The sequence below is a fragment of the Parafannyhessea umbonata genome (assembly GCF_012844235.1).
In the GTDB taxonomy this organism is placed as follows: Bacteria; Actinomycetota; Coriobacteriia; order Coriobacteriales; family Atopobiaceae; genus Parafannyhessea.
The window spans coordinates 230686-288356 of record NZ_JABAGR010000002.1 but is presented as its reverse complement, the minus strand read 5'-3'; the positions used below and the strand labels follow the sequence as shown (position 1 = coordinate 288356).

The following is a 57671-nucleotide window of genomic DNA, read 5'->3' as shown; positions in this document are numbered from 1 at the left end:
TGCATGGCGCCTACCAGGGGACGTTGTTGGTCTGGTTGCGGGGGCCGGAGTTCTCGTCCAGCGTCTGGCGCACGCGCGAGACGGAGCCGGTGAGCGACTTCAGGTTGTCCTCCAGGTGCGCGAGCACGGTGTCCGCGTACTCCTCCGCGTTGTAGCGGGTGTCGCGCTCGTACTGCGCGGCCTTGTCGCGGATGTCGTCGGCCTGCTGCTGGGCAAGGCGCACGACCTCCTGGTCGCCCGCGAGGATCATGGCCTGCTGCTGGGCGTCCGCGATGATGGCGTCAGCCTGCTGCTGGGCGCGCTCGAGGGTCTCGGCCTCCTCCTTGACGATGCGCCGGGCATCCGCGAACTCCTGGGGGAAGACGCGACGAATCTCATCCAGGATCTCGTAGATGTCCTGGGCGTCCACGATCTTCTTCTGTCCGCCGCCGGTGAACGGGGTCTTGCCCTCGCTCACGATCTGCTCGAGCTCGCCAACCAGGCTCTCTATTTCCTCACCCGGTTGCATACGGGTCTCCTTTCGATTCGCCGCCACCTCGCGTTGCACGTGCGTTTGCCGAGGTTGCATCGCCTTATAGTACCAGATTACCCGCAATGGGCGAAACCGGCGGCACTTTTGCCGCCGTCACGCAAATTATTCGCGGCGGGCACCTCGTTCCCCTCGCCCGCGGTAGTGCTCCTCCAGACGGCGCTCGACCACGGACGGCACCAGGAACGACACGTCCGTCCCCAGCGACGCGAGCTCCCTCACGATGGAGGAAGACACGTAGCCGTACTTGGGGTTCGACATTACGAACACGGACTCGATGTCAGGCGCCATGTTGCTGTTGAGGTCTGCCTGCTGCAGCTCGTACTCGAAGTCCGTCATGGCGCGCAGGCCCTTCACCACGCCGCCGGCGCCGACCTCCTTGCAGAAGCTCACGAGCAGGCCCGAGAACGGCCGCACCTCGACGCCGTCCGCAAGGCCCTCCTCCGCGAGCGCGGCGAGCAGCATGTCCACGCGCTCGTCGAGCGAGAACGTGGGGCCGGTGCCGTTCTTCCCCACGGAGGCCGCGACGCCCACGGTCACGTGCGGGAACAGCCGCCGCGCGCGCCCGATCACGTCCAGGTGCCCAAACGTCACCGGGTCGAAGGTGCCCGGCACCACCACGCGGTCGATCCTGGAATCACTCATGGGCATCCCCCATCCTCAGAAGCTGCACGGTGGTGATGCCGTGGCTCTTCTCCTTTATGACGCTCGCGCCCGCCGGGCGGATCCCCGGCTCCCTGGACGCGTGCTCGTACAGCACGACGGTGCCGCCGGCGAGCATGCCGCCCGCCCGCAGGGCTTCCACCAGGCGCTCCACCTCGCGCGAGCCTACGGCGTACGGCGGGTCGAGCACCACGAGCGAGAAGGGCGCGCCCGCGATGGCGCCGCGCTCTGCCAGCTTGAAAACGTCTCCCGACAGCACGCGTGCTGACGCGCCCGCGCCCAGGGCCCGCGCGTTGCGGCGGATGCGCGCAACGGCCCCGCGGTCCCTGTCCACGAACGTGCAGCCCGCGGCGCCACGGGACAGGAGCTCGAAGCCGATGGCGCCCGAGCCGCCAAACGCGTCCAGCACGCTCACGCCGCCAAGGTCGAGCCCAAACGCCGAGAGCACCATGGACGCCATCGACTCTCGCGTGCGGTCCGTCGTGGGACGCGTCACGTCCCGCCCGTCCGGCGCCTCGATCGGCCGCCCCCTCCACATGCCGCCAACTATCCTCATGCGTGCAGAACCTCCTCGAAGTACGCGCCAAAGCGGTCACGCAGCTCAATCGCAAGCGGTCGGTGGACGTCCTCGGCAAGGGTTGGGTCCTGCGAGAAGATCTTGAGCGCGTCCTCGCGGGCCCAGCCCATGAGCTCCTCGTCCTGCGCGAGGTCGGCCACCTTGAGCGAGGGGCCGCCGTGCTGGCGGTACCCCAGCGCCTCGCCCTCGTGTCGAAGCTTCAGGTCGAGCTCCGCGAGCTCGAACCCGTCCGACGTCCGCTCCAGCGCCGCGAGCCGCGTGCGGGCGGGCGTGCCCTTCTTCGCGGCGCACTCCAGGAAGACGTGGCCCTCCCAGTCGCCGCGGCCCACGCGGCCGCGCAGCTGGTGCAGGGTCGCGAGTCCAAAGCGGTCCGCGTCGTACACCAGCATGACCGTGGCGTTCGGCACGTCGACGCCCACCTCGATCACCGTGGTCGACACGAGCACGTCCACGTCCCCGCGGCGGAACGCCTCCATCGCCTCGTCCTTCTGGGCGGCGCCCATCCCGCCCGTGAGCAGCCCCACGCGAAGTCCCCTCAGCGTTCGCCGCGACAGCTCCTCGTACGTCGCCTCGGCGGAGTGGATCCTCGTGGCCGCGGAGCGCGAGGCCTCCGGGACGTCGTCCAGCTCGGAGCCGTCGTCCTTCTCGTCTATGAGCGGGCACACCACGTAGGCCTGGTGGCCCTCCTCGCACGCCTCGCGGATCGCCCCGTACGCGAGGTCGGCGCTCTCCGGCGGGATGCACGTGGTCACGACGCCCGCACCCGTCTTCGGACGGTGCCGGATGCGCGAGCACTCCATGTCGCCGTACGCCGTGAGAGCGAGCGTCCTGGGGATGGGCGTCGCCGTCATCGCCAGCAGGTCCGCCCCGGCGCCCTTGCTCCTGAGCGCCGCGCGCTGGCTGACGCCGAAGCGGTGCTGCTCGTCTATCACCACGAGGGTAAGCCGGCGGAACTCGAGGTCGCCCGATATGATGGCCGTCGTGCCGAACACGACGCACACCTCGCCGGACGCGAGCCCCGCCGCGGCCTCCGCGCGCGCGTCCGCGTCCGTCGAGCCCGTGACGAGCCGCCACGTAACGCCGGCCTCGTCCAGAAGCGGCCCGATCTTCTGGGCGTACTGGGCCGCGAGCACGGACGTGGGCGCCATGACGGCCGCCTGCGTGCCGGAGTCCGCCACCGCGGCCATGGCCACGGCCGCGACGGCGGTCTTGCCCGTGCCCACGTCCCCCAGGAGCAGGCGGTTCATCACGTGGTCGGACGCCATGTCGCGCAGGATGTCGTCCGCGGCGGCGCGCTGCTCCCGCGTGAGGTCGAACGGCATCGCGGCAAGGAGCGCCCGCATGTGGGGCCCGTCCACGCTGTGTGAGAAGGGCGTGACGCCGCGAAGCTCGAGCCTCTGCCTCGCGAGGAGCGCCAGCTGCAGGCACAGCAGCTCGTCGTAGGCAAGCCGGCGGCGCGCCTCCTCCTTCGACTCCATCGTCAGCGGGAAGTGTATCTGCCGCAGGGCGCGGGCAAGCGACATGAGACCTCTCGCGGCGCGCACCTCGGTCGGCAGGAAGTCCGCGACGTCGCCCACGTCCGCGAGCGCGGCGGACACGATCCTTCTCATCCACGCGGCCGAGACGCCCTCGCCCACCGGGTGCACCGGCAGGATGCGCGCGTAGTCACCCACCTGCCCCTTCGAGCCCACGACCTCGTAGAACGGGGCCTTCATCTGCTTGAAGCCGTACGAGAACGTCACCTTGCCGGAAAGCGCGACCACGTCGCCCTGGCTCAGCTGCTCCGCTATCCACGGCTGCCTGAAGAACGTCGCCTCGATCACGCCCGTGTCGTCCAGCAGGTACACCTCGACCACCTGCATCCTCGGGCGGGGGCGCTTCAGCGTCACCTTGTCCACGGTCGCGACGACGGTCGCCTCCTGGCCCACGTCGGCGTGGGCGATGTCCGTCACGTGCGTGAAGTCCAGGTAGCGGTGGGGGATGTGGAGGAGAAGGTCGCGCACGCTCCTGATGCCGAGCCGCTCAACAGCAGAGCGCCTCGCGCCCGAGACATAGCGGAGGCGCGAGACGTCGTCTGTCATGGAGCAGGTGCGCGAGAGCCTCTCGCCCACACCCGCCGTTGTCGGCACGCTGCCCACCTAGGCCAGCTCTTTCCTACTCGATCGAGAACACGACCGGGTACAGGGGCTGCTCGCCGCGGTGCGAGTCGATCTCGAGGTCGGGCTGGGCCTCCTCGATGGCGTCGAGCAGGCTCTGGAACGCATCGTCGTCCAGGTCCTCGCCAGCGAGGATCGTGAGGGTGTCGCCCTCCTCTTCCTCCTGCATGTGGTTGATGAGGTCCACGGTGACCTTCTGGACGTCGTTGCCGACGACCTCGATGGCGCCGCCCTCGATGCCCATGACGTCGCCGTCGTGGATCGGCGTGCCGTCGGCGGCCTGGGAGTCGCGCACGGCCGTGGTGACCTCGCCGTCGCGAACCTCGGCGATGGCGTCGTTCATGTCCTCTACGTTGGCGTCGAGCTCGCCGTCGGGGTCTGCCACGAACATCGCGGCGAACGCCTGCAGCACGCTCTTCGTGGGGACGACGGCCGCGTTCACGCCCTCGACGGCCGTGACCGCCGCCTCGGAGGCCATGCGGATGTTGCCGTTGTCCGGAAGGACGATCACGTTGTCCGCGTTGCACTTCTCGATAGCGCCCAGGATGTCGGCGGTGGAGGGGTTCATGGTCTGGCCGCCGAACACGATGACGTCGACGCCGAGAGACTTCAGGATTTCCGCCTGGCCGGAACCCGCCGCGACCGCGACGAAGCCCATGTGCTTCCGCGGCTCGTCCGCCTTCGCGGCCTGCTTGTCCTCGCGGATGGACTCCGTGCGCTCCTGCGCCTCGAGGTCCATGTTGTGGACGAAGACGTTGTAGATCTGGCCGCGGTGCAGCATGTGACGAAGCACGCGGTCCGGCCTGTTGGTGTGCACGTGGATCTTGTAGTCGGGGTTCGAGCCCACGAGCAGCTCGCAGTCGCCCATGGACGCGAGGTACTTGAGGTTGGCGTCCTCGTCGAAGTCCGGGCTGTCCGCGTGGAACAGGAACTCCGTGCAGTAGCGGTACTGCGAGCCCGCCCAGTCGTCGTTGATCTCGATGTCGACGACGTTGGCGACCTGGGCCTTCGCGTCCGAGGAGTCCACGGTGGTCTTGAAGTCGCTCACCTCGCCGGCCTTGCCCTCGTACGCGTTCACGAACGCCTCGATGAACGTCGCGAGGCCGAAGGCCCCGGAGTCCACGACGCCGTTCTCCTTCAGCACGGGCAGCAGGTCGGGCGTGCGCGCCACGGACTCGTACGCCTCCACCACGATGGCGTCCAGCGTCTCCTGCGGCGTGGCCTTGTTCTTCTCCATCTGGTCGGCCTTGGCCGAGACGTCCTTCAGCACGGTGAGGATCGTGCCCTCGACGGGCTTGCGGACGGCCTTGAACGCGACCTTCACGCCGTTGCGGAGCGCCGCAGCGATGTCTGCCGTCGTGGCCTGGGCGCCCTTCGCGTTCACGAGGCCCTCCGCGACGCCGCGCAGGATCTGGCTCGTGATGACGCCGGAGTTGCCGCGGGCGCCCATGAGCGAGCCGTGCGTGATGGCCTTGGCGATGTCCGCCATCGAGGCGTCCTTGGGCAGCGACTCGATCTCGCCCACGACGGTGCCGAGCGTGAGCGACATGTTCGTGCCGGTGTCGCCGTCGGGGACGGGGAAGACGTTGAGCTTGTTGATCTCGTCCGCCTTGTCGGCGACGACCTTGGCGGCGACGGGGAAGCAGTTGCGAACGACGTTGGCAATCATAGTCTGGAAACCTCTAATTCCTCTTCTGGTTGTGCGTGCGCCACCGCTAGGCGCGGGTACGCATGCCCTCGATGTGGACGCGTACCTCGACGTCGTCGAGCTCCGCAATCTTCTTCAGGATGAACTTGACGGAGCTCACGAGGTTGTCCGAGACGGAGCTCATGTTTATGCCCTGCTCCACCACCACGTGGAGGTCGATCACGACCCTGCCGTCCTCGCTGGAGACGCCGATGCCCCTGCGCAGGCGATACGTGGGGAGGATGCGCGCGACGCCCTCCTGCTGGTCGGTCACGGCCATTCCGACGACGCCATAGCACTCTAGCGCCGCATACCCGGCAAGGTCTGCGATGCAGTCGTTGGACACCTTGAGGGCCCCCGGAACGACGTTTGCCATGTTGAATCTCCTCTCGAACACCGCACGTACTCGGTAAGAGCATGAGTCTCGCATTATAATACCGCAGTTGGCACTTGGCGCCACGTGCCTAATTCCCACGCATACTGCATGAGCCACCAAGCGGCATGCGAGGCGGCCCGCCGACGCGATGCCTGGGGCTTCGCTACAAAACCACCACAACACCGCGGGGTTTCAACTTGCACAAACGTGGCGCTGTGCTATATTAACACGGCACTTGAGAAATTACAGGCGCACTGCGCCGCTCGTTGGAGGTCGTAATAATGTCGAAGGTTTGTGATATCTGCGGTAAGCACGCCGTTGCTGGTCGCTCTATTAGCCACTCCCACCGCACCGTCATCCGCAAGTTTAAGCCCAACATCCAGCGCGTTACCGTCTTCGAGGACGGCAAGCCCGTCAAGAAGAACGTGTGCACCCGCTGCCTCAAGAAGGGCAACGTCGCGCGTTCCGCGCAGCAGGCGTAAGTGCAGCCACACAGAGCGTAGCTTCTGGGGACCTCCGCGGAGGTCCCCTTTTTTGTGCACGTGCGGCGATGGCGGACCGCACGGGCCCGCAGCTACAACGTGCCGCGGTGCCCTCAGCTAGCGCAGCAGGAACGCCGCGAGCCTTCCCGCCTCGCACTCCACGACGGCCTCGTCTGACGCGACCACGTTCGAGATGCCCTCGTCACCCAGGAGCGGCAGACGCTTGCGGTCGAGCTCCCACTTGAGGCCCCTCTCGCTTGCGACCGTACCCTCCGCGACGGCGACGGCCGAGAAGATCCTGCCCACGGAGCCCGCGGGCAGCTGCCAGCGGGGACGTCCCTTCGGGGCGAGCACGCGACACGTGAACGCGTCCTCCACGAGCTCCGGCGAGGCGTCCGCCGCGTGCGCGAGCTGGCCCACCACGGCGAGCGCGTGGTCGGGGCGACCGCCGGTGGCGCAGGTGAGCGTGAGCTCCAGCCGCGCGGACCTGCGGGCGGCCTCATGCCGGGCGCAGTCTATGGCCAGCGAGAGGTCCGTCGCGTACTTCTCGCTTGGAAAGCGGATGTCGCGCCGGGCGGAGGAGCGCGCCCACCGGGCGGCATCGTCTGCGGCGGAGTCCGCGTCGCCGCAGAACACGTCCGGCTCGACGCCGGCTGCCATCAGGACGTTCGCACCGGCGTCCGCGGCCACCACGTAGTCCGCCAGCGCGGCGAGACGCCGCACGAGGTCCGCGGAGCTGGGCTCCGGCGAGCCGGCGACCACGAGCGCACGCAGCACGCCGGAAGACGCCGGCGCGGACGAGGCGGGCGCGAAGTCGCCGAGGAGCGCGACGGAGAGCTCGGGGTAGCCGTGCACGAACACGTCGCAGGAGTCGCGGCACTCCGCCTCGTCGCGGTCGCCGTGCGGGCTGAACAGGCACACGGTGCGCAGGCCCACCTTGCGCGCGCCGCGGGTGCTGAACGGCGCGTCCTCGAAGACCCACGTGTCGCCCGCGGGCGTGCCCAGCACCCGCAGCGCCTCCTCCCACGCGTCCGGGTACTCCTTGCTGCGGAGCCTGCCGCCGCACGAGATGACGTCCTTGAAGTAGCCGGCGATGCCCTGCGCCTCCAGCGCGACCTCGAGCTCCGGGCGCGACGTGGCCGAGACGACCACCATGGGTATGCCCGCGGCGCGAAGCTCGTCCAGGAAGGCGCGGCAGCCGGGCAGCATCCTCACGTCGTGCGCGTAGCCGCGCCGCACGCCCGAGAGGAGCTCCGCGGCAAGCTCCTCTCCCGTGGCGTCCGGTATGTAGCGCTCGTGCAGGTAGGCGCACATCTCGTGTAGCGGGAGCGGCTCGCTCTCGAAGAACACCGCCTCGGGGTCCGCGACGCCGTGGCGCCTCAGCAGGCCGACCGTCTCGCGGTGCCACATGGGCATGGAGTCCACGAGCGTTCCGTCGCAGTCGAAGATGGCGGCAGAGAAGGGCATGTCTCCTCCTAGGAAAGTTATGGTATATAGCAGAATACGTGACGAATGCCATCGTAGCGCAGAACTTCGTGCTAGATTCTTGCGACGTTGGGTAAGAACGGCTGTGGCCGATACAGGCAGCGGTTTGTTTTATGTAGGCTTTTCCGGAGGGCAAGATGGCTGTTTACGACTACAAGTGCAAGGCGTGCGGGACCGAGTTCGAGGTCGAGCACCCGATGAGCGAGCATCCCGAGGTGAACTGCCCCAAGTGCGGAAGCGAGGCCAGTCGCGTCTTCGTGCCGTCCGGCATCGTCTTCTCTGGGTCGGGCTTCTACAACACGGACCAGAAGGGCAAGAAGTAGCCCGGGCTTTCGCCAGGCTTGTGATAAGGGGCCTCCCTCACGGGAGGCCCCTTCTTCATGCGTCGCGGGCCCATGCCATGCGGCGCCTATCGCACCCGGCGCATGAGCGCGAGGAAGTGCCCGTCGCAGTCCAGGCCAAGCGCGCGGCCGCCCTCCGTGCGCAGGAAGCCGTCCCGGCCGGCCATGGCGCGCAGGATGCGCGACGCCTCCGGGCCGAGCAAGGTCGCGCACGGGGCCTCGGTTACGGGAAGCGGCGCAAAGCCGCGGCCCGCATCGCTTGCAAGGAAAGCACGCACGACGTCCTCGTCCTCTGCCGCGAGGTTCGAGCAGGTGGAGTACGCGAGCGTGCCGCCCGCGGCGACGCGCGCGGACGCGGCCGAGAGCATCCGTAGCTGCAGCGCCGGCAGCGTGGCCGAGCCGCCGCACACGGACCCCCGCTCGAGCGACCACGCAACCTCTGGGTGGCGACGCATCGTGCCGCTGCCGGAGCACGGCGCGTCCACGAACACCTGGCCAAACGCCCGGCGCAGCTTAGGCGGCGCGTCCGGTGCGTCCAGCCGCGTGGCGTCAAGCGTCAGGCACGTCGCGCGGCCGCCGAGCCCGCCCGTGCGCACGCGCTCCCGCGCGAGGCGCGACTTGAACGCGACGGAGTCCACGCAGGCGAGAAGGACGCTTCCTCCCAGCCGCCGGTTTGCCCCCGCAAGCAGCAGCGTCTTCGTCGCGCGTCCCTGGCCCACCTCGAGCATGGCGTCCACGTCCGCGGCAGGCGCCGCGAGCCACGACACCATCTGCGCCGCGGGGTCCGCCGGCAGCACGGCCGTCCGCTCCACGAGCCCGGACGCCGCGAGCCCCGCCTGCGCGCCCAGGGCGATGCAGCCTGGCCACGGCAGCCTTGACGGGCGTAGTCCCGCGTCCGTGAGCAGCGCGAGCGCCTGGTCCTCGGCGTTGAGGTTCAGGTTCGCCGCGACCGCAGGCGCCGGCGGCTCCATCGCGTCGAGCGCAAGTGCGCACGCGCCGGTGCCGAGCGACGCCAGAAGCTCCCGCGCGAGCCACTCCGGAAGCGCACCCACGAGCGCGACATCCGCGACCGACGGCGCGCCGCCCGCGTCGCGCGCCGCCCGCAGGCGACCGCGCGCGGCCTCCATGGCCGGAACGTCCCCTTCCGCGATGCGGCGCAGCACCGCGTTTGCGAGCCCGCGCGAGCGACGCGACGCCACGGCCGCGAGCTCCACGCCCTGGCTCACGGCCACCTGCGTGGGCGTGCCCAGGTACAGCAGCTCGAACGCGGACAGCCTGAGCGCGTCGCGCACGCGAGGCTCGAGGTGGCCGTGCGCAAGGCGCGCGTCCACCACGGCGTCGCAAAGGCCGCGGGCGCACTGCACGCCCAGCACCAGCCGCGTCGCGAGCGCGCGGTCACGCGGGTCCAGGCCGTCCATCACGTCGGACGTCCGCAGCAGCTCGCGCGCGCGGGCGTCCCTCTGGCGGCACGCGGCGCACAGCCTGAGCGCCGCCCTGCGCGCGGGGGCAAGCCGCGCCATGGCTACACGTGCTCCCAGGCAAGCTGGCTCTGGTGCAGGCCAGCCGCCCACGCGGAGGCGTCCATCTCGCGCTTTCCGTCGGGCTTCACGCGCAGAAGCTCGATGGCGCCGTCCGCGCAGCCCGCGATCACGCGCCCGTGCCGCACGATCACCTCGCCCTGCGAGGTGTCGTCTCCCGCCACGCGCGCGGCAAGCACGCGCACGCCCCTGCCGGCGACGGCCATGCGCGCCGGCGCCGCGTCGAGCGACGTCTGCACGCGGCGGCGGTTGTCCAGCGCGGTCGCGGCGGGGTCAAGCAGCATCTCGGCCTTCTCGACCTTCCTCGCGTACGTGACCTTCGACTCGTCCTGCTCGACCCACTCGGCCGTGCCGTCCTCCATCTGGCGCAGCGCGACGAGCAGCTCCCTTGCGCCGAGCTCCGCAAGCTCCCCCATCACCTGGGGGCAGCTCTTCTCGCCCACCTCGACGTCCGCCTGGCGGCAGTACGCCCCGGCGTCCAGGTCGTGCACCACGCGCATGATGGAAACGCCGGCGCGCGCGTCGCCGCTCAGGATGGCGCGCTGGATGGGCGCGGCGCCTCGCCAGCGCGGCAGGCTCGATGCGTGCACGTTCACGCAGCCCAGGGGCGCCGCCGTCAGCACGGCGTCCGGCAGGATGCAGCCGAACGCGGCCACCACGATGGCGTCGGGCTCCGCCGCGCGGATGGCGGCCATCACGTCGTCCGTGATGCGCTTGGTTTCGAGCACGTCGATGCCCAGCTCCGTCGCGGCCGCCTTCACCGCGGAGGGTTCCAGCCTCCTGCCGCGCCCGCGCACGGCGTCCGGCCTCGTCAGCACGAGCCTCACGTCGTGCGCGCCCGCGAGCGCACGGAGCGAGGGGACCGCGAACTCGGGAGTCCCCATGAATACTATGCGCATGTCCTTCTCCCCCTTCGCGACGGCTAGTTTGCGGCGGTGTCCCCGGGGCGGGCGCCCTCTGCGAGCGCCTCCTCGTAGTCGCGCAGCGCCGCGATGCGCGCACCGGCGGACAGGTGGTCGACCATGGTCACGCCGTGCAGGTGGTCGATCTCGTGCTGCAGGCAGACGGCAAGCAGGTTGTCGCGCGCCTCGTACTGCATGAGGTCGCCGTCGAGGTTGCGCGCCTGCACCACCACGTGGCTCGGGCGCCTGACCTCGACCGTGATGCCGGGAAACGACAGGCAGCCCTCTCCGTAGGCGCGCTCCGGGCCGTCCGCGGCCACGATCTTGGGGTTGATGAGGACGTACGGGTTCTTCTTCGTGCCCTCGCCCGCGTAGTCCACGTCGATCACGACCAGCTGTACGAGCTCGCCCACCTGCGGTGCGGCGAGGCCGCAGCCGTCGGCTGCGTACATGTCCCTCAGCATGCGCTTCGCGAGCCTCTTCACGCCATCGTCGATCTTCTCGATGGGGGCGCACTCGGTCTTCAGCCTGTCGTCGGGCGACAGGACGATGTCGTCAATTGCACTCATGGTGCCTCCTTCGTGTACGGGCCCGTCGGGGCCCTGTGTTAGCCCAGTTAGCGTACCCCATGCGGCGCCGCAGTTTCATGCGGGGCGCCTCCTCTACCGATAACCCACGCCGGCGCGCGGGGCGCACGGCGCGTCACATCATGTCGTACGCGTCCACGTCCACGGCAATGCTCACCCCGCGCGGCGGCACCGCGGCGCGCACGCACGCGTCCAGAAGCGGCCCGGGCTCCGAGTCCACGGGCGACTTCACCAGCAGATGGCGCCTCACGCGGTCCTTCACCTTCGCTTTGAGGCAGTCCGTGGGGCCAAGCAGCTCCCAGCCCTCGGCCTCCCCCACGCGCTCGCGCACGCGGCCGGCCACCTCGTCCAGCGTGCGGCGCACGTCTGCCTCGCGCCGGCCCCAGCACACCACGTTCGAGAGGCGCGAGAACGGCGGGTAGCAGCCGTCGCGGCGCTCCTCGAGCTCCTGCTCCACAAACAGCGCGCGGTCGTGCTTCTGCACCGCGCGGATGGCGGGGTGCGTGGCCCAGTACGTCTGCACTATGACCTGGCCGGGCTCCGTCCCCCTGCCGGCGCGACCCGCCACTTGCTCAAGCAGGTCGTACGTGCGCTCCGCCGCGCGGAAGTCCGGAAGCTTCAGCGTCGTGTCCGCGTTCACCACGCCCACGAGCGTGACCTCCGGGAAGTCCAGCCCCTTCGCGATCATCTGCGTGCCCACGAGCACCGCGCACTCCGCCGCGTCGAACTCCTCCAGCAGGCGCTGGTGGTCGCCCTTGCCGCGCGTGGTGTCCGCGTCCATGCGGATGATCCTCACGTCATCCGGCAGCAGCATCGCGAGCTCGTCCTCCACGCGCTGCGTGCCCACGCCAAACGCCGCCAGGTAGCGGCTGCCGCAGTTGGGGCAGCGCGTGGACGGGTCCGGGTACGCCCTCTGCGGCCACGACCTGCCGCACGTGTGGCACACCAGCGAGTGCGTGCGCTCGTGGTACGTGAGCGCGCAGGAGCAGTGCGGGCACTCCGGCACGGCGCCGCACTCGCGGCACATGAGGAAGTTCGCGAAGCCCCTGCGGTTCAGCATGAGCACGGCCTTCTGGCGCCTGGCCGCAACGTCCTGCAGGGCCTCGGCCAGGGGGGCCGAGAAGATCGAGCGGTTCCCGCTCGAGAACTGCTCCGTCATGTCCACCACGCGCACGGCCGGCAGCCGCGCCGCCCCGGGCCGCTCCGGCATGCTCACGCGCGTCCAGCTGACGCCGCCCCACGCGCCCTCGCGGCAGCGCTCCAGCGCCTCGAGCGAGGGCGTGGCGGACCCCAGCACCAGGGCGCAGCCGCGCTCCGCCGCCATGCGCGCCGCGACCTCGCGCGCGTGGTAGCGCGGTGCGGACTCCTGCTTGTACGTCCACTCGTGCTCCTCGTCAATAATGATGACGCCCACGTCGCGAAGCGGCGCGAACAGCGCGGAGCGCGCACCCACCACCACGTGGGCGCGACCCTGGCGCACCATGTCCCACTGGTCGAAGCGCTCGCCGGCCGAGAGCCTGGAGTGCAGGATCGCGACGTCGTCCCCAAAGCGCGAGCGGAAGCGCCCGACGGTCTGGGCCGTGAGCGATATCTCCGGCACCAGCACGAGCGCCCCCTTGCCCGCGGCGCGCACGCGCTCGATGGCGTCCAGGTACACCTCCGTCTTGCCGGAGCCCGTGACGCCATCAACCACCACGACGTCGCCGCGGCCGGCGTCGCACGCGCGAGCGATGGCCGCAAGGGCGTCGCGCTGACCCTGCGTCAGGTGCTCCGGCCTCGCGGCGACGGCACTCCTGAGCGTGGTGGAGTCCCCGCCGCGCACGCGCCGGCGCTCCTCCACGGAAACGACGCCCCTCCGCGCGAGCGCCGCGACGGCCGAGGCGCTGCCCGGCAGCGTCGCCGCGAGCTCTGCCATGCGCATCGGGCCCGACTCGAGCGCCTGGAGCACGGCGCGCTGGCGAACCGCGTTGGCGCGCGGGCTGAACGAGCCGCCCTTCTCCGCCAGGCTCACCCAGCGCTCGTCCACGGGGCCGCTCTTCTGGCACACCAGCTCCCACGGGTCGTCCGCGGACGCGCGGCGGACCCTCACGGTCTGGCCCGGCGCCAAAAACGGGCGGATGGCCTCGCATGGCGGGCAGGCGTACTCGCGTGCCATCCAGAAGGCGACGCGGGCCGAAACCTGGTCAAACGCGCTGGGCGCCAGCACGCGCGACACCGGGAGCACGCGGGAGGCGTCCAGGCCCTCGGGCGGCAGCTCGGACGTCGCCACCACGTAGCCCACGGCCTCGCGATGCGAGAAGGGCACGAGCACGGTGGCCCCCACCGCACACTCCTGCTCGAGCTCCCGCGGGACCCCGTAGTCGAACGCGCCGTCGAGCGCGCGCGTGGCTATGTCCAGGACGACGCTCGCGTACACTCAGGCGACCTCGTTTCTGACCATGAACGCGTACGCGTTCTGGAAGAACACCTTGTCGGCCTGCCCCTGCCCAAGGCGCTCGCACATTTTCTGGTAGAAGCCCTGGAGCTTGTCCACGCCGCGCAGCCAGTCCGGCACGGACGCGCCGTCGAAGTCGCCGCCCAGGCAGACGCAGTCCTCGCCCCCCATGTCCAGGAAGTGCTCGAAGTGGGCCATGAGCTCGTCGAACGTGACGTCCGTCCCCGTGGTGCGCTTCGTTATGAACTCCGTGCAGTAGCTGACGCCCACGACGCCGCCGCTGTCGAGCACCGCCTTGAACTGGTCGTCCGTCACGTTGCGGTCCACGTCGCACACGGCCCTGGACGCGCAGTGCGATATGAGGAACGGCCGCCTGCGGCACCTCACGAGGTCGTCGAACGACTCCGCCGAGAGGTGCGCCGCGTCCACGGCGATCCCGGCGTCCTCCAGGCGCGCGACCGCCCTTTTCCCCAGCTCAGTGAGGCCGTTGTGCGTGGAGCGGCCGCCGCCTAAGGCGTTGTCGCCGTTCCACGTGAGGCCGGCCATCTTGACGCCGTCCTCGCGCATCGTGTCCACCACGTCGAGCGACCCCTCGAGCGCGGAGCACGACTCCACGGTGAGCACGGCGGCCACCTTGCCGGCCCTCAGCACGTCCGGTATCCTGCGCGCGTCCGTCACCTGCTCCACGCGTTTCGCGTGCTGCCGCATCTGCTGCCTGAAGTACGCGACGGCCGCGGTGTAGAAGCCCAGCGGGTCCGTGACCCACTTTCTGTCGGGCACCCACACGGAAAAGCCCTGGGCGTACGCCAGGCCCTGCGCGCGTTCGAGGTCGACCTCGCCGTCGCTCTTCGCGATGTCGCCGTGGCGCGCGATGGCCGGCCACGACCTGTACGGCTCCCAGTCGTGCATGCCAAGCACGTCCACCGTGTCGCAGTGCAGGTCGAACGCCTTCGTGCGACCAAGGTCGCCCACGGCGTCCACGTGCGTCGCCTTCGCGCGCGCGATGGGGTCCGCGGTGCGTTCGCGCACGGTGACCCCGGAGGCGGCGTCCGCCGATGACGAGCCCGCGTCCTTCTCGCCCGCGCCGCACGCGCCAAGCGCGAGGGCGGAGCCCAGCGCGCACGCTCCCCGAAGAAGCGACCTCCTCGTTATGGCCACGGACCCTCCTCTGCCGCAGACGGTTTTCTGACGATTCTACCGCACGCGGTGGACACAAAGGACGCGGTGCCGAAGCAGGCGACCTCGCGCAGCCGAGAAAGACCCCCTCCGCACGCGACGCATCGCCTGCGAAGGGGGTCCTGTCTTGTCGATGTCCTGCGGTCGCGCTTCGGGCGCCGCCGCGTCGCGATGTGGCCGGTGCTACTTTGCCATGGCCGCGACCGCGCTCTTGAGCTCGCCCACGCGGTCCGTGCTCTCCCACGTGAAGTCCGGGTCCTCGCGGCCGAAGTGGCCGTACGCCGCCGTCTTCTGGTAGATGGGGCGACGCAGCCTGAGGTCGCGGATGATGGCGCCGGGGCGCAGGTCGAAGACCTTCTGGACCGCCGCCTCGATCACTGAGTCGTCGACCGAGCCGGTGCCGAAGGTGTCAACGGAGATGGAGACGGGCTGCGGCACGCCGATGGCGTAGGCCAGCTCGATCTCGCAGCGGTGCGCGAGGCCGGCTGCGACGACGTTCTTCGCGACCCAGCGTGCGGCGTACGCGGCGGAGCGGTCGACCTTGGTGGGGTCCTTGCCGCTGAAGGCGCCGCCGCCGTGACGGCCCATGCCGCCGTAGGTGTCGACGATGATCTTGCGGCCGGTGAGGCCGGTGTCGCCCATGGGGCCGCCCACGACGAAGCGGCCGGTGGGGTTGACGTAGATGGTGGCGGCCCTCCAGGAGATGCCGACCGCGTCGAGGACCGGGCGGATGACGTGCTCGATCATGTCCTCGCGGATCTGGGAGAGCTTGACGTCGGCCGCATGCTGCGTCGAAACGACGATGGCCGTGACCTCGACGGGCCTGTCGTCCTCGTAGCGCACGGTCACCTGGGTCTTGCCGTCCGGGCGCAGGTAGGTCAGGGACCCGTTCTTGCGGACCTCGGCCAGGCGCTCGGAGAGCCTCTGCGCAAGGTAGATGGGCATCGGCATGAGGACGTCCGTCTCGTCGGACGCGTAGCCAAACATCATGCCCTGGTCGCCGGCGCCGATCTTGTCGATCTCGTCGTTGTCGTTCGAGCGAGCGAACGTGCCGTCGACGCCCTGCGCGATGTCGGGGGACTGGCCGTGGATCAGGTTCATGACGCCGCAGGTCTCGGCGTCGAAGCCGTACTTCGCGCGCGTGTAGCCGATCTTCGAGACCGTGTCGCGCACGATCTTCTGGACGTCCACGTACGCCTCGGTGCGGACCTCGCCCATAACGACGACGGCACCCGTGGTCGTGAACGTCTCGATGGCGCAGCGCACGTTGTCGACGTTCGCCGGCGTGCCGTCCGCGTCCACGTAGCCCTGCTCCTGCAGCTTCGCCTCCTTCGCGAAGATGGCGTCCACGATGGCGTCCGAGATCTGGTCGCACATCTTGTCCGGGTGTCCCTCGGTGACGGACTCCGAGGTGAAGAGGTAGTTCTTGTGTGCCATGTCATACTCCTTGTGCCTATGCCGCCGGGCGACCTCCTCCGCCCGCGGCCGAGCCTCGCCTTTTGGGCTCCGCTCATACATATGTGCCCCAAGCCGCCGCGCGCCTTGTGCCGTGCGGCCAGTGGAAAGCCTAGTTCTGGGTGACGTCCCCCTCTGTCTGGGCGTCGTCTTGCCGTAGCCGCAGCCCAAGTGGCGCGACGCCGTGCGCGAGCAGCTCCATGAGCGAGCTGCCGAGCACGTCCGACCCCTGCATGATGCCGGACGCGGACGCGACCGTCGTCCCGACGAGGCCGCCGCACAGGTACACGGCCGCAAGGCCCGTGTCGACGTCTTGCCGTACAAAGCCCTCGCCCTTTCCTCGCTCCAGCAGCTCGCCGATGATGCGCACGATGCGCGACAGCTGTCCGCTTACCGCCGAGAAGAGCTCGCCGCCCATGCTTGAAAGCTCGACCGTGAGCGCAAGCACGAGCGGGCTCCTCGTCCGCATGCGTCGGGACAGCTCGGAGAACAGGCTCTCGAGTGCCTCGCGGGCAGAAGCCGCCTTCGAGACGGCCTCCTCGATCGCCGAGACGAGCTCGTCTCCCGAAGCCTCGAACACGGCCTCGACGAGCTCGTCCTTATCCGAGAAGTAATAGTACAGCGCGCCCTTCGACATGTGGCACCTGGCCGAGACCTCGCTCATCTGGAAGTCGGTGTTGCCACGCTCAACCATGAGCTCGGACGCGGCGGTCATGATCCTCTCGCGCGTGGCACGGCTCTTGCGCGTCTTCGAGACGGACTTGATGCGCTGCTTGCGACGCTCCATCTGCTCGCCGAGGGCGCTTTGCGCGACGCTCTTGGCAACGCGCACACCGTCCGCAATCTCAGCTGCTGTCTTTTCGTTCACAAGTCCCATGACGCATCTCCCGAGACATTCAGATCCGACGTCATCATAGCATCACGAGTGTAGATTTTTGACACGAGTTCAAAAATCGCTGGTAGGCATTTGGGAGCTGTCCTATTCTTCATTATGGAGTTACTGTGCGACGTTGGCACACGCACCATCGCCGACGCCGTCGCGCACGACGCGCACGTTCAAAAGACAGCTACGCAAGCCAAGGAGTCTGCACGTGAAGACAGCACTCAGGATCTTCTGGCGCGACATAAGGCGCATCCTCAAGAACCCCGTCGCCCTCATCATCACACTCGGGGTCTGCATCATCCCGTCCCTGTACGCCTGGTTCAACATCCTCGCGAACTGGGACCCGTACAAGAACACGAGCGACATCCAGATCGCCATCGTCAACCAGGACGAGGGCGCGACCGTCGGCGACATGGGACATATTTCCGCCGGCGACATGGTCGTGGAGAAGCTCCACGACAACAAGCAGCTCGGCTGGCGCTTCGTGAAGATGTCAAAGGCCATGAGGGGCGTCCGCGCCGGCGACTACTACGCCGCCATCGTCATCCCCAAGGACTTCACTTCGACGCTCGCGGGCGTCATCGACGGCAAGACCGCGAAGGCCCGTATCAAGTACTACGTGAACGAGAAGGAAAACGCCGTCGCGCCCAAGGTGACAGACACCGGCGCCTCCACCATCGAGAACCAGATAAACAACACGTTCGCCGGAACGGTCGCGGGCGTCATCTCCGACAAGCTCGGTGCCGCGGCGGACAAGGCTCTCGACGGCGCGTCGGGCGCCGGCTCCAGCCTCCAGGCCGACATCCAGACCGTGCGGGAATCGCTCGACGACCTCTCCGGCGGCATCGACGACGCCGGTCGTTCCATCGACGACGCGCGCAAGACCGTCGCCTCGGCGAAGGAGACCATCACGAGCCTCGACGGCACCACGAAGGGCATCTCCCAGAAGCTCGGTACGGCCTCGACGGACCTCAAGGGTGCCCGAGCGGACGCAGCCGACCTCAGGAGCCGCCTCGGCAGCTCGCTCACCTCGGGCACGCTCGCCCTCACGAACATGTCCACGAAGGCGAACTACGACGTCGGCAGACTCGCCGGCGACGTGGGCTGGGCCCAGGGCAGGCTCGATGACGCCATAGCCCAACTCGAGGCCGCGCTCACCCAGACGCAGGACATGAAGGCGAAGCTCGAGTACAGCCGAGACACCATCGTCAGCATCAAGGGACTCTCCGGAGACTCCCTCACCGCCCAGACAGAGGTGACCAGAAGCCTCGAGACCGAGATCCAGTACCTCATCGGCATGAGCGACCAGATGCGGGCGCGACTCGACGCGCTCAAGGCGCTCTCGGACGACGTGAAGGGCGGTGCCGCAAGCGTGAGCAACCTCTCCTCCGCCGTGAACAACTCCATCCAGACGAGCGCCTCGGCCCTGTCCGACGTGCAGGGAAACCTCTCCGAAACCACGATTCCCGCCGTGGACGGCGCGCTGGACGACTTCTCGCAGGCCGCCTCGGGCGTGAGCTCCGTCGTCGCGGGCATCTCGCCCGCGCTCGAGCAGGTGAGCGCGACCCTCGACCAGCTCGACCAGGTGCTCGCCCAGGCGAAGCCCGCCCTTGCGTCCACGCGCGACTCCATCTCGAGGGCGGTCGACACGCTCGCCGGCCTCGAATCCGACGTCTCGGCGCTGCAGACGACCCAGGCGTACAAGGACCTCACGAGCGTCTCCGGCATCAACCCCGACGTGCTGAAGAACTACTTCACCTCTCCCGTCGAGCTGTCCGAGCAGGCCATCTACCCCGTCCGCAACTACGGCTCCGGCGTCACGCCGTTCTACACGGACCTCGCGCTCTGGGTCGGTGGATTCGTTCTCGTCGCCATCTACAAGCGCGAGGTGGACGACGAGGGCGTCGGCGAGTTCAAGCCGTGGCAGGGCTACGTGGGACGCGCACTGCTCTTCTCGCTTCTGGGAGAAGTGCAGGCCATAATCTGCTGCGTCGGCGACCTGGCCCTGGGCATCCAGTGCCTGAGCCCCGTCGCCTTCGTGGCCGCGGGCATGGTCGAGTCGTTCGTCTACGTCAACATCGTGTTCTCGCTCTCCACGGCGTTCAAGCACATCGGCATGGCGCTCGGCGTCATCCTCGTCATCCTCCAGATCCCCGGCTCCTCCGGCACCTATCCCATCGAGATGATGCCCGGCTTCTTCCAGGCGCTCGAGCCGCTCCTGCCGTTCACGTACGGCAACAACGCCATGCGCGAGGCCATCGCCGGCTTCTACGGAAGCTACTACGGCACGAACATCGCCGTCCTTCTCCTTGCGTACATGCCCATCGCGCTGCTCGTGGGCCTTGGCGCCAGGCGCCACCTCCTCAACATCAACGCGCTGTTCGACAAGCGCCTTCGCGAGACGGACATGATGGTGAGCGAGCGCTACAACATGGACGAGGCGCACTTCAAGCTCACGACCATCATCAAGGCCCTCACGAACTCCACCGAGTACCGCCGCACGTTCGAGGCGCGCGCCGCGCGCTTCGAGCTCATGTACCCCGTGCTTGTGCGCCGCGGCTTCATCGCGCTCATGGTCATCCCCATCGCCCTGAACGTCCTCATGTTCGTGCTGCCGTTCAAGATGGTGATCATGACGCTGTGGATCTGCTCCATGATCGTCATCTGCACGTTCCTTATCGTGACGGAGTACTTCCACTACCGCGTGGGACAGAAGACGCGCCTGTCCGACATGAGCGAGGACGAGCTGTACGACCTTCTGGGCGACAAGCTCAAGCAGGAGTTCTTCGCGTTCGCCCCCATAGAGACCATGCTCATCGAGAAAGGCGCGGGCACCTCGGCCACAGGCGACGCCACGGACGGCGCCCCCGAGGCCGGCGGCACGCTGCGCTCCAGAAAGATCGGAAGCCGCATCGGCAGGCTCAGGACGGAGTTCGACCAACGCCGCGCCGCTCACCACGGCGGCGCGAACGCCCAGGTAACAGGCGCGCAGGACGCTCCTGCGACAGACGCGCAGGCAAGGCTGGGCGCGGACGCGCAGAAGGCTCCCGACGCGGGCGAGAAGGACGCCGGCGAGCCCACGCGGCTCATCCTGAACGTCACGGCCCTCACGGGCGCGGGCGAGAAGACCACCCGCATCAGCCGCGGCGACGAGACCACGAAGGAGGGCGGCGCGACCGAAGCGGACGCCCAGGACCAGAAGGGTGGTGACGCAAAGTGAGCAAGCTCTTCTCGCTCATAAGGCGTGACTTCCGTCACGTCATCAACAACGTCATCGCCCTCGTGGTCTGCGTGGGCATGATCGTGATCCCATGCTTCTACGCATGGTTCAACATCTACTCCGCGTGGGACCCGTACGGCAACACCGGCGAGCTGAAGGTGGCGCTCGCGAACGCGGACGAGGGCTACAAGACGAAGCTCATGCACGCGAACATCAACATCGGCGAGCGCATGGTGAGCGACCTGCAGGGATCCGACAAGGTCGACTACGTGGTCACCACGAAGGACAAGGCGCTGGAGGGCGTGCGCTCCGGCGAGTACTATGCCGCCATCGTGTTCCCGAAGGACTTCAGCGCGGACATGATGACCGTGCTGTCTAAGAGCGTGCGCCACGCGAAGGTGATCTACGCCGTAAACGAGAAGAAGAACGCCATCGGAACCATCGTGACCGGCAAGGTCTCGACCGCGGTGCAGAACTCCATCGACCAGAGCTTCGACCAGTCGCTCACGGAGGTGCTCGCCGGGGTGCTTTCCGACCTATCCGGCACGCTGACGGACGAGGAGACGCTGAACCTCGTGACGAGGCTGGACTCCATCCTGGGCGACGGCGCCCAGGACCTGCGCGACGTGGCCGCAAGCGTCGACAGCTACCAGGCGCTCGTGTCGTCCACGGGATCGCTGCTCGAAAACTCCGACGCCATGCTCTCCTCTGCCGCAAAAAGCGGCAACGGCACGGGCGACCTCATGCGCACGACGTCTTCTGGCGTACGAAAGCTCGATACCGCGGTTGACGGGGCGACGACGTCCATAAACGACGCGCTCCAGAAGAGCGCCTCCACGTTCGATGACGTGAAGGGCGCGATCGATGCCGCGTACGCCACGGCGGGAGGTTCCACGCAGAAGCTGCGCGGCACGCTCGCGGACGTGAAGGCCGAGGTTGACGCCCGAGACGCGAACCTGCGCGACTTCCAGTCCAAACTGAACGGCACGGACACCATCGCGACCCAGTGGGAGCAGAGCCTGGGCAAGGACGGCGATCCCGTGACCGTCCAGCGCGTGAGCGAGCTGAAGCTGACGATCGACGGGCTGAGCGACCGCGTCGCCAAGGCCATCCAGGACCTGGACGACCTCTCGAACGGCATTCAGTCCACGATCGACGACATCGACCGCTCCAGGGGCGACGCGGACGCGTCCAAGGCCGAGCTCGAGGCGCTCGCGGAGCGCGCGAAGGGCAGCGTCACCGGCGTCCAAGCTAGCTACGAGCAGGGCCTCAAGGGATCTCTCGGCAGGCTCGCGGACACCATCGACGGTGCTGCGGGCGATGCGGACGCGCTTGTGGGCAAGTTCTCATCCACCATGGCGGACGTGACCGACACGACGTCCGGCACGCTGAGGGGCCTCTCCAAGATCGAGGGCGACCTCGGCACCACGTCCAAGAAGCTGCGCGACGGGGCGGACAAGCTCGACTCGATGCGCGGGACCGTGAAGGCCGCCATCGACTCAGGCGACATGCAGACCATCCGCACGATTCTTTCCGCCGGCCCCACGAGCCTCGCGGAGTTCGTGTCCTCCCCCGTCCAGACGGACCGCGTTGCGATCTACCACGTCGCGAACAACGGCTCCGCAATGGCGCCGTTCTACACCACGCTCGCCATCTGGGTCGGCGGCGTCGTGCTGTGCGCGCTCGTCCGGTGCAACCCGTCCGAGGCCGCCATGCGCGAGACGGGTGCCAAGCCACGCCACGCGTACTTCGGGCGTCTGACGTTCTTCCTGATCATCGGCTTCATGCAGTCGTCGCTCGTCCTTCTCGGCGACCTGTTCTTCATCCGCATACAGTGCCTGCACCCGTGGCTGTTCCTGCTGTGCGGATGGTTCGCGTCGCTCGTGTTCATCAACATCATCTTCTCGCTCACGGCCGCATTTGGCGACGTGGGCAAGGCCATCGCCGTGCTGCTCATGGTCATCCAGGTCGCGGGCTCCGGCGGCACGTTCCCGCCGCAGATGCTTCCGAAGGCGTTCCAGGCCGTCTATCCGTTCCTGCCGTTCGTACATGCCGAGAAGGCCATGCGCTGCGCCATCGCCGGCCTGTACGGTGCGGACTTCTGGGTCGCCATGGGTAGGCTCGCGCTGTTCCTCGTGCCGTCGCTTCTGCTGGGCCTGCTTCTCCGCAAGCCCGTCGTCCGCCTGAACCATTGGATAGAGGAGAAGATCGAGAGCACGAAGCTGATGTAGGCCCGCGCACCCGCGCGCAGGCACGGCCGCAAGCGGCTATACTTGTTCGGACTGTACTGAGCACACAACACGAAAGGTCACGCAATCGTGAGTTCCACCGAAGCACGTCCCGTACGCGTGCGCTTCGCGCCCTCGCCCACCGGCAAGCTGCACGTGGGCGGCGCCCGCACCGCCATCTACAACTGGGCATTCGCCCGCGCCAACCACGGCACGTTCATCCTGAGGATCGACGATACCGACCCCACCCGCTCCACGGAGGAGAACACGCAGATCATCCTGCGCGCCATGAAGTGGCTGGGCCTTGACTGGGACGAGGGTCCCGAGGTGGGCGGCGACTTTGGCCCCTACTGGCAGACGGAGCGCCTGGACATCTATCGCAAGGCGGCCGAGCGCCTCGTTGCCGACGGCAAGGCCTATTACTGCTTCTGCACGCCGGAGAAGCTCGCCGCAGACAAGAAGGCCGCCCAGGAGCGCCACGACCCGTTCCAGGGCTACCAGCGCACGTGCCGCGACATCGACCCGGCCGAGGCCCAGCGCCGCGTGGACGCCGGCGAGCCGCACACCATCCGCATCAAGGTGCCGCTGGACCGCGGCGACGTGGTGGTTCACGACGCCGTCCACGGCGACGTCACGTTCGAGGCGAACACGTTGGACGACTTCATCATCTTCCGCTCCGACGGCACGCCCACGTACAACTTCGCCACGGTTGTGGACGACTCCATGATGGGCATCACCCACGTGATCCGCGGCGACGACCACCTGTCCAACACCCCGCGCCAGATCATGGTGTACGAGGCCCTGGGCGCACCCACGCCCACGTTCGCCCACATCTCCATGATCTTGGGCCCGGACGGCAAGAAGCTCAGCAAGCGCCACGGCGCCACGTCCGTGGAGGAGTACCGCGACGCCGGCTACGACTCCGACGCCTTCGTCAACTACCTGGCCCTCCTGGGCTGGGCGCTTGACGGCGACACCACGATCGTGCCGCGCGACGTGCTTGCCAAGAGCTTCTCGCTCGACCACGTGTCGAAGAACCCCGCCACGTTCGACCTCAAGAAGCTCGACTGGATCAACGGCCAGTACCTGCAGGCCATGACGGACCAGGAGTTCGCGCGCACGCAGCTCGTGCCGCAGCTCGTCTCCGCAGGCCTGGAGAGCGCAGCGGACGCCGAGGCCGCATACGCCGCGAAGCCCGCATGGTTCGACCTTCTCGCCAGCGTCCTCAAGCCGCGCACCACGCTCGCGCCGCAGGTGGTCGAGAAGAGCCGCTTCCTCTATTGGGGCGAGGACGTCCAGTTCGACGAGAAGAGCGTCAACAAGAACCTCGCGAAGGACGGCGCGCGCGGCTACCTCGAGGCCGCCCGCGACGCGCTGGCCGCGCTGGACGCGGACGGCTGGAACGCCGCGGCCATCGACGCCGCGCTCGAGCCGCTGCCGGACGCCCTCGGCACGAACAAGCGCAAGTTCTACGGCGCCGTGCGCGTGGCCGAGTGCGGAAACCAGGTGTCTCCCCCGCTGGGAGAGTCGCTCGAGCTCCTGGGCCGCGACGTCGCGCTCGCCCGCCTCGAGAGGGCGCTGCCGCTCGCGAAGTAGGGGCCACAGGGCTTGTAACACGCTCGAAATAATGAGACACTAGCACGCGGAAAACGCGTCAGGCCGTCGGCGCCAAGCGTCGGCGGCCTTCTTCTGTCGGAGGTCCATGCCATGATGACGACGTCAGCATTCGAGATCCTCGGCCCCATCATGGTGGGACCCTCCTCCTCGCACACCGCAGGCGCGCTCAGGATAGCGCTCGTCGCGCGCTCGCTTGGGCCCTCGCCCCTCAGCCGCGTCACGTTCACGCTGTACAACTCGTTCGCGCAGACGTATCGCGGGCACGGCACGGACCGTGCGCTCGTGGCCGGCATCATGGGCCTCGCGCCGGACGACGTGCGCGTGCGCGACTCGTTCGAGCTCGCGCGAGAGCTGGGCCTCGACTTCGAGTTCGTGCCGTCCGACGCCGGCGCGGGACTCCATCCCAACACCGTGACCATCTCGATGGAGGGCGCGGATGGCACGCGCATGTCCGTCACGGGAGAGTCCCTTGGCGGCGGTCGCGTGCGCATCAGCTCCATCGACGGAATCGCCGTGGAGATTACGGGCGACTACCCCACGCTCTTCGTGGCGCACCAGGACAGGCCGGGCGTCCTTGCGGCGCTCACGAGCGGGCTTTCCGCCGGCGGCGTGAACATCGCGACCATGCGCACGTTCCGCGAGCGCCGAGGTGGCCGCGCCTACACCGTGTTCGAGGTGGACGGCGGCCTTGACCAGGCGCTCCTTGAGTACCTGCGCCGCGCCCCCAACATCACGCTCGCGAACCTCGTGAACGTGCCCGGAGCCGCGCAGGTGTCGCCGGACGCGACGCTCGCCCTCGGCTTCGACACCGGCGCGCAGCTCCTCTCGCTCGCGGGGCGCGAGGGCGCCACCATCGGCGAGGTCATGCGCCGCAGGCAGCTGGAGCTCTTCCCCACCCAGGACGCGGACGCCCTCGTGGCGCACGTGCTCCAGGTCATGCGAGAAGAGACGGTGGCACCGATCGAGAAACCGCTCCCATCGCTCGGCGGGCTGCTTGGCGGACAGGCCAAGGCCGTGCACGACGCCGCGCCGAGGCTTGCCGCTGCGCTCATGGGAGAGACGCTTTCGAGGGCCTGCGCCTACGCCATGGCCGTGCTGGAGCGCTCCGCGACCATGGGAGTGATCGTCGCCGCGCCCACCGCGGGCTCTGCCGGCGTCATCCCCGGCGCCGTGCTCGCCGTGGCGGAGTCGCTGGGCGCCACGGACGAGCAGGTTACCCGTGCCCTGTGGAACGCGTGTGCCATTGGGGCGATCGTGGCCAGGAACGCCTCCGTCGCGGGGGCCGAGGGTGGCTGCCAGGCGGAGGTGGGAACCGCGGCCGCCATGGCGGCCTCCGCCGTCGCGGAGCTCATGGGCGCGGACCCCAAGGTCTGCCTCTCCGCCGCTTCGACCGCCATCGCGAACCTGCTGGGACTGGTGTGCGATCCCGTGCGCGGGCTCGTGGAGTACCCGTGTCAGGACAGGAATGTCATAGGCGTCGTCGACGCCGTGAGCGCGGCCCAGCTCGCCCTCTCGGGCGTGCTCGACCCGCTGCCGTTCGACGAGGTCGTCGCGGCCATGAAGTCCGTCGGGGACTCGCTTCCGTCCGCGCTGCGCGAGACGGCGCTCGGCGGCCTTGCCGCCGCCCCATCCGCGTGCAGCGCGTGCCGCACGGGATGCGGAAAGGCAACCGGCAAGTAAGCCCGCCTGTACGATGTCACGCCCGCCGCGCCTACTCCGCCTCCACGGCGTCCAGCAGCAGGTTGCAGGCATCCTCGATGCAGCCGTCGCACGGTCGCAGGACGGGTCCTCCCGTCATGCCCTTGAGCTCTGGGCAGCGCGTGGTGCCGTTCTTCTCCCTAAACGCCGCCACGACGGGCCTCGTCCTCGCGTATGTGCGCGCCTTCGTCTTTGGGTTTGCCGTGCCGCCGCTCGTGCGCAGGCCGAGGATGGCGACGGCGCCGGAGAGTGCTCCACACGTCTCCGTGAAGCCGCCCATGCCGCCGCCAAAGCCCTCCGCAACGCGAAACAGCGTGTCCTCGTCCAGGTCGGTCAGGTTGCTCAGGGCGCAGACGACGCTCTGGGCGCAGTTGTAGCCGGAGTGGTGAAGCTCGAGCGCGCGGTCTATGTAGCGCTGCCTGGCCTCATCATCGAACGTTTCTGCCATGACAATCCTCTCCATTGCGTGTTCGTAGGTGTTCTTCTCGCCTATTCTAGCGCCTGGAACAGGCACCTCTCGATCACGTCCTTGCCACGCAGGCCGTCGAGCCACGCGCGGGGAATGCCGTCCACGCCGTAGACGATGCCCGCGAGGCCACCAGCGACGGCAGCCGTGGTGTCCGTGTCATCCCCCAGGTTCACCGCCGCAAGGACGCACTCCCCAAAGCTGGAGGTGTTCGCAAGGTACCAGAGCGCAGCCCGCGCGGTATCCAAGACGTAGCCGCCCGAGCGGACTTCCCCGCGCGGGATGCCCGCATATGCGCCCGCGACCTTGGCCACGGTCGCCCCGCCCGCGAGCATCCGCGCCCTTCGCACCATGTCTACGCAGGCCTCCGTCGACGTCCTATGCGCGTGCGTGATCGCCGAGACCGCGCGGACCTCGTCGTCCGTCGCGCTCGTGAAGGCGAGCGGGAGGATCCTCATGAGCGAGCCGTTGCCATTGTCGAACTCCCCGGCGCACCCACAGCTGTCCCGGAGGGCGCGCTCCGTCGTTCCTCCGATGTCAAACAGGCCGTCCACCGTATACGCGCCGTCGCGATACCAGGACTCGAAGCGTCGGCGCATGTCCTTAGGGTCGATGCAGCCACGCTCCCTGATGCTGTCGCAGGTCGCAAGTGCCATGGACGTGTCGTCGCTCCAGGTGCCGGCGGGCTGGTCGTGCGAGCCGAAGCCCGTCATGCCCGTGCAGCGAAACGTGTCACGCGACATGAACTCGAACGGGACACCCAGGGCGTCGCCGACCGCCTGCCCGTACATGCAGTCCCTCAACGTCGCAACCATCACAGTGTCCCCCATCCTCGTCGTCCCGGCTTGCATCCATGGTGCCCTGCGCAGTGGACACTAATTGCGCCGGTAAGCGAAAGTCCCCACCGACCTAAGCCGATGGGGACCTGTGTTCACGTGGTGTCGGAGGCGGGACTTGAACCCGCACGACCTTTTAGTCAGTCACTAGCACCTCAAGCTAGCGCGTCTGCCAATTCCGCCACTCCGACGTGATTTCGTGCGGGATTCATACTAGCACTCTTGGCGCATGGCAAAGGCGGGAATGTTTGCTTACCGATACAATTTGACCCAACGCCACCAAGCCCCCACAAGTGCCGCCGACGGCTAGAGCGCGCGCCGCGCCCCTAGAAGCCGGCCTCGCGGATCTTCTCGACCGCCTCGCGAAGGCGCTCGGGCGGCATCACGAGCGCCATGCGCACGAAGCCCTCGCCCGCGGGGCCAAAGCTCGCGCCCGGGGTCACGATGACGCCAGACTTCTCCATGAGCTCGAGCACGAAGTCGACGGAGTCCATGCGGCCGCCGGGGATGCGCGCCCACACGAACATGGAGCCGTGCGCGTTGGGGCGCTCCCAGCCAATGGACTCAAGCGCGTCGCACAGGGCGTCACGACGCTCCTGGTAGGCCATGCGCTGGCGCTCCACGCCGTCGAGCGGGCCCGTGAGCGCCGCGATGGCGACGTCCTGCTCTGGGAAGAACATGCCGTAGTCGAGCTGGCCGTGCAGCTTCTTCGCGGCGGCGACGATGTCCGAGCGGCCTACGAGGAAGCTGAGCCTGACGCCGGTGACGTCGAAGGACTTGGAGAGCGAGAGGAACTCCACGCCCACGTCCTGCGCACCCTCGTACGCCAAAAACGAGCCGCCGGGCTCCTTGGAGTCGAACACGATGTCGCTGTACGCGTTGTCGTGGATGATCACGATGTCGTGCGCCTTCGCGAAGTCGATGATCTGTCGGTAGACCTCGGGCGTGCCCACGGAGCCCACGGGGTTCGCGGGCAGCGATACCACCATGTAGCGTGCCGCGTCCGCGACGTCGTCGGGGATGCCCGCGACGTACGGCAGGAAGTCATGCTCCGCCGAAAGCGGGTAGAACGCGAGCTTGGCGCCCGCGAGCAGGCTCGCCGTGCGGAAGAGCGGGTAGCACGGGTCCGGCACCAGCACGGTGTCGCCCGGGTCCACGAGGGCTTGACACACGAAGCCCATGCCCTCCTGCGTGCCATGGCAGCTCATGACCATGTCGGGCGTGATGCCCTCGACCCCGTAGCGGCGGCGGTAGTAGTCGCACACGGCCCGGTCGAGCTCGTCGCGATCGTGCAGGGAGTACTTCCAGTTCTCCGGGTCAGACGCGCTCTTGACCATCGCGTCTATCAGGCGCTGGTCCGGTGCGAAGTCCGGCGTGCCGACGGAAAGGTCGTACACCTCGCGCCCCTTGGCCTCGAGCTCGCGACGGCGCAGGTTGAGCGCCGCGAACACCTCGTTCCCAAACAGGTCAAGCCTCTTGGAGAGCCTCATCCGTACCTTCCTTCCCGCAAACGCGCGTACAGCAGTCAAAACTATTGCATAAATTGTACGTCTTCGTGAAAGGGAGGACGCGGCGGCGCACCAAACGCCACCACGATGGAAACAAACGACGCGCGTCGCGCGGGCGCGTGCGGAGCTACAGCGCCTGGGCCAGGAGCGTCACCGCGAGGACGGATGCGCAGCACGCGCCCGACACCGCAAACAGCCCGGCCCCCCGCCACGCGAGCGCGATGCCCACGAGAAGGGCGACGGCGCCTGCCGCGGGCACGCCCGTCGCGCCCAGGATCGCCGGGAACGTCATGACCGCGAGCGTGACGTACGGCACGTAGTACAGGAGCGAGCGCAGGAAGCGGTTCGTGACCTTGCTCCTGATGAGCGTCGCAGGAAGCGCGCGCGTCGCAAATGTGACGCCCGCCATCACGGCGACGTAGCCCCACCCCATGGAACCCATGCTATGCCTCCCCCGCTTCCGCGTCGTCTTCCGGGCACGGGAACAGCACGGCCGCCACGGCGGAGATGGCCAGCGTGAGCACGATGGTGCGCACGCCCTCACCCGCGGCCGAGAAGAGCGGGGCGACGGAGGCAGCGAGGCTCGCCGCGAAGCTCACGGCAACCACGCCCGCGACCACGCGGTTCTGGCGCGCCGGCGGGATGATGACCGCGAGGAACATGCCAAACAGCGACACGGAGAGCGCCTGCACCAGAAGCTTGGGCAGAACGCCGCCCACGAGCATGCCCACGGCCGTGCCGCCGGCCCAGCCCACGAGCGGCAGGGCCATGAGGCCGAGCGCGCGGGCGGGCCTGACGTCACCCTTGTGCGCCACATTGACGGCGAAGATTTCGTCCGTGTTGTCGAACGCGATGAGCGCGCGCATCCACACGGGCGTGTCCGGGCTGAAGCGCTGCGAAAGCACGCACCCCATGAGCAGGTAGCGGGCGTTGGCGATGAGCATCATGACCGCGAGCTCCAGGTAGCCGGCGTTTGCCGCGACCATGGTGAAGCCGGCATACTCGCCGGCGGACGCGTTGCACAGGAAGCTCGTGACGACGCCCTGGGACAGCGTGAGGCCGCTCATCTTCGCGGCGATGCCAAGCGAGAACGACACCGCGAAGTAGCCGAGTGCGATGGGCACGCCCTCTGCGAGGCCCTCGCGAAACAGACCGAGGCCCTTCTCGCCCAGGCGGGCGGTGCCAGGGTACGCGAGCTCGCCCGCATGCACGTCTGTCGTCTGTGTTCCAATAACCGCCGTTGCCACGATTGCTCCCCACTCAACTGTTTTACTGTGCTTATGTAATATCATCGCTATGGGGATAAGTGAAACGAATGTATTTTATTGTTGCATTAACGTTTCTTATGCTGAGGCTTGGGGGCACTTCATGAGGGTATCCCGCTACAAGGTGTTCTGCAGCGTCGTTGACGCCGGCAGCTTCACGAAGGCGGCGCACGAGCTGGGCTACACGCAGAGCGCCGTGAGCCAGACCGTGCGCGCGCTGGAGTCGGAGCTCGGCGCGAGCCTGCTGGAGCGCGGGCGCGGCTCCGTGAGCCTCACCGGCGACGGACGCACGTTCATGCCGGCCATCCGCGCGGTGGCGCACGCGGAGGACGACCTCGAGCGCCGCCGGCAGGAGGTGGCGGGGCTCCTGGGTGCCACGATCCGCGTGGGCACCTTCTCGAGCGTGAGCCGGCGCATACTGCCGCCGCTGATGCACCGCTTCGAGGAGCTTCACCCGGACGTGCGCTTCGTGCTGCGCCAGGGAGAGTACACGAGCATCGCGCAGTGGGTGGCCGAGGACCGCGTGGACCTTGGCTTCATAAACGGCGACGGCTCCGGCCTGCCGTACCGCACCGTCGCGACGGACACGATGCTCGCCGTGCTGCCGGAGGGCCACCCGCTTGCCGCTTCGCGTGAGGTGAGCCTGGGGCAGCTGGCGCTAGAGCCGCTCATCCTGCTGGACGAGGGACAGACGAGCGTTGCCCTCACGGCGTTCGAGCGCGCCGGCGTCCGGCCGCGCATACGCTACGAGGTGACGGACGACTACTCCATCCTCGCGATGGTGCGCGAGGGGCTTGGCGTATCGATCCTGTACAGCACGATGCTCGAGGGCTACGCCACCGGCGTGGAGGTGCGCCCCATCCGCGAGCGTCCCGTACGCAACATCGCGCTCGCGTGGGCGTCGTGGGAGACGCTGCCCGTGGCGTCGCGCCGCTTCGCAGAGTTCATCCTCAAGAACGCCGGCCTGCCGCCGCAGGCGTAGCGCCGGGCGAGAAGGACGCGCCCCCATAGCCGGCGCCCGATCGCAAAAGAGGCGCCGCCCCGGGACGGGACGGCGCCTTGCTTGTGCCATGTGCGATGCGGGTGGCAGGACCGCTGCCGCGCCGCGCTAGTCTTCGCGACGACGACCGCCGCGGTCATCGCGGCCACGGTAGCCACCACGGTCCCCGCCGCGACGGTCGTCGCGGCCGCCACGGTAGCCGCCACGCTCCCCGCGCCTGTCGTCACGTCCGCCACGGTAGCCGCCGCGGTCGTCGCGGGACCCACGGTAGCCGCCGCGATCGGCAGGCCTGCGGTCTTCTCGTCCGCCGCGGTATCCGCTGCGGCCGTCGCGGTCTCCGCTTCGGCGGTCGTCACGCCCGCCGCGGAACCCCCCGCGACCTCCCTGGCCATCGCGGTCGGAAGGCCTGCCCTCGTGGCGCTTCGCGGCCTTGCGGGCCTCCTCGCGCTCCTTCCAGTCCGCGCCAAGCTCGCCGGTGAGCGACGCCTCGATGCGTCCGAGGTAGCCCAGGAGCGTCTCCGCCTCCTCGTCCGTGAACCCGTCCAGCGCCACGTCCGAAAGCTCCGCCTTCGCAGGCGCGTCCTCGCGGCCCTTCTCGGTCAGCGCGACGGACTTCGAGCCGTCCTGCGCCACCCTCACCTCAACGAGGCCGGACTCGCCCATCGCCTCGAGCGTCGCGCCCATGGCCGCGCCGTCGATGCCCAGCACGGTGGCCATCTCCTGCGTGGGGATGCCGTCCTTCAGACGCAGCAGCGCGACGACGCGCGCGACGTTGGGATCCGCCGCGGCCTCCTCGTCCCTGCGAATGCGACGCGCCACGCCAACCATGTGGTTGAGCAGGCCGATCTTCTCGATAATCTCTTCCCTTGCCGCCATGCATGCACTCCGGTCTCTTGTGTTGGCGCAGGCCCTGGCCGGCGCCCCCTCTTGCACGCGGGCCGCCGCACCCGGCGACCGCCCGCTCGCGCTCTCAATAACGCTATCAATTATTCCAGACGATGCGGCGCCACCCCGCCGCGTTTCCCAACGGCGCAATTAACCCATGCACCGCGCACAGGACGACCACAGCCGCGCGGACATGCCGGCATGGCGCGGCCGCTACTGTGCCGGAAAGTCCTTCTCGCCCTGCGCGGAAGCCGCATCCGCCTTGGGTGCCTGCCGGGGCTTCTTCCTCATGGGTACGCGAATGCCGCCGGGAACGGCTACGGGACCCTGCTTCGCCGCGGTCTTGCCGGTGGTGCCCGCGGTGGGTACGCCCTTCGCCTTCTGCCTCAGCATGGAGCCAGAGATGGTCGCCGTGCCCTTCGCGCGAGAAGAGCGCGATCCCTTGGCGTGCAGCCGCGCCTTTGCCTTCTGCACGCGCGCGTAGATGCTGGGGCCCCCGTTGGAGCGCAGGCCCAGAAGCGGAGCCGCCAGGAGCGTGGGGCCGAAGAACGTGACGATGCGCCAGATGAGGAAGCCGGCGCTTGCCGAGCGCCCGAACATGTGGCCGTAGAACATGAGGAAGCCGCCCTCGGCGCCGCCGGTGCCGCCCGGCAGCGGCACGGCGGACGACACCATCTGCACCATGGAGCCGGCGGCCAGGCACTCGAGGAAGTCCGCCCGGATGCCAAACCCCCTGAGCACGAACCAGGGGATCATGTAGAGGCTGCCAAGCTGCGCCATGGTGACCAGCAGGGTGAGCGCCATGGACGGCAGGTCGCTCGCGGCGTTCTTGAACGCGTTCGCGAACTCCATGACCTGCACGTTCACCATGTCGTCCCAGTGCTTGGGGTCCTTCAGCCAGTTGTGCCGCGTCGCGATGCGGATGGCCCAGTTGCCCACGCGCATGACGAAGCGAGGGCACAGGCAGATGACGAATATGCCCGCGAGCTCGAGGAAGTGCACCGTGAACACCACGATGTTGAGGAAGAAGAGGTCTCCGTACGTCTGGAAGAAATACTCCGCCTTCGCCACGAGCATGATGGCGGCAAACAGCACGACGCCAAACTGGAATGCGATGAAGCGCGTGAACTGCGTGGCGCTGGCCTCCCCAACGTCGAGCCCCGAGCGCGTCATGCGATATATCTGCGAGGGGACGGACCCCGCCATCATGGGGGTGAGGTTTCCGAAGAACACGCCTGAGGCCTCGACGCTCATGAGGTCGCGCACGCCGAGCGGCGAGTCGTGGTCGAGGTAGACCGCGATGCCGTACGCAAGCACGCCGAACACGTAGTACATGCCGAAGCACAGGCACGCCTTCAGGACCCACGAGCCGTCCACGGAGCCGAGCGCGTCCAAAAACTGGCCCATCTGCCCCGAGAACACGAGGTAGAGCACGTACACGCCGACGACGGCCACCAGGAAGAGCGCACCCTTGCGGGCACTGTTCTTGTTGTCCTCGTTATCGGACGCCGCGCCGGCAGTTCCGCCCGATACGTGCGGTGCCGACACCTTGAGCGGGACCTTCGGCTTCGTACGGTTGGTGTTCTTCTCTTCTGCCATGGCCCTCCAAGGTCCGTCGACGCGTCGCAAGACAGAGAGGCCTCACGCCCCAAACCAGAGTCCTACTGATGATACCCAGAAAGGAAGCTGCAAAGACACGGCCCGCCGCACACATCCAGACACCACGTTGGTGGCGCGACATCACCTCTCTGGCACGTGAGCGTCGCTCCATAACAAAGCAGGCCGAGCTCTATGCCCGGCCTGCGAGAATCCCTGGTAGCCCCGACCAGATTCGAACTGGTGATCTCCGCCTTGAGAGGGCGGCGTCCTAAACCGCTAGACGACGGGGCCATGCACACGGACCTCACAGCCCGTGGAGTACTTGGTAGCCCGTACCAGATTCGAACTGGTGATCTCCGCCTTGAGAGGGCGGCGTCCTAAACCGCTAGACGAACGGGCCAGAAGCGAGAATGGCTGGGATGGCAGGAATCGAACCTACACTGACGGAACCAGAATCCGTTGTCCTACCGTTAGACGACATCCCAATCGGTTTCTCTGTGCGCCTCAGCGCGAGAAAGTAATATACGCGCCTTCGACCCTTTCCGCAAGCGAAACTTTCAAATGCATGGCGCTCCACAATTTCTACTCTTATCGTTCGGCCTGCGTTCGACGGACACCCCTACACCCGAAGGCTGCACAGCAGCGCGTCGCGGTCGTTCGGAAGCTCACCGTTCACCACGCACAGCAGCAGCTCGCGCAAGATCATGCCGACGCCGGGGCCCGGCCTGATGCCCGTCGCCTCCATCACGTCGCGCCCGCTCACGGCGAGGTCCGTCATGCGGAACGCCTCGCCGTCCGCGATCACGCGCCTGAGCACCGCAGAGATCTTGTCAAGCTCCACGGCGTAGCCCGCCACGCGGTCCACCTTGGACACCGCGTCCGCGCGCTTGAGGTCGAGCAGCGCGAACGTGAGCGCCTCCGCGCGCCCAGGACACGCGTTCTCGAACTTGAGCAGCGTGCGACGGACGGAGCGGCGCGTGGGCTTCACGTAGTGGTCGTGCAGCCGCACGAGCGTGCGCGTGGGCGCGACAAGCTCGCCGGGAAGCGCCAGGCGACGCATGATCTTCTCGCACATGGGGGCGCCCACCTTGGGGTGGCCGAAGAAGTGGCCCTGGCCGGCGTCGTCCTGGGTGAAGGTCACGGGCTTCGCCACGTCGTGGAGAAGAGCCGCCCACCTGAGCGCAGGCGACGCCATGCCCCCGGTGAACTCCTCGACCGCCATGCAGACGCGCGCCGTGTGCTCGAGCACGTCGTAGGCGTGGTACGGGCTGTGCTGGTCGAAGCCGGCCATGGCCGCGAGCTCCGGGATGGCCTCGCCCAGGACCTCCGCCTCGTTCATGAGGGCCCATCCCATGCGCCCCGTGCGCACGATGCCGTCCAGCTCCTGCCCTATGCGCTCGCTCGCGATGTCCTCCAGGCCGTCCGCGCACTCAAGAAGCGCCTGCTGCGTCTGGGGCTCTATGTCGAAACCCAGACGGCACGCGAAGCGCACCGCCCTCAACACGCGCAGCGCGTCTTCCTCGAAGCGCCTGCGCGGGTCGCCCACGGCGCGAATGAGACCGCGTCCCAAGTCGCCGCGACCGTCGAACGGGTCCAGGATCCCGCGCTCCGGATGGTAGGCGATGGCGTTTACGGTAAAGTCCCTGCGCGCCAGGTCTAGGCGGATGTCGTCCACAAAGCGCACCTCGTCCGGGTGGCGGTGGTCCGTGTAGTCGCCCTCGACGCGGTACGTGGTCACCTCCACGGGCTCGCCCTCGACCACGACGGTTATCGTGCCGTGGGCGGCCCCCGTCCTATGGACCGCGTACCCGCACGACGCCAGGATCTTCTCGGCATCCCGCCAGTGCGCCGACGTCGTAACGTCCACGTCATGCGAGGGGGCGTCCAGCAGGGCGTCGCGCACCCAACCGCCCACGGCCCATGCCTCGAACCCAGCGTCCTCAAGCGCCCGGATCACCTTGCGGCCAAACTCCGGAAGCTCATAGGCAACGTCTTCGAAGCGTCGGGACATGGCGGACCTCTCTGCGGCTGTGCTGGGGCATCTACATGCCAGTATAGCGACATGGCGGCGCCACGGAACGCGTTCGGGCGGCATGGTGCTATTCTCGTATGGTCAAAACCAACTCTCTATCTATGTGAGGAGACACATGAGCAAGGATTCACTCAGCGTAGACACCACATGGGCGCAGGAGCGCAACGCCGCGTTTGGCGCGGATCGCGCAAACCGCGTCGCCAGGAACGCCGTCACGTCCGCGAACGTGATGGCCGCCGCACGCGACACCACAAAGATGCGCACGTACAGCGACACGTTTGGCGTGACCGTCCCCAAGACCGCCGAGGTCACGAACCAACGCCAGAGCGGCCGCTGCTGGTTCTTCAGCGCCATGAACGCGCTGCGCCACGACACCATGACCTTCCTCGACGTGGACACGATCGAGTTCAGCCAGGCGTTTGGCATGTTCTACGACAAGCTCGAGAAGGCGAACTCCACGCTCGAGTACGTCATCCAGACCGCGGACCTGCCGGAAGACGCCCGCGAGGTCTGCCACGTGCTCGACTTTGGCATGGGCGACGGCGGCTACTACTCGTTCGCGATGAACGTCGTGCGCAAGTGGGGCATCGTCCCGAAGTACGCCATGCCCGAGACCGCGTGCACCAAGAACTCCAGCCAGATGAACGCCCAGCTCGAGCGCCTGGTGCGCAAGGACGCGTTCACGCTGCGCCGCATGCACAAGGACGGGGCCCCAGAAGCAGAGCTGCGCGCCGCAAAGCAGGACATGCTGGCCGACGTGCACCAGCTGCTCGCGACGTGCCTGGGCGAGCCGCCCGTCACGTTCGACTTCGTGATGAAGGTCGGCAAGAACTGCAAGGCGGACGCGGCAAAGCTCTCCCCCATCGAGCCCGCGCCGAAGCCCGCGACGGACGGTGCCGACGGCGGCGCCCAGGGCGAGAAGGACGAGTCCCGCACCTCGCAGGTCATCCGCGACCTCGGCATCACGCCGCTCGAGTTCGCCGAGCGCTACGTGCCCGCCGACCCCGACGACTACGTCGCCCTCGTCTCCATGCCCGGCGAGTCGCGCCCGTACGGCCACGCATACCACCTCACGCTCACGGACTCCGTCCAGGGCGGCACGCCCATCCGCGTGCTGAACGTGGAGCCGCAGGTGCTTGAGCAGGCGGCCATCGCGAGCCTGAGGGCCGGCGTCCCGTGCGCCATGGCGTGCGACGTCATGCAGGAGTTCCCGCGCAACATCGAGGACTTCAAGTACGTGCTGTCGCTCGACGGCGAGGACCTGAACGGCCTGTTCGGCGTCGACCTCTCCATGACCCGCGCCGACATGATCGACGCGCGCGAGACCAGCCTCACCCACGCCATGTGCTTCCAGGGCGTCGAGCTGGACGCCGATGGCCGGCCCAAGGCGTGGCGCATCGAGAACAGCTGGGGCAAGGACCAGGGCAAGGACGGCTACCTGGTCATGAGCGCCGACTGGTTCCGCCTGTACGGAGGCGAGGTCGACGTTCGCCGCGAGTTCGTGCCCGCGGACGTCCTGAGGCTGTGGGACGAGGCGCCCGTGGAGGACGTCGCCCCGTGGAGCAACATCTGCCACGCGCTCGGCACGAGGGACTAGCGCCCCGCGCGCATGCGGGCGCCAATCCGCCAATCCAACAAGCAGGCATCCGTGCGGCCGTCCCCCGGGGCGGCCGCGCCCACAAGGAGGCATCATGACTGGCTCAAGCGTTTGCGACGCCGCGGGCGAGAAGGGCGCGCCCTCCCCGGCCGAGGCCGCCATCCAAAACGTAATATTCGATATGGGTGGCGTGCTCATGCGCTTTAGCGGCATTGAGTTCGCCCGGGAGTTCACCTCGTGCGAAGAGGATGCCCAAGCCCTTGACGCCGCGCTCTTCTCGCATCCGTCCTGGGCGCTCCTGGACGCCGGCGCGATCGACGAGGACACGATGGAGCGCGTGTCGCGCGAGCTTCTGCCGGAGCGCCTGCGCGGCGCGCTGCACGAATGCCTGCATGGCTGGTGGCGCCACCGCACCGTCGTCGCGGGCACAAACGAGCTGGTGGCGCGCCTGCACGATGCCGGCTACGGCTGCTACCTGCTCTCGAACGCCGGAACGAGCTTCATGGCGTTCAAGGACTCGATCCCCGCGTTCTCGCACATGGATGGCTGGCTCGTGTCCTCGTTCGTGCGCCTCATGAAGCCGGACCCGCGCATCTACCGGATGCTTGCGGGAGAGTACGGCCTCGACCCCGCGCGCTGCCTCTTCGTGGACGACAACGCGGACAACGTGCGCGGCGCGCGTGCGGCCGGCATGCACGCCCACCTCTTCACGGACGCGGACGCGCTCGAGCGGGACCTCCTGGCGCGTGGGCTCCTTTTCTAGCGCGTCTACCGCGCGCCCGTCGCGCCCGCGGGCCACGTTCGCGGCCGCTAGAACTCCGCGAACGTGGGCTCGCCCACGCGGCACAGGTCTTCGCCGTTGGCGAGCTCCAGCATCGCGGACGTGAAGGCGGCCTCGTCGCCCGTCACGAACACGCAGTTCATCTGCACGTCCTCCGCAAACACCGTGTCACGCACCTTGCCCCGGCAGTCTGCGACGAGCCGCTCCACCCACCCGTACGCGGAGTACGGGATGACGCACGTCACCTTCGTGACCATGGTCATCGTCGCAATCCGTCCCGCCTCGCGCGCGGCCGCGACCGCGGCCTGTGCCGCGGCGGTGTACGCACGCACCAGGCCGCCCGGTCCCAGCAGCGTCCCGCCAAAGTAGCGCGTGGTCACGCAGCACACGTCCTCGAGGCCGGCGCCGCGCAGCACCTCGAGCGTCGGCATGCCGGACGTGCGCTGCGGCTCGCCGTCGTCCGAGCACCGCTCGCGCCCGTCGCTCAGGATCCACGCCGGCACGTTGTGCCTGGCGTCGTGGTGCCGAGCCCGCACCTCCTGGATGAAGCGCTCCGCCTCCGCCTCGCTCTCCACGTGCCTCAGCTGCGCGATGAAGCGGCTCCTGCGGTCCTCGAACTCGCCCGTGGCCTCCGAGCCCGCCTCCATGGTCTGATAGCTTCGCTGCATGAGGTGCTCCTAGTATTCGATAGCGATCGCAAGGTCCCCCGCGTCCAGCATGCCCGGCACCACCGGCGTCACCGCGGCGAGGTCCTCCGTGTTCGTGACGACGACCACCACGTGGGAGTCAAGCCCGCTCTTGCGTATCAGTCCCGGGTCAAACGACATGAGCGCCTGGCCGGCGCGCACGCGGTCCCCCTTCCGCACGAAGTACGTAAAGCCGCTGCCCCGCAGCGACACCGTGTCCACGCCAATGTGAACCAATACGTCCGCGCCCTTCTCGTCCGTGACGCCTATGGCGTGACGCGTGCCCGCGGTCACCGTCACCACGCCGTCCACGGGCGAGAAGACCGTGTCGCCGTCAGGCTCGATCGCTATGCCCGCCCCAAGGCCTCCGGTCGCGAGCACGGGGTCCGGCACCTCCGAGAGCGGCACCGCCCTTCCTCCCACGGGCGCAAGCACCTGTCCGGGCGCCGCGTCCACCTCCAGGTCCGCCGGAACCTCGACGCGCGGTCCCAGCACCTTCTGCAACAATCCCATCCACACTCCGCCAATCGCCCCCGCCGCGCATGCCGCGGGAGCCTATTCCCAATCGTGTCATATTCGAAAACATTGTACCGATTTGCCCCCGCGGCATGGTCGTCTGGTACAATCGCGAGAGCGAAGTGGGCCAGACGATCGCGGGGCGCGCAAGCGTCATGAGGAAAGTCCGGGCTCCACAGGGCAGGAGGCAGGCTAACGGCCTGGCGGGGTGACCCGACGGAAAGCGCCGCAGAAAAGAAGACTCCCGCTGCTCGCGAAAGCGAGTGAGAGAAAAGCTGAAACGGTAGTGTAAGAGACTACCAGCGTCGTAGCGATACGGCGGCTTGGCAAGCCCCCTCCGGAGCAATCGCAAATAGGAGCGCCATGGTGTGGCCCGCACTGCGCTCGGGTTGCGAGCTAGAGGGCGTCGGCAACGGCGTCAGTAGATAAATGATCGTCCACGACAGAACCCGGCTCATCGGCCCACTTCGCTACACCTTTTTTGAAGTACACGCATACCGTCCCAACAGGCATTATTCAAAATCGAAGTGCAGGAAAAGCGGCTATTTCAGCGATTAGGGACACAGTTGGGACAGAGCGATAGTTAAACTACGCATAATCGAGCAGCCCCTTCCGCAAGGCCGTCCGACGAAGCGGGCGCGACCCCACTCCCCCGGACGTCATCGCATTGCCCCAGGCGACGGACCTGCGGGCCTATTCTGACTCTGCCGGCGCCAGCTGCTGCACGGTCGCCTTGTACTGGTCTATCAGCTGCTGCTTCATCTGGTCGTTGTAACCCGGGACCTGCTTCCCGTACACGTCCAGGTACGCTCCGTACACGTCCATCGCCTTGTCGCTGTAGACCTTGTAGAGCTTCTTGTAGTTCTTCTCGTAGGTCTTGTAGGAGTCTCCGTTCTTCTCCCTCAGCTCGGCCATCTTCTTGCTGCCGTCCGTCATGATCTTCGCGAGCGTCTTCACCTGGTCGTTTGCGACCTCAGCCAGCTTCTTGACGTCGGTGCTTCCCTCGGCCTGCTTCTTGAACTCCTCCACCGCCTTCGGTGCGGCCTCCTCGATCTGCTTCGAGTACTCGTCGTAGATCGAATCGTAGGTCTCGTCCGCCTTCTTCTGAACGGCTGCCGCCGCCGAGGACGAGACGTCGCCCTTGGCGCCAGACCCAGCGGACCCGCATCCCGTAAGAAGGGCGGACGAGAAGAGCACGGCGCTCACCGCCGCAACCGCAACGCTTGACCTCGAGCAAAGCTTCATGCCAATCACCCCTCTGGGTTCGGAACCGTCCCTTGTTCGCAGGATACCGCTCCATACCGGCGTGCCTGCGACTTGTTCGCGAACGGCGCGTCGGATCGATAATCGCGCTGGCGACCGGCTCGGGCACGGCCGCGTCGCCACGCCCGCCAAACTTGACACGAACACGTGTACCTGTCTGTGCTAGAATCTTGACACACTATCTAGAACATTCGTTCGCGATTGGATTTTTGCCATGGACACCCTCACGAAGCTCGGCATACTGGCGGAGGCGGCGCGATTCGATGCCGCGTGCACCTCATCGGGGGTCACTCGGGGGCCGAAGGACGGAAAGGTGGGCCTGGCGAGCGGCGCCGGCCTCTGCCACACGTTCTCGCGCGACGGACGCTGCATCACGCTCCTCAAGGTGCTCATGAGCAACGCATGCAGCTACGACTGTGCGTACTGCGTCAATCGCTGCGGGGCTTCCTGCACGCGTGCGACGTTCGAGCCACGTGAGCTGGCGGAACTCACGGTCGACTTCTATAAGCGCAACTATATCGAGGGCCTCTTCCTCAGCTCCGGCGTCTTGGGAACGCCGGACGCCACCACGGAGCGGATGATCGAGTGCCTCCGCGTCCTGAGAGAGGACCTCCGCTTCAACGGGTACGTCCACGCAAAGGTCATTCCCGGCACCTCCCCCGAGCTTCTGGACAGGCTTGGGCACCTCGCGGACCGCATGAGTGCCAACCTCGAGCTACCAAGCTCGAGGTCCCTCGCCGAGCTCTGCCCCAACAAGGACGCCGGAAGCATCACCAAGTCCATGGCGCAAATCAGCGCGACCCGCCAAGGAGAGGCGAGGCGGCTTCTCGAGTCGGGCCACGGCACGACTCGGGCTGCACTTGCGCGTCGAAAGTCAGGCGTCGTTGCCCAACGGGCGCGCTCGTGCACCGACATGGGGCTTCGACTGAACTCCAACTCGATGACGCTGCGCCCACCTGACCCCGTCGCCTCAGGCGGGAGGAAGTTTGCGCCCGCCGGCCAATCTACGCAGCTGATAATCGGCGCATCGCCCGAAAGCGACCACCACATCCTTCAGCTGTCCAAGTCCCAGTACCAGAAGTTCGACCTCAGGAGGATCTTCTTCTCCGCCTACGTGCCCGTCGTGGAGGACGACAGGCTGCCTGACTCGGCCACCCCCGTGCCCCTCAGGAGGGAGCATAGGCTCTACCAGGCAGATTGGCTCATGAGATACTACGGGTTCGACGCAGACGAGCTGACCACCCCAGACGCGCCGTGGCTCGACCTCGATCTCGACCCAAAGCTCGCATGGGCACTCGCCCATCAGGAACGCTTTCCCATAGAGGTGAATTCCGCAAGTCTCGAGGAGCTTCTTCGCGTGCCCGGCATCGGTCCCATGGGCGCAAGGCGCATCGTCGCGGCCAGGCGGCGCAAGCGGCTTGGCTTCGATGACCTAAGGACACTCAACGTCACCCTCAAACGCGCGTGCCATTTCATATGCTGCAGTGGGATGCGGGACCCTCAGGCCCCTCTCGACGAGGAGCTCATTAGGAAGGAGGTGGCGAGAAGTGCTCGCGATGGAAAGTACAACAGGACCCGTCGCACCGCAGAGGGGCAGCTGTCGCTCTTCTAGGGTCGGGCCAGACGTCCCGCAAGGAACTCGCGATGCCGTCGCGGACATATCTCGTCTCGTCTCCGAGGGGCTGCGGGTCGTCATTCCCTGCAGACATGGCCTCGAGGGGATTCTCGCAGGGGTCGGGATGACGTACCTCGCCCACGCCCCGGCGAGCATGGTTCGCCTCGCGTACTCAGAGGACATCCAACCCGCCCTAGACGAGCGCGTGGCGAGGGTGCCCGAAACGGAATCCGATCCCCTCCTCGCGCTTTCGAGACGCGTGTACAGAGGCTTCGAACGCCACGTCAGCATGGGCTGCCCCCTGAAGAGGGGCAAGGAGTGCCCCGCACGCTGCAAGGGCTCCTGTGCCTCGAGGCTCGCCCTTGCGGCCGCAAACGACGACCAGGATGCGCCAGAGGCCATACACAGGTACGTACGGCTCGGCTTCAGCGAAGGACCCCGCATACGATCAATGCTCTCCGACAAGACCGTCGCGGAGCTCGACAGACTCGCACGCTACACCCTTTCGGAATGCGAGCACACGCGACAGTTCGTTCGCTTTTCCCGTCTTTCCGACGGAACGTACTTCTCGACGTTTCGCCCCAAGGCAGATACGATCCCCCTCACGTGCGACTACTTCGCAACACGCATGCGATGCGAGCGCTTCTGCCTGCTCGACCCCGTGCACCACGTCATCGCGATGCATGAGGACGGAGACCGTCGCTGCGCCGTCACTCGCCTAGACGACCGCCTGACGAGCGAGCTGTCCGAGCATGCCAGCGACCTCGCGGACGGAGAGACGTACGTACACGCGATGTGGAAGCGCTTCTACGACTCCGTGGGCCTCGATGGAAGGGATGCCTCGCAGCGCGGATACGACCTTCGGACAAGCTGGATGCCCAAGCGCTTCTGGGGAGGGCTTACCGAGCTCGACCCCACGCTCGGATCGGCGATGCCATCGAAACCTCTGGGCCCCTCTGGTTCGTGAGGCCGCCTTCCAGTCAACAGCAAGGCGGGACGCCCGTAGGGACGTCCCGCCATAAGGTCGCAATTGTTATCCGTGTGCCAGAGACCTAGAGACTAGTCGAGGTCGCTGAAGTCATTCGCGGCAGGTGCGGGAGCATAGGTCGTTGCCTCTGCGTCCGCCACGGGCGCGGCGGGGATCACGGGAGTGGGCGCGACGACGGAGTCGGTGTGCGTGGTGCCCTTGGAGCCGTTCGGAACGCTCAGCGTCTGCTGCGGGAACACGGAATCCGCATCGTCCATGAAGTGCTGGAGGAGCTTCTTGTACTCCGCGCGGAAGTCCTCGCGGGACTGCTTCAGGCGATCGATCTCGTCGAGCTCGTTTTGCTTCTCCGCAAGGGCCTGGCGAATGACCTCGCGGGCCTTCTGGTCGGCCTCGTTGCGGATGTTCTCCGCGTTGGTGCGGGCGTCGGCAACCAGCTTGTCAGCGCTCTGCTGGGCGACGATGAGCACCTGGGAGATCTGGCGCTCGGAGGCGGTGAACTCGGACTGGGGCACGGGAGCGGGCGCGGGCTCGACGGGAGCGGCCATGGTGGTCTGCTCCTTCAGCTGGGCGACCTGCGCCTGGGCGGCGGCAAGCTGCTGCTCGGAAGTGGTCAGACGACCCTTCAGGTCCGCGATCTTCTGGAGCATGGCGTCGACCTCGGAGGCAACCTGGTCCAGGAAGACGTCGACCTCGTCAGTCTTGTAGCCCTCCTCGTGCTTTCCTGCCTGGGAGAAGGTCATGTTCTCGATGTCTGCTGGGGTGATAGCCATCTTAGTTCCCTTTCAACTGTGTGCATGCTACGTCAGCAGTGCGGGTTTCCGCCTACCTCAGTATATCCCGACTCTTACAAAACTAAACGTTGGACGAGCTGAAGAACCAATATCGCGATAAAGGGCGACCAGTCCAGGCCTGCGATGGGCGGAATGAAACGCCTGAACAGATTCACGAAGGGGTCAACGAGCGTGGAGAGCGCGCCGTAGACGTCCACCACGAACCTGTTTCCGCTACTTACGAACCACGAGAGCAGCACCTGGACGAATATCAGCATCTCGTAGAAGTTGAGCAGCCTGTAGACTACGTAACCTATCTGCAAGTGCGAACCTCCTCACTAGCCTTTCGCGAGCTCGCGCGTCCGCTCCAGCGCCGCGTCCGCGGCTTCGTAGACAGCGTGCGAGAGCTGGGACTCCATGGCCCTGAGGCCCGCCGCCGTCGTGCCTCCCGGAGAGGTGACCCTCTCCATGTAGACGCGCGGATGCTCCCCGGACTCGAGGAGCTGCGTGCAGACGCCGCGCATGGTCGAGAGGACCATCTCGCGGCAGTCGCTCGCGGGAAGCCCGTTCTCGATGCCCGCCCTCGTGAGAAAGTCCACGAAGAGCGCCACGTACGCGGGTCCGCAGCTCACGACCGCGCCCTCGGCGTCCAGCTGGTCCTCGCGCATGACCTTCGCCGTCCCAAGAGCGCCGAAGACCTGGAGCGCGACGTCCACGTCCTCGGAGGTCGCCCTGCCACCGGGACACACCGCCGTGGCGCCGGAAAGAACCTGCACGGGAAGGTTCGGCATCACGCGGACGACCCTCGATACGGGCAGCAGCTCCTCGAGCGTGGCGAGAGGAACGCCCGCCGCGATGGAGATGACCTCCCTGTCCACGAGCTTGTCCGCAATCCCCTCCACGACCGCGGACAGGACCTGCGGCTTCACGGCAAGCACCACGACGTCGGGATCCGCCGCGAGCATCGTGGCGGCATCACCAAACGTCTGGATGCCCTTCTCGCCCAGAAGGGCGAGCTTTTCCGGCGATGGGTCGCATGCCATCACGTGAGAGGCCTCCGCGACGCCGGACACGACCAGTCCGGCGGCGATCGCGCCACCCATGGATCCGGCGCCGACGACCGCGACCGTTGAGCTGAGCTTACCCACTGTCCCTACCTCTCGATGGTTCCGTCCTGCACGAGCTTGTTGATGTCGGAATCGGAGAGCTCGATGCCCTGCGGGGTGATTACGAAGACGCGGTCGCCGAGCTCGTCCACCTGGCCGCCGATGCCGCACGACAGGCCGAGACAGAAGTCGAGGATGCGCTTCGCGGTCTCGATGTTGGTGTTCTTGAACACCAGGACGACGGGCTGGTTGGTGCGAACGCGTCGCACGACCATCTGCACGTCGTCGTACGAGACGGGCTTCAGCACGTACGGCGGCAGCTGACCGGAGGTCGCGGGGCGCGGGATGGGCTTCAGCCCGATGTCAGCGGGAGTGTGGCCGCCCGTCGAGTTGCCGAGGACGCCCTCGTGCACGGGCGGGTGCGCCGGCGTCTGCGGGATGGCCTGCGTCTCTTCCGAGTAGCTGCCGTAGCCCGGCTGGGGACGCTGGGCGTACTGCGGGTTCGGGTTCTGCGGGCGCGCCGGACGCTGGTACTCGTCGCGGTAGCCTCCGCCGTACGAGGGGGCGGGAGCGGGCGTCGGTCCGCCCGCGCCGTTGCTGCCGACGGGCCTTCCGGAGCGCGTGTAGACGGACACGCTCTCCGCCTCGGGACGCCTCGTGTTGCCCAGGAGGCCGGCTCCCTGGGACTGCGGCTCCTCGCGCTCCGGCGCGTCGTCGTAGTCGTCGTAGTAGTCGTCGTCGTAGTAGTCGTCGTTCGACCCAGTTAGCTTGTCCCTAAGCGTATCGAGGAAACCCATGTCGTCCTCGCCTTCCCGGACCGTGCCCGGCACCGTCCGAAGTCATCTGTCCGTCCGCCGAGACCTCCGGCGGGCGAATCCGTTCCTACCTAAGGTCGTAGTCTGGACTGAAGAGCGTCCTGCCCAGCCTCACGATCGTCGATCCCTCTTCGATAGCGACCTGGAAGTCGTCGCTCATGCCCGCCGACAGTGTCGCCAGGCTCCTGCCGGAACGCGCTGAAAGCTCGTCGCGGAGCTCACGCAGCCCGCTGAACGTCCTTCTCGCCGCGTCGGCGTCGTGCGCGGGGGCCATGGTCATGAGCCCCTTCACGCGGATCCCCGGAAGCTCCAGCAGGCCGTCGAGCGCCTGCGTCACCTCCGCGGGCGCAAAGCCCGACTTCGACTCCTCCCCCGAGACGTTCACCTCGAGCAGGACGTCCGAGACGATGCCGTGCGCGACGGAGCGCTTCGAGACCGCCTCGGCCAGGTTCGCGGATGAGATGGAGTGGATGAGCCCGACGCGCCCGATGACGTGGTTGATCTTGTTTGTCTGGAGGTTGCCGATCATGTCGAAGCGCACGCCGGACATCTCCGGGTGCTCGCGAAGTCCCTCGAGCTTGCGCGTCAGCTCCTGCGGACGGTTCTCCGCGAACGCACGCCACCCGGCCTGCCATGCCAGCGCCACCTCGTCGACGCCGACGGTCTTGGAGACCCCCAGGATCGTCACGTCGTCCGTGGTCCTGCCGGCACGCCTGCACGCGTCGGCGACCCTCTGCAGAATCTGCTCCCTGCGTTCCCTCAGAAAGTCGAGGTACCTTGACCTCTCCTCCTCAGTCACGCGACCACTTCCTTACGCTCGCTCGTTCCAACATGTCAATCGCACAGGCACGCGATGGCGCCATGGCGTCCGCACCTGCCGTCCTCGGCCCTGTACGAGAAGAACCTTCCCACGTTGCCCACGGTGGAGAGCCCGCAGTCGAGAACGTTTCGCTCATCGACGCCCGCGTCCGCGAGTGCGACCCCTATCGCGCGCGCGAGGTCGAGGTGTCGCTCGGACGCCCGGACGGACGGGCCGAACTCCCCCACGAAGCGGTCGAGCAGCTCCTGGGAGACCTCGTAGTCCTCCCCCGTCACGTGGGGTCCGATGTAGGCGCTCACGTCCGCGACCTCGCAGGCACACTCCGCCGCGAGCGTGCGCGCCGCCTTCGCGGCGATCCTCGCGATGGTCCCGCGCCAGCCGGAGTGCGCGACGGCGAAGCCGCCGGGTGCCACGAGGACTACGGGGACGCAGTCCGCAAAACACAGGAGCACGGGCACGTGCCGCGCGGTGCACACGACGGCGTCCGCCCCCGCCCTCGCCTCGGCAACTGCCGCGGCGACGGCCGCGGCGTCGCAGGAGCGCACCACCACGACGTGGTCGCCGTGGACCTGCCTGGGGTTCACCAGGTTCGCGGCCCACCTTTGCGCCCCTGCGGCCTTCAGCGCGAGCATGCGGTTCTTCTCGACCGCCGTCGCGTCGTCACCGCAGGCGTCGCCGAGGTTGAGCGAGGAATACTGCCCGGCAGAGAAACCGCCGGTACGCTCGGTGAATGCGAGCGTGACCCCGTGAGGACGGCTCGCGTCCTCCAACAGGGTCACGCCCAGCCTCGTGTGTCGCGTAAGCTCCACTGCGCACGCCCCTCGGTCGCTAGATGCGGCTGTGCTTCAGGAACTCTGGGACGTCGAACTCCTTGTTGATGTCGTTCGACTTCGGCGCGGGGGCCTGGCGCGGAGCCGGCGCGGGGGCCGCGGCGGAACGGCTCGCGGAGCTGCGGCCGGCACCGCGGGAGCCGCCCCTCGAGGACGCGCGGTCGTTCGTGAACGTCGGCAGCGGCGCCTGGACGTTGGAGTCGTTGAAGCCCGTCGCGATGATCGTGACGCGAACCTGGTCGCCGAGGCTCTCGTCCACGACGGTACCGAAGATGATGTTCGCCTCGGGGTCGACGTTCTGCGCGACGAGCTCCGCGGCGTCGTTGATCTCCTGGATGCCGAGGTCCTTGTTGCCGGCGATGGAGAGAAGGACGCGCGTGGCGCCCTCGATGCCAACCTCGAGCAGCGGGCTCGAGATTGCCTCCGCGGCGGCGTCTGCCGCCCGGGTGTCGCCGGACGCGACGCCTACGCCCATCATGGCGGTGCCGGCGCCCCTCATGATGGTGCAGACGTCAGCGAAGTCGAGGTTGATGAGGCCCGGGACCGTGATGAGGTCCGTGATGCCCTGGGTGCCCTGGCACAGGACGTCGTCCGCCATGCGGAACGCCTCGAGGAAGGAGGTCTTCTTCTCGGAGAGGTCGAGCAGGCGGTCGTTCGGGATCACGATGAGCGCGTCGACGGCCTCGGACAGCGTCTGGATGCCCTGCTGCGCCTTGTTCGCACGGGGACGGCCCTCGAACGTGAACGGCTTCGTGACGACGCCGACGGTCAGGGCGCCGATGTCGTTCTTCGCGATGTCCGCGACGACGGGAGCCGCGCCGGTGCCGGTGCCGCCGCCCTCGCCCGCCGTGATGAACACCATGTCCGCACCCGCGAGCGCCTGCTTGATGTCGTCGTGGGAGTCCTCGGCCGCCTCTGCGCCGACCTCGGGGTTGGCGCCTGCGCCCAGGCCCCTGGTGATGTCCCCGCCGATGTGGACCTTGATGTCCGCGTCGGATATGGCGAGCGCCTGCGCGTCGGTGTTGACCGCGACGAACTCGACGCCGCGGATGCCCTCCTCGATCATGCGGTTCACGGCGTTGGTACCGCCGCCGCCTACGCCAACGACCTTGATGACTGCAAGGTAGTTGCTGGGGATGTCGTTGTCCATCATGGTTCCTCCTCGCTTGGCGACGGTCTTGGGGACGTCGTCCTCTTCCCTGTTGGATGCCGCCCCGTCAATCTCGATGGTGACCTTAGCGGTACCGCCCTTTACGTTCTTGTTCCCGTGCTGCTTCATTTCTGTTCACGTCTCTTGCCCGATGGTGCCTTGAAAATCGGAAAAGATGCCCCGCGACTGACCAGCCAAAACCCTAAACCTAAGGTAGAGCCATATGCCTATCACAAAGCGCGATATATTTGCACAAAGTCGCGCCTTCCGTCAACAAATATGTTCAAGATATGGATTACCCAGCTAGGAGCCATATTCCTAACGACCCCCATCTGTCAAGTAGTTCTTTAGGGTTTTGCGGAGGCGCACCCGCCGGGCACGTCTGGTCGAGGGTTTTTCTCCACGCGCGCCCTTCCGTCCAACCCTACGCGCCACCCTGCGTTCCGTCCTGGCCGGACGCGCTCGTGCCCGAGCCCCCGTCGCCAGACGCGCTCTTGTCCTGCGCTGCGTCCTTCGCCGTGACGCCGCTCCCCTGCTCCACGTCGTCCGAGTCCACAAGGCGGTAGGCCGGGCGCGTCGGGACGCGCACGTTCACGTACGTGAGCTTGCCCTTGTACTTCTCCAGGATCTGCGCGAGCACGGCCTCCTTGGACGAGATGCTCGTCGGCGAGCCCAGAGACACCTGCACGCCGCTCTTGAGCGTGCACCCTATGCTGTCCACGCTGCCCGCCGAGAAGGACACGATCTGGGAGCTGATCTTCTCGCCAAACTGCTCGCGGTACGACGCCACGCCGTCCAGCACCTCCGAGTTGACGGCCGACCCCGCGACAGGCGTGATGCTTGCCGGCACGTCCGTGATGAGCATGACGCCCGCCTTCTGCGCGGCGGCGAGCGCGAGGTCGTCGATGGAGTCGCTCTCCCCCACCTTTATGGAGGCGGGCTCTATCCACACGTTGCCCTCGCCCAGGTACCAGACCACGTCGCCCGCGCTCATGACCACGAGCGCGCTCACCTTGCGCTCCGTCACGACGATCCTCACGGTGTCCGGGTACTTGCGCTCGTACGTGACGGACCCCACCCACGGGTTCTTCTTGAGGTTGCGGGTGACCTTGTCCTCGTCGAGGTTCAGCAGGGTCGACCCCTTCGGGACCTTCGCGAGCTTCGCGATGCTCGCGCGGCTGATGTGCTTCGTGGCGGTGGTCTCGACCTTCGCGATGGTGAACGCCGGCGTATACGAGAGCACCAGGTAGCCAACGAGCGCCACGAGCAGAAGCGCCGCCACGACGATTCCCGCGACGATGCCGCGGCGCACGACGACGTCCGACCCGGGGCGGTTCGCCCCTGACTTGCGCTGCGGGACCTCGCCCGCAGGCGGCGTGGACAGCTTCGCCTTATGGCGAGAAGTGCCAGCCGCCTTGGGAGACGGCGCCACGCGGGCCGATGGCCGGCTTCGCCGCGGCCGGGCGGGTCCCGCGGCAGGACGAGACGCCCCCGTGGGGGCGCTACGCTTCGTGGGCTTCCTGCCGTCGGCCATGGCCTCCCCCTACGCGCCGAATCCCAGGCACTTGACCTCTGGGACGAGGTCGATGCCATACTTGTCGAGCACGGTGTCGTGCACGCGGCTCATGACGGCGATCACGTCCGCCGCACGGGCGCCGCCGTTGTTCACGATGAAGTTCGCGTGCATGTCTGACACGCACGCGCCACCTACGGAGTACCCCTTGAGGCCGCAGGAATCGATGAGCTGGCCCACGGAGCGCGACCCGGGGTTCCTGAACACGGACCCGCATGACGGCTTGCCAAGCGGCTGGCGAAGCCTCCTTCGGGCGACGAGGGCCTCCATCCTTTCCGCGATGGCCGCCTTCTCGTCGGGCACGAGGGCAAACGTCGCCTCGAGGATGATCTCGCTCGTCGGGATGTCGGTGTAGCGGTAGCCCCACTCGATGTCCGAGCCCGCATAGCGGTGGAGTCCCTCGCCCGGTCGCAGCGTCACGACGTCCTTCACGCGCGCGCCAATCCACTCGTGTCGAGTACCCGCATCCATTGATACGGCGCCGCCGACGGTGCCGGGGATGCCCACGAGGCACTCGAGCCCTGAGAGCGAGTGCGAGAGCGTCTCGCTCACCAGGCGCGCGATGGTCGCTCCCGCACCGGCCGTGACCTCGCTTCCGTCAAAGGATATGCGCGAGAACTCGCGACCGAGTACGATGACGCAGCCGTCGTAGCCACGGTCCGCGGCCAGGATGTTCGAGCCCTTACCAAGCACGACCCAGTCCACGCCCTCGCGCCCAAGGATCTCGATAGTCTTAAGCAGCGCGGGGTACGAGTTCACCTTGACGAAGAGCGCCGCCGGCCCCCCGATGCGGTACGTCGTGTGGTGGGACAGCCTCTCGTCCCTCGTGACGTCCGCGTCGTAGGCACCGGACAGCGCCATGTATGCGTTGAAGATGCTCACCTAGGCCTCTGCATCCTTATCCTGCTCCGCCTTCGCCTTGATGAAGGAGGGTCCGATTGAGGTGACGTCGCCCGCGCCCTGGGTGATGAGGAGGTCGCCGGGGCGACAGACCTCGACGAGGTGGCTCACGACATCCCTACGGCTTGGGATGTACGTCACGTCTGAGACGTGGCCCTTCTCGAGCACCTTGTTCGAGACGGTCTTGCCGGTGACGCCCGGGATGGGGGTCTCGCCGGCAGAGAACACGTCCGTCACTATGAGGACGTCCGCGTCGTCGAACGCGGTGCCGAACATGTCGGCCAGCGCCTGGGTGCGCGAGTAGCGGTGCGGCTGGAACACGCAGACGATGCGGTCGAACTGCAGGTCCTTCGCGGCCGCGAGCGTAGCCTTGATCTCCGTGGGGTGGTGACCGTAGTCATCCACGACGGTTATTCCGTCCACGTCGCCCACGTGCGTGAAGCGACGGTGCGCACCCTTGAAGCCAGAGAGAGCGACGGCCGCGTCCTCGGTGTCCATCCCGAGGACGTCCGCGACCGCGATGGCGGCCGTGGCGTTTGCCATGTTGTGGCGACCGGGGTTCGCCATGATCTCGACCTTCACGACCTTGCCGGACGGGACCCTGACGCCGAAGTGCGAGGCGAGCTTGTGGTGCTCGCCGGGATCGGGCAGGCAGACGTAGTCGTTCTTCTCGTCGAAGCCGTACGTCACGACCCTGCGGCCCGTGGACTTCGCGAGCTCGACGTAGTGCTCGACGTCGCCGTTGATGATCACGGTACCGGCGTCTCCCACGAGGTCCATGAACTTGCAGAACGTCTTCTCGATGTTCTCGAGCGTCCCGTAGTGGTCCAGGTGGTCCGCCTCGATGTTCGTGATCACGACGACATCCGGGTCGAGGTAGAGGAACGAGCCGTCGGACTCGTCCGCCTCGCACACGAAGTAGCCTCCCTTGCCGTTGCGGCCGTTCGTGCCGTACTCCTCGACGATGCCGCCGATGAGGAACGACGGGTCCTTTCCGAGGTGGTCAAGCATGGTCGCGACCATGGACGACGTGGTGGTCTTGCCGTGCGTGCCTGCGACGGCGACCGTAGTCGCGTCGATGGAGAGGTACGAGAGCATCTTCGCCCTGGGCCACACGGGGATGCCGAGCTCGCGGGCGCGAATGACCTCGGGGTTGGTCTCGGGGATGGCGGATGAGGTGACGACGACCTCAGGCGCGACCTCGTCTATGGTGGAGGCGCGGTGTCCCACGTGGACGGTGATGCCCGCCTTCTCGAGCTCGCGGACGTAGCGGGACTCCTTGAGGTCAGAGCCGGTGACCTTGCAACCGCGCTCGTGCAGTACGAGGGCGATGCCGCTCATGCCGGCGCCGCCGATGCCGATGAAGTGCGCGCTGCTGACGCGCTGGATGTCGTTAGCCATCAGTAACCTCTCTTAGACATGAAGAAACGGCCCACGGCACGTGGGCCTTACCATACTCTAGCGCAATATGGGTTGCCGTGGCGCTACGCCTTGAGCGCCGCGGCACTTTCCACTTGGTCGGCGAGGGCGAGGGCCGCCTTGTCCTGGGCGAGGCCTCGGGCCGCGTCTCGCATGGCCTGACGGCGGGCGGGGTCATCCACGAGGCCGAGGAGGTCATCCTCAAACTCGGGCGCGTCGATCTTCTCGTCCGGAAGGAGCACCGCGGCGCCCGCGTCCACGAGGTAGCGGGCGTTCGTGGTCTGGTGGTCCGCCGTCGCGAAGGGATACGGCACGAGCATGCTCGGCACGGCGAGCGCCGCGATCTCTGCCACGGAGGACGCTCCGGCGCGTGAGAGCACGAGGTCCGCGGCCGCAAGGGCCTCGCCCATGCGGTCGATGTAGGGCATGACGCGCCAGCGCGCGGCCTCGTCCTGCGTGAGGGCGAGCTCGTTCACGACGGAGTCGTACTCGCCCTTGCCCGTGGAGTGGATGACGTAGAGGTCCTTGCGCGAGAGGAGCTTGGACTTAAGGGCTGCGACCCCCTGGTTGAGGTGACGCGCGCCGAGGCTTCCGCCGAAGACGAGAAGCATCGTGGCGTCCTTTGGGATGCCGAGGTTGCGACGGCCCTCCGCGCGGTCGGCGCGGATGACGCTCTGCCTGACGGGGTTGCCCGTGACGACGATCTGGGTGTCGGGCCCGACCTTGCCCCTGAACGCGTCAATCGCGACGGGAAGCGACACGCACACCGTCTTCACCTTCGCGGCGGACGTCTTGTTGGCAAGCCCCGGCACGGAGTTCTGCTCGTGGATGACGCAGGGGATGCCCTGCGCGTGGCACCAGTTGATGAGTGGCAGCTCGATGTAGGCGCCAAAGCCCACCGCGACGTCCGGGCGAGAAGAGCCGAAGTGGCGGCCGATGGTCTTCTGGGCGGCACGCATGCGCCACAGCGCCGAGACGAGCGTCCAGGGACGCGAGCGGTCGAAGCCCGTGACGTCGATGGGGTTGAACGGGAAGCCCGCCTGCGGCACGAGCGTGGACTCCAGCTTCTTGGGCTGGCCGAAGAACTCCACCTGATGCCCGCGCGCGGCGAGCTCCTCTGCCAGCGCGAGCGCCGGGTTGATGTGGCCCGCGGTTCCGCCGGCGGCGATTGCCACCCTCAAGCTATCTGCCACGCCTGTCCCTCCTACTATCCCGGGTCGGGCCATCGTAGCCCCTCACCTCGGGACCCTGGTTTCTGGTCCTCAGGCGGTCGCTCGCGCTCGGCCCCAGGTCGATGCGCGTCCTGCCCCGCCTGTCGGAAGTGACTCTAGCACCATTCGCCCTGGCGCGCATCTCTCGCTCGCGCCTGAGCTGCTCCGGACTCGTGGAGGAGCCCCCCGCACGCTCGGCTCCGGGCTCGCGGCCGCCGCCGAGCACCGTGAACCTGCCGCGTGTGGGCTCCGCGGACGTGGCCGTACCGGCAAGCGGCACGCTCGTCCGACGCGCGCTCCTGGGGGTGGGCTCTCCCACAAACGACTCCTGCCTGGGCGCGGACGTCACGCTCCACTCGCTCCTGCGGTCGTCGTATTCCGTCTGGGGCAGCTTGCTCTGAAGCGACACGGACATGACGACGCCCGCGAGCATGAGGCTGCTCATGATGGACGAACCGCCATACGAGACGAACGGAATCGGCTTTCCGGAAAGTGGGAACATGCATAGCACGCCGCTCACGTTGAGTAGCATCTGCGCGACGATGATGAACGTGCACCCCACGGCGGCGAGCTGGCCCGAGAGGTCCGGGGCGTAGCGCGCGATCTTGAGGCCCGCCCACAGCAGCACGACGAACGCAGCGACCATGCCGAGCGTGCCCACGAGCCCCAGCTCCTCGCCCACGACAGCGAAGATGAAGTCGTTGTACGCCATGGGCAGGTAGCTGTACTTCTGCTTCGACATGCCGATTCCCACGCCGAACACGCCGCCGGATCCGAACGCGTACAGCCCCTGGACGAGTTGGTAGCCCTTGTCGTACGGGTCCGACCACGGGTTCATCATGATCTCGATGCGGGCGCGCGAGTACGGCTGCGCGTACGAGACGAGGGCAAGGGTCGCGATGCCCAGGACCAGGAGGCCAATGCACAGCTTGCCGGGCGCGCCGCCGAAGTACAGCATGATGATGAGCGTCACGGCGACGACCGTGAAGGTGCCCTTGTCCGGCTGCCGTAAGATGAGGAGGGCGGGCACCACGATGCCAAACACGAGGAACGTGATCAGCTCGCGCGAGTCGTACGTCGTACCCTCGTAGTACTCGCTGATGAGGTTCGCCGCGACCAGGATGAGCGTGATCTTGGCGAACTCGGACGGCTGCAGGTTCACGGGGCCCACCTGGATCCAGCGCGTCGCGCCGTATGCGTCCGACCCCGCAAACGGCGTGAGCACCAGCAGCAGGAGAATCAAGGTGACAAGCCACTCCACCACGAGCAGCTTTCGGACCCACAGGTGGTAGTCGAAGCGCGCGATCACGAACGCGAGCACAATGCCCACCGCGCCGAAGAGCAGCTGGCGCTGCAGGTAGAACGCGGCGTTATAGTGGGCGTCCGCCGATGACAGCGCCGTTATGGACGACGACGAGTAGATCATCGTGAGGCCAAAGAGCGCAAGGAACGCGACGGCGCCCAGAAAGAGCAGGCGCGGCGCCATGAAGCGCGCGGGAACCCCGAAGATGTAGCGATCAGCGAACGCGCCGTGGCCGGCCTCGACCGTCCTTCTCGCCGTTGTCTGGCCTGCCGACTCTACACGCTGCATACGCTAGCTCTCTCTTTTCTTCCCCAGGTCACTTACCATCTGCTTGAACGCGCGCCCGCGCTCCGCCATGTTGCCGAACTCGTCGAAGGACGAGCACGCGGGCGAGAGGAGCACCACGTCACCCGGTGCGGCCTCGGACACGGCGGCGTCGAACGCCTCGCGCAGGTGCGGGGCGCGCACGACCCTCGTGGTGCCGTCGCCCTCCGCAAGCGCGTCCTCGAGCGCGGAGGCGATGCGCTCCCCCGCCGCGCCGAAGCACACGGCCGCCTTGCAGTCGCGCACGACGTCTGCGGCAAGCGGCGCGAGGTCCGTGCCCTTGTCGTGGCCGCCGAGCAGGAGCACGACGTGGCCCTTGGGAAACGCCGTGAGCGCCTTCTGCACGGAGTCGGTGTTCGTGGCCTTGGAGTCGTTCACGAAGCGCACGCCCGCGACCTCGCCGCACGGCTCGATGCGGTGCTCGAGGGCGTGGAATGCGCGCACGCCGCGCGCTACGTCCTCCGGGCTGACGCCGAGCTCGAGCGCGAGCGCGGATGCCGCGAGCACGTTCTGCAGGTTGTGGTCGCCCGCGATGGGCACCTCGGACGTCGCCATGAGGTCGTGCTCCACGCCGTCCAGCCGGACGACGAGCCTCCCGTCGCGCGCGAACGCGGCACACGGCGCCTGCGGCTCCGCATGGACGTTGAGGTGGCACACGCGCAGCCCCCGCGCCTCCAGGCGCGAGACGACGGCGCGGCACCACGAGTCCTCCTCGCTCACGATCGCGAGGTCGCCCGCGTCGAGGTTCTGGAAGATCCTCTCCTTCGCCGCGGCGTACGCCTCGATCGAGCCGTGCCACTCGACGTGGTCGGGCGTGACGTTGAGCAGGCACGCGACGCGCGGGTGCAGAAGGCGCGTGCACGCGAGCTGGAAGCTGGAGAGCTCCGCCACGAACCACTCGTCCGGCGTGCGCGCGGCGACCTCGCCGGTGCAGAGGTTGCCGATGTTGCCGACGGCGACGGCGGAAAGGCCGCCCTCGTGCAAGAGTGCCGTCGAAAGCGTGGTCGTGGTGGTCTTGCCGTTGGTGCCGGTGATGGCGACCCACTTGTACGGGCTCTCGCGCCACGCGAACTCCGGCTCGCCGACGATCTCGCGGGAGTGCTCGCGCGCGGACGAGAAGAACGGCGAGAACTCGGATATGCCGGGAGACGACACCGTGAGGTCGTAGGCACCCTCGACCTCCTCCGTGCCGACGACGACGCGCACCCCGAGCGCCTCGAGCTCACGCGTGGCGTCGCCCGCGACCGAGCTTGCGCCGCCGTACAGCGTGACGGAGGACACGCGCCCCCGAGCCTGCTCGCATAGGTAGCGCGCCACCTCGCGGCCGGTCTTGCCGAGTCCGAGGACGCACACGTCGCCCAGCCTGTTTTCGATTTCCCGAGCCATGTTGGCCTCCCTAGCGAAGCTGGAAGTAGAGCGCGAATCCGAGGACGGCGAACGCCGCCGAGACGATCCAGAAGCGGATGACGACCTTCGTCTCGCTCCAGCCCTTCTTCTCGAAGTGATGGTGGATGGGCGCCATGAGGAACACCCTCTTGCCCGTCGCCTTGAAGCTGACGACCTGGATGATGACGCTGAGCGCCTCCACGATGAACAGTCCGCCCATCACGAGCGAGCAGATCTCGGTCTTCGTGAGGACCGCGAGCGACGCGAACGCGGCGCCGAGGGCGAGAGAACCCGTGTCGCCCATGAAGATGGACGCGGGGTAGCAGTTGTACCACAGGAATCCCACGAGCGCCCCGGATATGGCCGCGGCGAAGATGGCGAGGTTCCTCTCGCCGTAGCTGAACGCGACCATGCCCATGATGAGCATGACGACGAGCGTGCAGCCGCCGGCGAGGCCGTCGAGGCCGTCCGTGAGGTTCACGGCGTTCGAGAGGCCGGCCATCAGCAGGAACACGAAGAACATGTACAGCCACGGCAGCCTGACGGCCGTGGCGCCCACCTTGACCGTGGTCGCAAGGACGCCGAGGTCGAGCACGGCGCCGCCCGGGAACGCCACCTGGGGCGACACGCCGCAGAAGTTCACCGCGAGCACGCAGAACGCGACGGAGATCGCTATGAGGCCGACCATCTTCTGCGAGGGGGTGAGGCCGAGCGAGCGCTTGTGCGCGACGCTCTCGATGTCGTCCAGGAGTCCGAGCGATCCGGTGAGGTAGGTCGCGAGCACCGCAAGGACGAGGTCCATGGTCCAGTGCGCCTGGACCGCGCACGTGATGAGGACCGCCGCCAGGATCACGACGCCGCCCATGGTGGGCGTGCCCTGCTTGACGAGGTGCCTCTGGGGCCCGTCCGCCCTGACCTGCTGGCCTATGCCCTCGTGGCGCATGAGCCTGATGAAGAGCGGCATGAGCACGAGCACGATGGCCGCGGCGATCA

Annotated in this window: 51 protein-coding genes, 4 tRNA genes and 1 other RNA gene (2 of these 56 only partly in view); 12 read left to right on the top strand and 44 right to left on the bottom strand. The window is 67.6% G+C overall.

What is annotated here, in order from left to right; translation table 11 throughout:
• The 7 genes from HF885_RS03130 to HF885_RS03100 all read right to left on the bottom strand — a co-directional run.
• Positions 1-5, bottom strand: the 5' end (the start) of a protein-coding gene (locus HF885_RS03130; protein ID WP_170103496.1) for a YceD family protein. 565 nt of this gene lie to the left of the window's left edge; the window shows 5 of its 570 coding nt (coding positions 1-5); the start codon lies at positions 3-5; the stop codon falls past the left edge of the window.
• 5 nt (positions 6-10) lie between these two features.
• The gene (locus tag HF885_RS03125) at positions 11-508 is read right to left on the bottom strand and encodes an ATPase (protein ID WP_090845741.1); all 498 of its coding nucleotides are present in this window, start codon (positions 506-508) and stop codon (positions 11-13) included.
• Between the two features lie 126 nt (positions 509-634).
• Positions 635-1174 carry a pantetheine-phosphate adenylyltransferase gene (coaD, locus tag HF885_RS03120; RefSeq protein WP_170103495.1) on the bottom strand — a complete coding sequence of 180 codons (540 nt, stop codon included), beginning with the start codon at positions 1172-1174 and terminating at the stop codon, positions 635-637.
• Positions 1167-1748 (bottom strand): 16S rRNA (guanine(966)-N(2))-methyltransferase RsmD, encoded by a 582-nt coding sequence (gene rsmD, locus HF885_RS03115; protein WP_170103494.1) that lies wholly within the window; start codon positions 1746-1748, stop codon positions 1167-1169. The genes coaD and rsmD overlap by 8 nt, the downstream gene beginning before the upstream one ends.
• On the bottom strand, positions 1745-3907 hold the full coding sequence (recG, locus tag HF885_RS03110) for an ATP-dependent DNA helicase RecG (RefSeq protein WP_170103493.1): 2163 nt from the start codon (positions 3905-3907) through the stop codon (positions 1745-1747). The genes rsmD and recG overlap by 4 nt, the downstream gene beginning before the upstream one ends.
• Before the next feature lie 16 nt (positions 3908-3923).
• The gene (locus tag HF885_RS03105; RefSeq protein WP_170103492.1) at positions 3924-5594 is read right to left on the bottom strand and encodes a DAK2 domain-containing protein; all 1671 of its coding nucleotides are present in this window, start codon (positions 5592-5594) and stop codon (positions 3924-3926) included.
• 46 nt (positions 5595-5640) lie between these two features.
• Entirely contained in the window at positions 5641-5988 is a 348-nt protein-coding gene (locus tag HF885_RS03100; RefSeq protein WP_090845749.1) for an Asp23/Gls24 family envelope stress response protein, read from the bottom strand.
• Positions 5989-6269: 281 nt separating this feature from the next.
• On the opposite strand from HF885_RS03100, the gene rpmB reads away from it, so the two are divergent.
• On the top strand, positions 6270-6470 hold the full coding sequence (gene rpmB / locus HF885_RS03095) for a 50S ribosomal protein L28 (protein WP_090861829.1): 201 nt from the start codon (positions 6270-6272) through the stop codon (positions 6468-6470).
• 117 nt (positions 6471-6587) lie between these two features.
• Here rpmB and HF885_RS03090 read toward each other — a convergent pair whose 3' ends face one another.
• On the bottom strand, positions 6588-7937 hold the full coding sequence (locus tag HF885_RS03090; protein ID WP_170103491.1) for a thiamine diphosphokinase: 1350 nt from the start codon (positions 7935-7937) through the stop codon (positions 6588-6590).
• Positions 7938-8092: 155 nt separating this feature from the next.
• Here HF885_RS03090 and HF885_RS03085 point away from each other — a divergent pair, with 155 nt between their 5' ends.
• Positions 8093-8278, top strand: a complete 186-nt coding sequence (locus HF885_RS03085) for an FmdB family zinc ribbon protein (RefSeq protein WP_170103490.1) — start codon at positions 8093-8095, stop codon at positions 8276-8278.
• 86 nt (positions 8279-8364) lie between these two features.
• Here the strand turns inward: HF885_RS03085 and HF885_RS03080 are convergent, their stop codons facing one another.
• From HF885_RS03080 to HF885_RS03050, 7 genes are all read right to left on the bottom strand, one after another.
• Positions 8365-9816, bottom strand: coding sequence for a transcription antitermination factor NusB (locus HF885_RS03080; RefSeq protein ID WP_170103489.1), 1452 nt, complete (start codon positions 9814-9816; stop codon positions 8365-8367).
• A gap of 2 nt (positions 9817-9818) precedes the next feature.
• Entirely contained in the window at positions 9819-10733 is a 915-nt protein-coding gene (gene fmt, locus HF885_RS03075) for a methionyl-tRNA formyltransferase (RefSeq protein WP_170103488.1), read from the bottom strand.
• Between the two features lie 23 nt (positions 10734-10756).
• Complete coding sequence (gene def, locus HF885_RS03070; protein WP_170103487.1) at positions 10757-11305, bottom strand: peptide deformylase; 549 nt, start codon at positions 11303-11305, stop codon at positions 10757-10759.
• Between the two features lie 133 nt (positions 11306-11438).
• Positions 11439-13739: a replication restart helicase PriA gene (gene priA, locus HF885_RS03065; RefSeq protein WP_170103486.1), complete on the bottom strand. Its 2301-nt coding sequence runs from the start codon at positions 13737-13739 to the stop codon at positions 11439-11441.
• Entirely contained in the window at positions 13740-14915 is a 1176-nt protein-coding gene (locus tag HF885_RS03060; RefSeq protein ID WP_170103485.1) for a dipeptidase, read from the bottom strand.
• 201 nt (positions 14916-15116) lie between these two features.
• Positions 15117-16370: a methionine adenosyltransferase gene (metK, locus tag HF885_RS03055; RefSeq protein ID WP_170103484.1), complete on the bottom strand. Its 1254-nt coding sequence runs from the start codon at positions 16368-16370 to the stop codon at positions 15117-15119.
• Between the two features lie 130 nt (positions 16371-16500).
• The gene (locus HF885_RS03050) at positions 16501-17265 is read right to left on the bottom strand and encodes a TetR/AcrR family transcriptional regulator (protein WP_170103483.1); all 765 of its coding nucleotides are present in this window, start codon (positions 17263-17265) and stop codon (positions 16501-16503) included.
• A 214-nt stretch (positions 17266-17479) separates the two neighbouring features.
• Between HF885_RS03050 and HF885_RS03045 the strand changes: the two genes are divergently transcribed.
• The 4 genes from HF885_RS03045 to sdaAB all read left to right on the top strand — a co-directional run bounded on the left by HF885_RS03045 (position 17480) and on the right by sdaAB (position 26016).
• A complete protein-coding gene (locus HF885_RS03045; protein ID WP_170103482.1) occupies positions 17480-20491 on the top strand; it encodes a YhgE/Pip family protein in 3012 nt (1003 codons plus the stop codon).
• A complete protein-coding gene (locus HF885_RS10625) occupies positions 20488-22722 on the top strand; it encodes a YhgE/Pip family protein (RefSeq protein ID WP_170103481.1) in 2235 nt (744 codons plus the stop codon). The genes HF885_RS03045 and HF885_RS10625 overlap by 4 nt, the downstream gene beginning before the upstream one ends.
• An 87-nt stretch (positions 22723-22809) precedes the next feature.
• Positions 22810-24315 carry a glutamate--tRNA ligase gene (gltX, locus tag HF885_RS03035; protein ID WP_170103480.1) on the top strand — a complete coding sequence of 502 codons (1506 nt, stop codon included), beginning with the start codon at positions 22810-22812 and terminating at the stop codon, positions 24313-24315.
• Positions 24316-24426: 111 nt separating this feature from the next.
• Entirely contained in the window at positions 24427-26016 is a 1590-nt protein-coding gene (sdaAB, locus tag HF885_RS03030) for an L-serine ammonia-lyase, iron-sulfur-dependent subunit beta (protein ID WP_170103479.1), read from the top strand.
• 31 nt (positions 26017-26047) lie between these two features.
• On the opposite strand, the gene HF885_RS03025 is transcribed toward sdaAB, so the two are convergent.
• The 6 genes from HF885_RS03025 to HF885_RS03000 all read right to left on the bottom strand — a co-directional run bounded on the left by HF885_RS03025 (position 26048) and on the right by HF885_RS03000 (position 30091).
• Positions 26048-26482 carry a C-GCAxxG-C-C family protein gene (locus HF885_RS03025; RefSeq protein ID WP_170103478.1) on the bottom strand — a complete coding sequence of 145 codons (435 nt, stop codon included), beginning with the start codon at positions 26480-26482 and terminating at the stop codon, positions 26048-26050.
• Between the two features lie 41 nt (positions 26483-26523).
• The gene (locus HF885_RS03020; protein ID WP_235927268.1) at positions 26524-27330 is read right to left on the bottom strand and encodes an ADP-ribosylglycohydrolase family protein; all 807 of its coding nucleotides are present in this window, start codon (positions 27328-27330) and stop codon (positions 26524-26526) included.
• Between the two features lie 106 nt (positions 27331-27436).
• Positions 27437-27527 (bottom strand) — tRNA-Leu (locus HF885_RS03015).
• 135 nt (positions 27528-27662) lie between these two features.
• Positions 27663-28826, bottom strand: a complete 1164-nt coding sequence (locus tag HF885_RS03010; protein ID WP_170103476.1) for a pyridoxal phosphate-dependent aminotransferase — start codon at positions 28824-28826, stop codon at positions 27663-27665.
• A gap of 145 nt (positions 28827-28971) precedes the next feature.
• Positions 28972-29286: an AzlD domain-containing protein gene (locus tag HF885_RS03005; RefSeq protein ID WP_170103475.1), complete on the bottom strand. Its 315-nt coding sequence runs from the start codon at positions 29284-29286 to the stop codon at positions 28972-28974.
• A 1-nt stretch (position 29287) separates the two neighbouring features.
• Positions 29288-30091: an AzlC family ABC transporter permease gene (locus HF885_RS03000; RefSeq protein ID WP_206109744.1), complete on the bottom strand. Its 804-nt coding sequence runs from the start codon at positions 30089-30091 to the stop codon at positions 29288-29290.
• A 121-nt stretch (positions 30092-30212) separates the two neighbouring features.
• On the opposite strand from HF885_RS03000, the gene HF885_RS02995 reads away from it, so the two are divergent.
• On the top strand, positions 30213-31091 hold the full coding sequence (locus HF885_RS02995; protein WP_170103473.1) for a LysR family transcriptional regulator: 879 nt from the start codon (positions 30213-30215) through the stop codon (positions 31089-31091).
• 126 nt (positions 31092-31217) lie between these two features.
• Here HF885_RS02995 and HF885_RS10295 read toward each other — a convergent pair whose 3' ends face one another.
• From HF885_RS10295 to HF885_RS02965, 6 genes are all read right to left on the bottom strand, one after another.
• Positions 31218-31985: a MarR family winged helix-turn-helix transcriptional regulator gene (locus HF885_RS10295; protein WP_206109743.1), complete on the bottom strand. Its 768-nt coding sequence runs from the start codon at positions 31983-31985 to the stop codon at positions 31218-31220.
• Positions 31986-32207: 222 nt separating this feature from the next.
• Positions 32208-33593, bottom strand: a complete 1386-nt coding sequence (locus tag HF885_RS02985) for a lysylphosphatidylglycerol synthase transmembrane domain-containing protein (RefSeq protein ID WP_090861796.1) — start codon at positions 33591-33593, stop codon at positions 32208-32210.
• Positions 33594-33807: 214 nt separating this feature from the next.
• Positions 33808-33884: transfer RNA gene (locus HF885_RS02980), tRNA-Glu, on the bottom strand.
• A 32-nt stretch (positions 33885-33916) separates the two neighbouring features.
• Positions 33917-33993, bottom strand: a tRNA-Glu gene (locus tag HF885_RS02975).
• 11 nt (positions 33994-34004) lie between these two features.
• Positions 34005-34078 (bottom strand) — tRNA-Gln (locus tag HF885_RS02970).
• A 134-nt stretch (positions 34079-34212) separates the two neighbouring features.
• Entirely contained in the window at positions 34213-35604 is a 1392-nt protein-coding gene (locus HF885_RS02965) for a CCA tRNA nucleotidyltransferase (protein ID WP_170103472.1), read from the bottom strand.
• A 136-nt stretch (positions 35605-35740) separates the two neighbouring features.
• On the opposite strand from HF885_RS02965, the gene HF885_RS02960 reads away from it, so the two are divergent.
• Positions 35741-37222, top strand: coding sequence for an aminopeptidase C (locus HF885_RS02960; protein WP_206109742.1), 1482 nt, complete (start codon positions 35741-35743; stop codon positions 37220-37222).
• Positions 37223-37316: 94 nt separating this feature from the next.
• Positions 37317-37985 (top strand): HAD family hydrolase, encoded by a 669-nt coding sequence (locus HF885_RS02955; RefSeq protein WP_170103470.1) that lies wholly within the window; start codon positions 37317-37319, stop codon positions 37983-37985.
• A 47-nt stretch (positions 37986-38032) separates the two neighbouring features.
• Here the strand turns inward: HF885_RS02955 and HF885_RS02950 are convergent, their stop codons facing one another.
• Both HF885_RS02950 and HF885_RS02945 read right to left on the bottom strand, forming a co-directional pair.
• The gene (locus tag HF885_RS02950; RefSeq protein ID WP_170103469.1) at positions 38033-38671 is read right to left on the bottom strand and encodes an IMPACT family protein; all 639 of its coding nucleotides are present in this window, start codon (positions 38669-38671) and stop codon (positions 38033-38035) included.
• A gap of 9 nt (positions 38672-38680) precedes the next feature.
• Positions 38681-39202 (bottom strand): PTS sugar transporter subunit IIA, encoded by a 522-nt coding sequence (locus HF885_RS02945; protein WP_170103468.1) that lies wholly within the window; start codon positions 39200-39202, stop codon positions 38681-38683.
• Positions 39203-39324: 122 nt separating this feature from the next.
• On the opposite strand from HF885_RS02945, the gene rnpB reads away from it, so the two are divergent.
• Positions 39325-39678, top strand: an RNA gene (rnpB, locus tag HF885_RS02940) — RNase P RNA component class A.
• 220 nt (positions 39679-39898) lie between these two features.
• On the opposite strand, the gene HF885_RS02935 is transcribed toward rnpB, so the two are convergent.
• Positions 39899-40450 carry a hypothetical protein gene (locus tag HF885_RS02935; RefSeq protein WP_170103467.1) on the bottom strand — a complete coding sequence of 184 codons (552 nt, stop codon included), beginning with the start codon at positions 40448-40450 and terminating at the stop codon, positions 39899-39901.
• 232 nt (positions 40451-40682) lie between these two features.
• Here HF885_RS02935 and HF885_RS02930 point away from each other — a divergent pair, with 232 nt between their 5' ends.
• Both HF885_RS02930 and HF885_RS02925 read left to right on the top strand, forming a co-directional pair.
• A complete protein-coding gene (locus HF885_RS02930) occupies positions 40683-42080 on the top strand; it encodes a putative DNA modification/repair radical SAM protein (protein WP_170103466.1) in 1398 nt (465 codons plus the stop codon).
• Between the two features lie 262 nt (positions 42081-42342).
• The gene (locus HF885_RS02925) at positions 42343-43050 is read left to right on the top strand and encodes a TIGR03915 family putative DNA repair protein (protein WP_206109741.1); all 708 of its coding nucleotides are present in this window, start codon (positions 42343-42345) and stop codon (positions 43048-43050) included.
• A gap of 92 nt (positions 43051-43142) precedes the next feature.
• On the opposite strand, the gene HF885_RS02920 is transcribed toward HF885_RS02925, so the two are convergent.
• The 14 genes from HF885_RS02920 to mraY form a co-directional block, all read right to left on the bottom strand.
• Positions 43143-43841, bottom strand: a complete 699-nt coding sequence (locus HF885_RS02920) for a DivIVA domain-containing protein (protein WP_170103464.1) — start codon at positions 43839-43841, stop codon at positions 43143-43145.
• Between the two features lie 74 nt (positions 43842-43915).
• The gene (locus HF885_RS02915) at positions 43916-44164 is read right to left on the bottom strand and encodes a YggT family protein (RefSeq protein ID WP_235927267.1); all 249 of its coding nucleotides are present in this window, start codon (positions 44162-44164) and stop codon (positions 43916-43918) included.
• 15 nt (positions 44165-44179) lie between these two features.
• Positions 44180-44989, bottom strand: a complete 810-nt coding sequence (gene proC, locus HF885_RS02910; RefSeq protein ID WP_328804316.1) for a pyrroline-5-carboxylate reductase — start codon at positions 44987-44989, stop codon at positions 44180-44182.
• 5 nt (positions 44990-44994) lie between these two features.
• Positions 44995-45744 (bottom strand): cell division protein SepF, encoded by a 750-nt coding sequence (gene sepF / locus HF885_RS02905; RefSeq protein WP_170103463.1) that lies wholly within the window; start codon positions 45742-45744, stop codon positions 44995-44997.
• A gap of 85 nt (positions 45745-45829) precedes the next feature.
• Positions 45830-46561, bottom strand: coding sequence for a YggS family pyridoxal phosphate-dependent enzyme (locus HF885_RS02900; protein WP_170103462.1), 732 nt, complete (start codon positions 46559-46561; stop codon positions 45830-45832).
• 35 nt (positions 46562-46596) lie between these two features.
• Entirely contained in the window at positions 46597-47391 is a 795-nt protein-coding gene (locus HF885_RS02895) for a polyphenol oxidase family protein (protein WP_170103461.1), read from the bottom strand.
• A gap of 19 nt (positions 47392-47410) precedes the next feature.
• Positions 47411-48565, bottom strand: coding sequence for a cell division protein FtsZ (ftsZ, locus tag HF885_RS02890; protein ID WP_170103600.1), 1155 nt, complete (start codon positions 48563-48565; stop codon positions 47411-47413).
• Positions 48566-48986: 421 nt separating this feature from the next.
• A complete protein-coding gene (locus HF885_RS02885; protein ID WP_170103460.1) occupies positions 48987-50096 on the bottom strand; it encodes a cell division protein FtsQ/DivIB in 1110 nt (369 codons plus the stop codon).
• A 9-nt stretch (positions 50097-50105) separates the two neighbouring features.
• Positions 50106-51017 carry a UDP-N-acetylmuramate dehydrogenase gene (murB, locus tag HF885_RS02880; protein WP_090844066.1) on the bottom strand — a complete coding sequence of 304 codons (912 nt, stop codon included), beginning with the start codon at positions 51015-51017 and terminating at the stop codon, positions 50106-50108.
• The gene (murC, locus tag HF885_RS02875) at positions 51018-52436 is read right to left on the bottom strand and encodes a UDP-N-acetylmuramate--L-alanine ligase (RefSeq protein WP_090861643.1); all 1419 of its coding nucleotides are present in this window, start codon (positions 52434-52436) and stop codon (positions 51018-51020) included.
• 83 nt (positions 52437-52519) lie between these two features.
• Complete coding sequence (gene murG, locus HF885_RS02870) at positions 52520-53647, bottom strand: undecaprenyldiphospho-muramoylpentapeptide beta-N-acetylglucosaminyltransferase (RefSeq protein ID WP_090861641.1); 1128 nt, start codon at positions 53645-53647, stop codon at positions 52520-52522.
• Positions 53637-55256, bottom strand: a complete 1620-nt coding sequence (locus HF885_RS02865; RefSeq protein ID WP_170103459.1) for an FtsW/RodA/SpoVE family cell cycle protein — start codon at positions 55254-55256, stop codon at positions 53637-53639. The genes murG and HF885_RS02865 overlap by 11 nt, the downstream gene beginning before the upstream one ends.
• A gap of 3 nt (positions 55257-55259) precedes the next feature.
• Positions 55260-56678, bottom strand: a complete 1419-nt coding sequence (murD, locus tag HF885_RS02860; protein WP_170103458.1) for a UDP-N-acetylmuramoyl-L-alanine--D-glutamate ligase — start codon at positions 56676-56678, stop codon at positions 55260-55262.
• A gap of 10 nt (positions 56679-56688) precedes the next feature.
• Positions 56689-57671: the 3' portion of a phospho-N-acetylmuramoyl-pentapeptide-transferase gene (gene mraY, locus HF885_RS02855; RefSeq protein WP_170103457.1), read on the bottom strand. The gene runs 49 nt beyond the window's last position; 983 of the gene's 1032 nt are visible here — the last part of the coding sequence; its start codon lies beyond the right edge, outside the window; the stop codon is at positions 56689-56691.

Coding starts and splice junctions, on each gene's coding strand:
- HF885_RS03125 (WP_090845741.1), bottom strand. CDS start 508: ATGCAACCGGGTGAGGAAATAGAGAGCCTGGTTGGCGAGCTCGAGCAG.
- coaD (WP_170103495.1), bottom strand. CDS start 1,174: ATGAGTGATTCCAGGATCGACCGCGTGGTGGTGCCGGGCACCTTCGAC.
- rsmD (WP_170103494.1), bottom strand. CDS start 1,748: ATGAGGATAGTTGGCGGCATGTGGAGGGGGCGGCCGATCGAGGCGCCG.
- HF885_RS03105 (WP_170103492.1), bottom strand. CDS start 5,594: ATGATTGCCAACGTCGTTCGCAACTGCTTCCCCGTCGCCGCCAAGGTC.
- HF885_RS03100 (WP_090845749.1), bottom strand. CDS start 5,988: ATGGCAAACGTCGTTCCGGGGGCCCTCAAGGTGTCCAACGACTGCATC.
- rpmB (WP_090861829.1), top strand. CDS start 6,270: ATGTCGAAGGTTTGTGATATCTGCGGTAAGCACGCCGTTGCTGGTCGC.
- HF885_RS03090 (WP_170103491.1), bottom strand. CDS start 7,937: ATGCCCTTCTCTGCCGCCATCTTCGACTGCGACGGAACGCTCGTGGAC.
- HF885_RS03085 (WP_170103490.1), top strand. CDS start 8,093: ATGGCTGTTTACGACTACAAGTGCAAGGCGTGCGGGACCGAGTTCGAG.
- HF885_RS03080 (WP_170103489.1), bottom strand. CDS start 9,816: ATGGCGCGGCTTGCCCCCGCGCGCAGGGCGGCGCTCAGGCTGTGCGCC.
- fmt (WP_170103488.1), bottom strand. CDS start 10,733: ATGCGCATAGTATTCATGGGGACTCCCGAGTTCGCGGTCCCCTCGCTC.
- def (WP_170103487.1), bottom strand. CDS start 11,305: ATGAGTGCAATTGACGACATCGTCCTGTCGCCCGACGACAGGCTGAAG.
- metK (WP_170103484.1), bottom strand. CDS start 16,370: ATGGCACACAAGAACTACCTCTTCACCTCGGAGTCCGTCACCGAGGGA.
- HF885_RS03050 (WP_170103483.1), bottom strand. CDS start 17,265: ATGGGACTTGTGAACGAAAAGACAGCAGCTGAGATTGCGGACGGTGTG.
- sdaAB (WP_170103479.1), top strand. CDS start 24,427: ATGATGACGACGTCAGCATTCGAGATCCTCGGCCCCATCATGGTGGGA.
- HF885_RS03025 (WP_170103478.1), bottom strand. CDS start 26,482: ATGGCAGAAACGTTCGATGATGAGGCCAGGCAGCGCTACATAGACCGC.
- HF885_RS03020 (WP_235927268.1), bottom strand. CDS start 27,330: ATGGGGGACACTGTGATGGTTGCGACGTTGAGGGACTGCATGTACGGG.
- HF885_RS03010 (WP_170103476.1), bottom strand. CDS start 28,826: ATGAGGCTCTCCAAGAGGCTTGACCTGTTTGGGAACGAGGTGTTCGCG.
- HF885_RS03005 (WP_170103475.1), bottom strand. CDS start 29,286: ATGGGTTCCATGGGGTGGGGCTACGTCGCCGTGATGGCGGGCGTCACA.
- HF885_RS02995 (WP_170103473.1), top strand. CDS start 30,213: ATGAGGGTATCCCGCTACAAGGTGTTCTGCAGCGTCGTTGACGCCGGC.
- HF885_RS10295 (WP_206109743.1), bottom strand. CDS start 31,985: ATGGCGGCAAGGGAAGAGATTATCGAGAAGATCGGCCTGCTCAACCAC.
- HF885_RS02985 (WP_090861796.1), bottom strand. CDS start 33,593: ATGGCAGAAGAGAAGAACACCAACCGTACGAAGCCGAAGGTCCCGCTC.
- HF885_RS02965 (WP_170103472.1), bottom strand. CDS start 35,604: ATGTCCCGACGCTTCGAAGACGTTGCCTATGAGCTTCCGGAGTTTGGC.
- HF885_RS02960 (WP_206109742.1), top strand. CDS start 35,741: ATGAGCAAGGATTCACTCAGCGTAGACACCACATGGGCGCAGGAGCGC.
- HF885_RS02955 (WP_170103470.1), top strand. CDS start 37,317: ATGACTGGCTCAAGCGTTTGCGACGCCGCGGGCGAGAAGGGCGCGCCC.
- HF885_RS02950 (WP_170103469.1), bottom strand. CDS start 38,671: ATGCAGCGAAGCTATCAGACCATGGAGGCGGGCTCGGAGGCCACGGGC.
- HF885_RS02945 (WP_170103468.1), bottom strand. CDS start 39,202: ATGGGATTGTTGCAGAAGGTGCTGGGACCGCGCGTCGAGGTTCCGGCG.
- HF885_RS02935 (WP_170103467.1), bottom strand. CDS start 40,450: ATGAAGCTTTGCTCGAGGTCAAGCGTTGCGGTTGCGGCGGTGAGCGCC.
- HF885_RS02930 (WP_170103466.1), top strand. CDS start 40,683: ATGGACACCCTCACGAAGCTCGGCATACTGGCGGAGGCGGCGCGATTC.
- HF885_RS02920 (WP_170103464.1), bottom strand. CDS start 43,841: ATGGCTATCACCCCAGCAGACATCGAGAACATGACCTTCTCCCAGGCA.
- sepF (WP_170103463.1), bottom strand. CDS start 45,744: ATGGGTTTCCTCGATACGCTTAGGGACAAGCTAACTGGGTCGAACGAC.
- ftsZ (WP_170103600.1), bottom strand. CDS start 48,565: ATGATGGACAACGACATCCCCAGCAACTACCTTGCAGTCATCAAGGTC.
- HF885_RS02885 (WP_170103460.1), bottom strand. CDS start 50,096: ATGGCCGACGGCAGGAAGCCCACGAAGCGTAGCGCCCCCACGGGGGCG.
- murC (WP_090861643.1), bottom strand. CDS start 52,436: ATGGCTAACGACATCCAGCGCGTCAGCAGCGCGCACTTCATCGGCATC.
- HF885_RS02865 (WP_170103459.1), bottom strand. CDS start 55,256: ATGCAGCGTGTAGAGTCGGCAGGCCAGACAACGGCGAGAAGGACGGTC.
- murD (WP_170103458.1), bottom strand. CDS start 56,678: ATGGCTCGGGAAATCGAAAACAGGCTGGGCGACGTGTGCGTCCTCGGA.